The following is a 56,482-nucleotide window of genomic DNA, read 5'->3' on the forward strand; positions in this document are numbered from 1 at the left end:
AAGCCGCATGCCGTGCCGGCGGTCGCGCGGGCGACGAGCGCCTATGGTAGACCTGTTGGCCCGGTGTCGCGAGCGTCGGGCGGGCGACGCGCCGTATTGAAAAATGGCGCCGCCGCGGGTGGCGCGGCGTGCGGCGTCTAGTCCTTGCGCTGCCAGTGCCCGAACGACACCGGCCGGTGCGCGTCGGCGCGCGTGACGGTGACGTGGTCGGGCTGGTCGTCGAGCGGAAACGATTCGGTGACGATCCGGTTCGAAAACAGCCAGCCGTGCGTGCGCGGGTCGTAGCGGAACGTGATGTAGTCGGTCCAGTGCTGCCCGCACGCGACGGCGTTCTGCACGGTGAAATAGCGGCCCTTCACCGACACGCCGTTGCCGGCCGCATCGTCGGGATCGAACGGGTCGCACTGGCCGCCTTCGTTCGCGCGCAGCACGACTTGGTCGTTGCGGGCGGCGAGCCGGTACGTGTGATCGGCCTGTTCCTCGTAGATCAGCAGCGGGCGCGGCGACGGCTGCTCGCGCGTGTCCACTGCGCGATGCACGACGACGAGAAAGCTGCGCCGCCCGTTGTCGAGATCGGGGCCGGCCTGCGCGGTCAGCGGCTGGTAGCCGGGCGGCAGTTGCGCGGCGATCGATTTCGGCAGGGGGGCGGCGCGGGCGTGGAGCGAGAGGGCGGCGAACAGCGGGAGCAGCAGGGCGGAAAGGCGAAGGGCGCGCATGACAGGCGGTCCGGTCGAAAGGAGGAAAGGGAGATGAGTCGCGCGGCGCGTGACAGATCACGTCCGGACAACTCGCCGCCCGGCGCCGGATTTCCGGGCTCGTCGCTCGGGAAGGCGAGGCTGACGGTCGGGCTCGCGATGGACTCGCGAAGGATCGGATCGGCGACGGCGGCATCGTCGGGATAGCGGGCGGCGCGGATCTCGATCATGGGGCGGCGCGGGATCACGGGAAAGAGGGCCAGCATAGCAGCGCACAGCCGCTTTCGGCCATCCGCGAAGCGTGCCAGAATCGAGCGCTCGACCGTCGGAAACGACACGCAGGCGCCGGCGCAGCGGCGTCGCTGACCAAGGAGACTTCGATGACCGCATCGGCTGCCGTACTCGCCATCCTGGCTGCGCTGTTTCTCGGCGCGATGATCCCGGGCCCGAGCTTCGTGCTGGTTGCCCGCAATTCGATCGGGCTGTCGCGCCGCGACGGGCTCGCCACCGCACTCGGCATGGGCATCGGCGGCATCGTGTTCGGCGGCGTCGCGCTGGCCGGGCTCTACACGTTGCTGCAAGCCGTCGAATGGCTGTACGTGGGCCTCAAGGTCGCGGGCGGCGCGTACCTGATCTACATGGCGTCGAAGATCTGGCGCGGCGCCGACCGGCCGATCGCGATGGACGATCCGCAGGCGATGGCCGGCGGCAGCGCGCGCAAGTCGTTCTGGACCGGCCTCACGACCCAGCTCAGCAACCCGAAGACGGCGATCTGGTACGGCAGCATCTTCGCGGCGCTGCTCCCGCAGCATCCGCCGCTGTGGTGCTATCTCGTGCTGCCGCCGCTCGTGTTCGCGGTCGAATTCGGCTGGTACACGCTCGTCGCGCTGTGTTTCTCGACGCGCCGGCCGCGCGAGCTCTACCTGCGCGCGAAGAAGTGGGTCGACCGCATCGCGGCCGGCGCGATCACGCTGCTCGGGCTGCGGCTGATCCTGAATGCGCCGAAAGCGGGGATCTGAGCTTCATTCCTGATCAGTACCGGCGCGAACCGGCGAGTCGGCCGGTTCGCAAACGTATGACTTCCTCGTGGCGCGGCCGCTCGCCGGCTGCCGCCGATCCTGCTTCCCCACTCGGCACCGCCGCCCGCCCAGCCTTGCGCGACGGGCGTTCGCATGGGTCGACCGGCGCGCCGAACGGCGCCGCTTCCCCGATTCTGGCGGTCGACTGCCCGACGACGTGTAAACTGCTGCCTTTTTTGACGGTTTGCAGCATGGTGCAAGCATTTCCGCGCCCGGCGTTGAGCGGTCCGACGCTCGTCCGGCTGCTCGCGCGCCTGGCCGATGCCGACGTCGCGGAATCCCGGCAGACACTGTCCGACCGGCTGAGCCAGTGGCTCGGCTGGACCGACGCGATCACGCTGTCGTCCGCGCTGAATGCGAGCCCGCCGGGCGTCGCGGCCGGCGTGCGCGGCTACGACGCCGAGCGCGATTGCGCGCGCGTGCGCCACGATCTCGCGCAGGCGATCACGGCCGCCAGCCGGCCGCGGGCGCGGCGCCGGCCCGGCGATCCGCCGCCGCCGGCCGCCGACACGGCCGATTTCGCGGATTTTCGTCAACGTTATCTGACCCTGCAGCAGGACATGGAAACGGCGATCGGCCAGTTGCGCGGCCGCCTGCGCGTCGCGCTCGCCGCACGCTCGTCCGGGATGGCGCGGCTCGCGACGCTCGACACGATCATGGAGCGCGTGCTCGGCGCGCGCGAGCGCAGCCTGTTGTCGGCCGTGCCCGCGCTGCTCGGCACGCGCTTCGCGCGGCTGCGTGAAGCGGAGCGGCAAGCGCTGGCTGACGCCGAATCCGCGGCCGCACTCGACGCCGCCGCCCCATCGGCGCCGGCCGATGAAGGCCCGGTGGCCGATACCCCGACCGTCGCGGCGATCGTGCCCGGCGCATGGCTCGATACGTTTCGCGACGAGATGCAAAGCATCCTGCTTGCCGAACTCGAAGTCCGGTTTCAAACGGTAGACGGGCTGCTCGCGGCCCTTCGCACCTGCTAATCAACACGCTATGTCCAGAATTCGCCTTGATCTCGTTGTCTTCGTCGCCGGTCTGCTCGCAGTGGGCTGGATCGGTGCCGGCTATGTCGCATCGAACCCGCTGGCGGCGGCCGTCACGCTGCTGATTGGCGCGTGCTACGTCGCCGGCGCATGGGAGCTGCTGCGCTACCGGCAGGCGACCGCCACGCTGTCGCGCGCGGTCACCGGCCTGACCGAGCCGCCCGCGAAGCTCGACACGTGGCTCGACATGCTGCATCCGGGCCTGCGCGGCGCTGTGCGCGCCCGCGTCGAAGGCGCGCGCGTCGCGCTGCCGGGCCCGGCGCTCGCGCCGTACCTCGTCGGCCTGCTGGTGTTGCTCGGCATGCTCGGCACGCTGCTCGGGATGGTCGTCACGCTGAAGGGCACGGGCGCCGCGCTCGAGAGCGCGACCGATCTCGACGCGATCCGCGCGTCGCTGATCGCGCCGGTGAAAGGGCTCGGGTTCGCGTTCGGCACGTCGATCGCCGGCGTCGCGACGTCCGCGATGCTCGGGCTGCTGTCCGCGCTCGTGCGCCGCGAACGGATCGATGCGGCCCAGCAGCTCGACGCGAAGATCGCGACGACGCTGCGCGTGCATTCGTCCGCGCACCAGCGCGACGAATCGTTCCGGCTGCTGCAGCGCCAGGCCGACGTGATGCCGGCCCTGGTCGACCGGTTGCAGACGATGATGACGACGCTCGAGGCGCGCAGCGTGGCGTTGCACGATCGTCAGCTCGAAAGCCAGCAGGCGTTTTTCGACCGGACCGAGCGGGCGTACGCGGGCCTGGCGTCGAACGTCGGCGACGCGCTGAAGGAAAGCGCCGCCGAAAGCGCGCGCGTGGCCGGCGCCGCGTTGCAGCCGGTCGTCGCCGCGACGATGACGGGGCTCGCGCAGGAGATGGCCGCGCTGCGCGACACCGTGACGGGCGCGGTGCAGCGTCAGCTCGACGGGCTGACGGACGGCTTCGAGAAGACCACCGGCAACGTGACGGCTGTGTGGAACCGCGCGATCGACGAACAACGTCAGGCGGGCAACGCCGTCGCGAAGCAGTTGCAGACGACGCTCGGCCAGTTCACCGACACGTTCGCGCAGCGTTCGTCGGATTTGCTCGACGGCGTCGCGACGCGCCTCGAATCGACCGAAGGCCGCCTGTCGGACGCCTGGCGCGATGCGCTGGCGCGCCAGGAGCAGGTCGGCGAGACGCTGGCCGGCCAGCATGCGCGTGCGCTCGGCGAAGCGGCCGCGACGTTCGAACGCCATTCGGCCGCGACGCTCGCCGCGATGCGCGAGTCGCATGCGGGTTTGCAGACGCAACTGGCCGCACGCGATGAAGAACGTCTCGCGGCGTGGAACGATTCGCTGGCGGCGATGGCCGCGAAGCTCGGCGATGAATGGCAGCGTGCGGGCGCGCATAGTGCCGGTCGTCAACAGGAAATCTGCGATGCACTCGCTCAGACGACGCGCGATCTGGCCGCACAGGCGTCGACGTTCGAACAACGCTCGAACGACTTGCTATCGACAATCCGCGAATCGCACACCGGCCTGCAATCTCAACTGGCAGCACGCGATGAAGAACGCCTGTCGGCATGGAACGATTCGTTGGCCGCAATGGCCGCGAAGCTTGGCGAAGAATGGCAGCGTGCAGGCGTGCACAGCGCCGGCCGTCAGCAGGAAATCTGCGACGCCCTCGCTCAAACGACGCGCGACCTGGCCGCACAGGCATCGACGTTCGAACAACGCTCGAGCGATCTGCTGTCGACGATCCGCGAGTCGCACACGGGCTTGCAATCGCAACTGGCGGCGCGTGACGAAGAGCGCCTCGCTGCGTGGAACGATTCACTGACCGCTATGGCCGCGAAGCTGGGCGAAGAGTGGCAGCGTGCTGGCGTGCACAGCGCCGGCCGTCAGCAGGAAATCTGCGACGCGCTTGCACAAACGACGCGCGACCTCGCCGCACAGGCGTCGACGTTCGAACAACGCTCGAACGATTTGCTATCGACGGTCCGCGAATCGCACACGGGCCTGCAATCGCAACTGGCTGCACGCGATGAAGAACGTCTGTCAGCGTGGAACGACTCACTGGCGGCAATGGCCGCGAAGCTCGGCGAAGAATGGCAGCGTGCCGGCGTGCACAGCGTCGGCCGTCAGCAGGAAATCTGCGACGCCCTCGCACAAACGACGCGCGATCTGGCCGCACAGGCATCGACGTTCGAACAACGCTCGAACGATCTGCTGACGACGATCCGCGAATCGCACACCGGCCTCCAATCGCAACTGGCCGCACGCGACGAAGAACGTCTCGCTGCATGGAACGATTCGCTCGCCGCGATGGCGGCCGCGCTGCGCGACGAATGGGCGCAGACGAGCGCGCAGGCCGCGGCGCGCCAGCAGGACATCTGCGACACGCTCACCCGCACCGCGAACGACATCACCGCGCAGGCGCAGGTTCACGCGAGCGACACGATCAACGAAATCGCACGTCTCGTGCAGGCCGCGTCGGAGGCGCCGAAGGCCGCGGCCGACGTCGTCGCCGAGTTGCGCCAGCGCCTGTCCGACAGCATGGTGCGCGACACCGCGACGCTCGAGGAACGCAGCCGCCTGCTCGCGACGCTGGAGACGCTGCTCGGCGCGGTCAACCATGCATCGACCGAACAGCGTGCCGCGATCGACGCGCTCGTCAGCACGTCGGCCGATCTGCTCGATCGCGTCGGTGCGCGCTTCAACGACACCGTCGATGCCGAAACGCGCAAGCTCGATTCGGTGGCCGCGCAGGTCACGGCCGGCGCCGTCGAGGTGGCGAGCCTCGGCGACGCGTTCGGGATGGCCGTGCAGGTGTTCGGCGAATCGAACGACAAGCTGCTCGCGCATCTGCAGCGCATCGAGGCCGCGCTCGAGAAATCGCTCGCGCGCAGCGACGAACAGCTCGAGTACTACGTCGCGCAGGCGCGCGAGGTGATCGACCTGAGCGTGATGTCGCAAAAGCAGATCGTCGAAGACCTGCAGCAGCTCGCCGGCCGGCGGGCGCCCGTCGGAGCGTAACGCATGCACGACGAAATCGACGGCGGCGCGCAATCGGCGCCGGTATGGCCCGCGTTCGCCGACTTGATGTCGGTGCTGCTCGGCGCGTTCGTGCTGATCCTCGTCGGCGTGATCGGCATGCAGCTCCAGCTCACGTCGAAGCTCGAGGAAGCGGTGCGCGCGCGCCAGCTCGAGGCGCGGCAGCGCAAGTCGCTCGAACAGGCGCTCGCCGGGCCGCTCGCGGCCGGCCGCGTGACGCTCGTGAACGGGCGCATCGGCATCAGCGGCAACGTGCTGTTCGCGCTGAATTCCGACCAGTTGCAGCCCGCTGGCCGCGACCTGCTGAAGACGCTCGCCAGCCCGCTGGCCACGTACCTGAAGACGCGCGACGAGATCCTGATGGTCAGCGGCTTCGCAGACGACCAGCAGGTGCACGCCGGCAACCGCCTGTTCGCGGACAACTGGGAACTGTCGGCCAAGCGCGCGTTGACGGTCACGCGCGCACTGATCGATGCCGGCGTGCCGGCCTCGTCGGTGTTCGCGGCCGCGTTCGGCTCCGAACAGCCGGTCAGCTCGAATGCGGACGATGAAGGTCGCGCGAAGAACCGCCGCGTGGAGATCGCGCCGGTGCCGCGCAAGTCGGCGTCGAACGGAGGAAAGGCAAAGTGACGGGCGACGCGACGCGGGTACGCGCGACGCTCGATGCATGGCGCGAGCAGGGCGCCGACCGGCTCGATCCCGTGCGCTTTCATCGGATCGATGCGCTCGAACGGCGCACGGCCGTGCTCGACGGCGCCGCGCGCGCGCTGCTCGACGCGCGGCTGGCGGCGCTGGTCGAAGGGTTTGCGGAGACCGTCGCGCGTGCGCGCGAAGCCGAAGCGACGCGCATGACGGTGGAGGCTTCGCCGGGTGCGCCCGCGCGCGGCGCGCTTGCCGCGCTCGTCGAAGGGCTCGCGCGCGATGCTCGGGCCGACCGGCGCGGGCTCGATCCCGAACTGGTCGACTACTTCCGCGCGACGTGGTCGAAAGTCCGCACGGAGCAGCAGTATCGACAGTCGCTCGACCAGGTGCCGCGCAACGCGGGGCCGCTCAACTCGAACAGCCTCGTGCACCGCTCGCTCGCGACGATGCGCGAACTGTCGCCGGACTATCTGCAGCAGTTCCTGTCGTACGTCGATGCGCTCGCATGGCTCGAGGATCTCGCCGGCGGCGGCGCGCAGCCCGAGAAGGAAGCGCCGCGCGCGAAGGCCGCCAAACCGGCCAAGAAGGCGACGCGCGCCAAGGCGCGATAACGCCACGTCACGTCACGCCGCGCCGCGCCGCGCGCGGGCGGCGTGCGGATCGCCTACCGGTTCGGCGTTGGCTCGTCGATCGCCGCGCGCAGCGCGTGCAATGCATCGACCAGCGCCGATATCGCGCGTGCGTTCGACGTCGGAGCGGGCATCGAGGGTCATCGAAGGGCGTTTCGATTGGCGGGTTGAGCCCGCGCGCCGCGCGGATCCGACGGATTATCGCATCGGCGTTCGGGGCCATGTATCGCTCATCCCGGCCGCCTGCGCGAACGTGTCGAGCGCCCAGCCTTTCCCGAGCAACAGCCGCCGCGTGTGCAGCGCGCCGTGCACGTCGTCGGCAACGGTGTCGCCGAGATAGCGCAACGCGCGGCCTTCGACATCGACGAAACCATGCCGGTAGTCCTGCGCGAGCGCCGTCCACAGCCGCGCGGCGCCGACCGACTGGCGCGCGCCGCTGATCAGACACAGGCCCGCGTCGAGCCCCCAGCGGTACAGCGTCGTCGCGAGGCCCTGGCGTTGCGCCGAGCCGCGCAGCCGTGTGTGCGGCGCGCGCAGGTAGCGGTCGGCGCGGCGCGGGATTTCGGGAAGCCGGTTGAACACCGTATAGCCGGCGAGCTGCCGGGCCGACGGATCCTCGACGTACAGGAAGTATTCGCCGTCGGCTTCGCGATGGCGCACGATCAGGCCCGAGCGGCCGAGCGCGACGCCCGGCAGCCCGTGCAGGCGATGCCCCGGCTGGTGGAGACGTTCATAAAGGGTGTCGAGTTCGTCGTCGATGTCGTGCTGGGAATGCTGTACGTCGATACGCATGGCAAAAGGCGCCCGTCCCGGGCGCATCGAGAAAGAAGTTCATGGCAACGGGGAAACGGAAATGAAAGCGGCCCCCGGGCTCGGCGAAGCGAGCCGGGGCCGCGAATCAGCTGGGGATGTGCTGGAAACCGGCGGCGATCGCGGCGAGGCCCGCGATGCAGAGTGCGAACAGGATCAGGACTTTGTGGATCACGCCTCTTTCCTCATGAACGCGCGGCGCCGAACGGGCGGCATCGCGGAGACGGTGAGCGGCGGGCACGGCCCGCGCGGCCGCCGCGCGGGGCGACGGTCGGGTGTCCGGCGACGGATCGTACGCGGACGGCCAGCACCATACGCGACGCGTCGGGAGCGGGCAATCGGACGGGCGGAGAAAAGCGACGAAAAGCGGAGAATCGCCGTGTTTCGCGACAATTGGCCGCATGGGGCGCGTTCAGGCGTGTGGAGATCCACGCGCAAGCGCATCGTCGAGCGCTGGACGGCGCATGTGGAAAGTGTCGCGGCCTGTGCGACGCCCGCGCCCGCTTGGCATCCGCGCGAGCAACCGGAGCGGCATGAACTGCCGCCCCGGCCGCGCCGTCACACCGCCTGCCGCCCGCCAAACGCGTGCCTGACCCGCGCGAACAAGCCGTGTTGCGCGATCCATTCGGCATACGCGCGATAGTCGGGATCGCGCATCAGGTGGCGCTCTTCCGTTTTCGCGCGCGTGTAGTAGATCAGGTTGACGGCGACGAGCCCGGCGCAGTGCATGAGCCCGATCTGCCAGCCGAGCGGCTCGACGAACGGCACCGACACCATCCAGTACGACAGGTTCTTCGTGATGTACGCGGGATGCTTCGTGAAGCGATACGGGCCCGACGTGATGATCCCGCGGTTGGTGAGGTTCGAGAACCGCAGTCCGAACGAGATCGTACACAGCGCGTAGGTCAGCAGCAGCAGGATGATCACCGTGCCCCAGATCACGCGCAGCGTCGGCGCCGACAGCAGCCAGTTGTCCCAGAACATCGAGCCTTCGTAGCGGATGTAATTGTTCGAGATCAGCGACCAGAACGGCTGATAGCAGATCAGCGCGGCGACCCAGCCGAGCGTCGTCGGCTCGACGGTGCGCACGTGGCTGTCGAGGATGCGGAACGTGCACAGGTAGCCGACGGTGCCGAACATCAGGTCCATCGTGAACGACAGGTCGTACATGAACACGAAGGTCGCGATCGTCATCGGCGCATGCATCGCGTTCGCGAGCGACGCGCTCAGGTGATCGGCGTCCTTCGACAGGTAGACGGTCATCAGCGGCAGGAAAAACGCCTTCACGCCCCAGCCGGCCAGCATCTCGCGCACCGGCTTCCAGCTCGCGGGCCGCTCGCGGCGAAACAGCAAGCGGCCCCACAGCAGGTACGCGTCGTCGGTCTCGCGCTGGTGGCGGTCCATCCACGCGAAGTAGAACGGCGCGGCGACGATCACGTACGGCGCGAGCGAGCGCAGCAGCGACCAGAACGGCAGGTAGAACGCGCCGTGGTATTCGGGCAGCAGCCAGTAGAGGAGGCCGATGCCTGCGTAGATCGACGTCAGCGCGCCGAGCCGCGTCGCGACGCGCGCGACGCTCAGCGGCCGGACGGCCTGCCGTGACAGCCCCGCGCTCGGACGCAGGTAGACGCGCGAGATGAAGAGTTCGTGCAGCGCGATCGTGCCGATGATCGCGAGGCTGGCGACGACCGCGCGTGTCGCCGCGTCGAGGGCAGGGTGGTCGCGCGTGATCCACAGCGCGAAGAGCCCGGCCGCGATGCCGAGCAGGCCAGCGCGGAATGGCGTGGCGGAACGGGGTGGGCGGTCCGGAGCGGCGACGATGCCGTCGAGCGTCGAGTTCATGATCGGATCCTCGTAGGGATGAGGGCCGGCGCCCCCGCTTGGCGGGTGACGCCGGCCGTCGGCCGGGCTGTTTATGGATGCGCGCCCGGCCATTGGCCTGTCGTTCTGATACGTGATGCGTCGAGGCTTACTTCTTGGTGCCGGCGCCGAGCAGACCGCCGAGCAGGTTGGTGACCGGCGACAGCAGGTTGCCGGTGCCGCTGGCGGCGCCGCCGCTCGTGCTGCCGGTCAGGCCGGTCACCACGGAGCCGCTGCCGCCCGGCGTCGTCACGGTGCCCGTCGCGCCGCCGGGGCTGACCGTGCCGACGGCGCCGGCCGAGCCGGCCGGCGTGCCCAGCGCACCCGTGAGCGTGCCGACCGGGCCGCTCGTCAGCACCCCGCCGAGCGTGCCGGACAGGTTGCCGCCCGGCGTCGTGACGGTGCCGGTGAGGCTCGCGCCGAGCGGCGTCAGCGAGTTGACGAGGTTGGTGACCGGCGCGAGCAGGCCGCCGAGACCCGCGCCGCTCGTGCCACTCGTTCCGCTTGTGCCGCTGGTGCCGCCGGTGCCGCTCGAGCCGATGCTGCCGAGCGCACCCGTCACCGTGCCGAGCAGGCCGGTGATCGGAGCGAGCGGGCCGCCGCTCGTACCGCTCGTGCCGCCCGAGCCGCTCGAACTGCTGCCGCCGCCGAGTGCGCCCGTCAGCGAACCGAGCACGCCCGTGATCGGGGCGAGCGGATTGCTGCCGCTGCTGGAACTGCCGCTGGACAGCAGGCCGCCGGCCGACGCCACCGTGTTACCGAGCTGGGACACGCTGTTCCCGGCGCTCGTGCCGACCGGGTTGCCGGTTGCGCCGCCGACCTGCGAACCGGCCAGGCCGAGGCCGCTGCCGAGCGTGTTCAGCAGGCCGCTGAGCGGGGCGCCGAGCAACGTGGCGTTGCCGAGCGTTTGCGTGACGCCCGGCGTCGTGACGCCACCGGTCAGCGTGTTCGTGATCGGGTTGATCACGCTGCCGAGTTGCGTCTCGATTTGCTGCACCGGCGCGCTGTTCAGCGCCGTGTTCAGCGCCGATGCGGTCGAGTTGACCGCGGTGCCGACCGTGTTGACGAGACTGCCGACCAGCGTCGTCGCCGGCGCGAGCGGCGACAGCGGACCGGTGCCGAGGCTCGTCACGGCATTGCCGAGGCTGTTGACCGCACCGCCGGTGCCGGTCAGCAGGCCGGTGGTCGACGTGATCGTCGGGCCGAGCGGGTTCGGCGACACGCCGATCGAGCCCAGGCCGGCTGCGACGCCGTTGCCGAGCGATTGCACGCCGTTGCCGAGGCTGCTGACTGCATTGCCGACGCTGGTGGCCGTCGTCGGGTTCGTGCCGGGGATCTGCACGCCGCCGATCTGGGTGCCGCCGTTCACGACCGTCGTGCCGAGCGCCGTCACGAGGTTGCCGGATTTCTGGAGGACGTTGCCGAGCGGGGTGACGCTGGTGCCGGAGGTGCCGGAAGTACCCGAGGTGCCGGAAGTACCCGAGGTGCCGGAAGTACCCGAGGTGCCGGAAGTACCCGAGGTGCCGGAAGTACCCGAGGTGCCGGAAGTACCCGAGGTGCCGGAAGTACCCGAGGTGCCGGAGGTGCCTGACGTGCCGGAAGTGCCCGAGGTGCCGGAAGTACCCGAAGTACCCGACGTGCCGGAAGTGCCGGAAGTGCCCGACGTGCCGGAAGTACCCGAGGTGCCGGAGGTGCCTGACGTGCCGGAAGTACCCGACGTGCCCGACGTGCCCGAGGTGCCGGAAGTGCCGGAAGTGCCGGAAGTGCCGGAAGTACCCGAAGTGCCCGACGTGCCCGACGTGCCCGAAGTGCCGGAAGTACCCGAAGTGCCGGAAGTGCCGGAAGTGCCCGAGGTACCGGAAGTACCCGAAGTACCCGAAGTGCCCGAAGTACCGGAAGTACCCGACGTGCCGGAGGTGCCCGAGGTACCGGAAGTACCCGAAGTACCGGAAGTACCGGAAGTACCGGAAGTGCCCGACGTGCCCGAAGTACCCGAAGTACCCGAGGTGCCGGAAGTGCCGGAAGTGCCGGAAGTGCCCGAAGTGCCCGAAGTGCCCGAAGTGCCCGAAGTGCCCGAAGTGCCGGAAGTACCCGAAGTGCCGGAAGTACCCGAAGTGCCGGAAGTACCCGAGGTGCCGGAAGTACCCGAACTCCCGCCGCCCGATGTCCCCGACGAGCCGCCGCCCGACGTACCCGAAGTCCCCGAACTGCCGCTCGTCCCGGACGTGCTCGGCTTGATCGTCGGCGGGGTCGTCGGTCCGTCGACCGAACCGCAGCCGTACAGCGCGAGCAGCGACGAGACGGCCATCGTTACCGTCGTCTTCTTGAAGAGAGTGTGCATGTTGGCCTCGACATTGGAAGTGTGTCCAGGCCTACACTGCAAATTCCGCGCCACGACAGGTTTCGCGAAACGGTGTCGCGATTTATTGCGGAAACCGCGAATATCGACGCGATTTAAACGGAGGAATGGCGGTTTCGCGCGACAGGCACGTGCGGCGCGCGCACGCCGCGGCTGCGATGTTCCCGTCAGGCACCGTAACGCGCGGCCGGATGTTACGTAGCGTTCGGCCGCCCGGTACGCGACCGGCCGCGAACCGAGCACCGCATCTTTGACGAAACGCGCGCCTCGCCCGAACATGGCGCGACATCCTCCGGCCGCCGGCGACGCCGAAGCGGTCTCGACTCCAACCAGGACATCGACATGAGCGAACAGGACAGGGAATACGGCAAGGCGCGGCGCATCGACGTGATGGGCGAGGCGTTCGTCGAGCGCGCGATGCGCGACCTCGACGGATTTTCGCGCCCGTTGCAGGACTGGCTGAACGAGCATGCGTGGGGCAGCACGTGGCAGCGGGGCGGGATCGACCTGAAGACGCGCAGCCTGTGCACGTGCGCGATGCTGGCGGCGCTCGGCCGCGGCACGGAGCTGAAGGGCCATGTTCGCGGCGCGCTTAACAACGGCGCGAGCCTCGTCGAGATCCGCGAGGTATTGCTGCACAGCGCGTTGTACGCAGGGGCGCCTGCCGCGGTCGAGGCGTTTCGCAACGCGCGCGAGGTGATCGCCGATCTCGGGCTGTCGATACCCGACGACGGAGCCTGAACCCGATGCGGCGCCGGCTGCCCGGCACGGCATCGGAATCCGGCCCTGCGTCGCCGCCGCGACCTACGCGATGCGCACCGGCTGCGCGGCGACGTCGACCGGCGCGGCGGCGACTTCGAGCAACCAGTCGGCCGTCGCTTCGGGAAGCGTGACCGGCAGCATGTGCCCGCCTTCGACGACCTTCAGCCGCACGCGCGCCGATTTCTGCGCGAGCGCGTCGCCGTGCTCGCGCCAGTTCAGGATCGGATCGGCACGGCCGTACAGCACGTCGACCGGCAGCGCGAGTTCCGGATAGCGGCGCTCCATCGCGGGCAGATCGACGGGCGCCGACAGCAGGTCCGTCGCCGTCGCGTAGAACACGTGCGGGCGCATCCCGAGCAGGCCGCCGCCCTTGACCGGGAAGTCGCGCGGCACGTCCTCCGGCGCGAACACCTGGCGTACGGCCTTGCGCCCGGTCAGGATCGTCAGCGGAATCGCGAAGGTCCACGACACGAAACGGCGCACGAGCGGCGACGGCAGCATCAGCGGCTTGAACGGCGCGGGCGGTTCGGTCTGCTCGTGCGACAGCGGCGCGATCAGCGCGAGCCGGCTCACGCGGTCCGCATGGTTGAGGCCGACCGCGAGCGCGATCGCGCCGCCGAGCGAGTGGCCGACCAGCACCGGCTTGTCGAGTTTCAGCGCGTCGATGAACGCGGCGACCGTGCGGGCCTGCGCGAACACGTTCGCCTGCGAGGCCGCGCCGCGCAGCGAGCGGCCGGCGCCGGGCCGGTCGATCAGGATCACGCGATGCTGCTGCGCGAGCCGCGCGAGCGGCAGGTACGCGAAATTGCGCCATTGCCCCGCGAGCCCGTGGACGAACACGATCGGCGGGCCGTTGCCGTATTCGACGTAGTGGATGCGGTCGCCGTCGATGTCGACGAAGCGGCCTTCAGGCGGAAACGCGCGCGTCACGCGACGGGCCACGTAAGCGGAAAACAGCGCGAGCGCGGCGAGCGCCGCGACGACGCCGAGCAGGACGTTCTGGATCAGATGGAGCGTAGGGGTCATGTCGGCCTCAGCGGGTTTCGAGTGCGGGTTCGGCAGCCGGCGCGGTGGCGGCCGGGCCGGTTGTGGCGCGGCGTTCGAAATGCATCGCGGAATCGGCGAGCGCGCTGAATTTCAGCGACGCGAGATCGAGCACGTAGTTCTGGTGGAACTTCCACGGCTTGCGGCGCCCCTGCTTCGGCAGGATGCCGGCCGCGCGCTGGATGTAGCCGGAGCTCAGGTTGACCGCCGGTACGTCGCCGAGGTCGCCGGCGCCGAGCCGCGGCACGCACGTGTCGTACCCGTTCGCGCGCATGTGGTTGAGCAGCCGGCACACGTAGCGCGCGATCAGCTCGGCCTTCAGCGTCCACGACGCATTCGTGTAGCCGAACGACGACGCGAGGTTCGGCACGTCGCTGTACATCATGCCCTTGTACGACACCGTCTCGGGCAAATCGACCACGCGGCCGTCGACCGTCACGCGCGCGCCGCCGAGCATCTTCACCTTCAGCCCGGTCGCGGTGACGATCACGTCCGCGTCGAGCTGCTGGCCGCCCTTCAGCCGGAGGCCGGTCGGCGTGAAGCGCTCGATCTCGTCGGTGACGATCGACGCGCGGCCCGCGCGGATCGCCTTGAACAGGTCGCCGTTCGGCACGAGGCACACGCGCTGGTCCCACGGCATGTAGCGCGGCGTCAGGTGCTTTGCGACGTCGAAGTCGGGGCCGAGCTGCTTGCGGGCCGCGCGGATGATGAACTTCTTCGTCTGCTCGGGCTTGCGGCGCGACACGTTGTACAGGTACATCGTGAGCAGTACGTTCTTCACGCGCACCAGCCGGTGCGCGAGCCGCGACGGCAGCACGCGGCGCAGCGCGTTCGCGATCCGGTCGCGCGCGGGCAGCGACACGATGTAGGTCGGCGAGCGCTGCAGCATCGTCACGTGCCGCGCGTCGGCCGCCATCGACGGCACGAGCGTCACGGCCGTCGCGCCGCTGCCGATCACGACCACGCGCCGGTTCGCGTACGACAGATCCTTCGGCCAGTGCTGCGGATGCACGAGCTTGCCCTCGAACGTGTCCATGCCGGCCCAGTCGGGCAGGTAGCCTGCGTCGTAGTCGTAGTAGCCGCTGCACATGAACAGGAAGCGGCAGGTGTAGACGAGCGTGTCGGTCGCGCCGTTTTGCGTGCGCTCGATGCGTACCGTCCAGCGCGCGCGGCTCGAATCCCAGTCGGCCGCGACGACCTTCCGGCCGTAGCGGATCGTCTTGTCGATGCCGTAGGTGCGCGCGGTGTCGCGGATGTAGTCGAGGATCGTCTGGCCGTCGGAGATCGCCTTCTCGCTATGCCATGGGCGGAAGCTGTAGCCGAGCGTGAACATGTCGGAATCCGAACGAACGCCCGGATAGCGGAACAGGTCCCAGGTGCCGCCGATCGCGTCGCGCGCCTCGACGATCGCCACGCTCGCATGCGGGCAGCGCTGCTTCAGGTGATACGCGGCACCGATGCCGGACAGGCCTGCGCCGACGATCAGCACGTCGAGGTCGCGGTTTTCGTCACTGTCGCGGCGGGCGTCGGGGGCGGGCGGCGCGTCGCGCCGGTCGGTCGTCGTCGAGATCATGCGGGGTCCTGGGTCGGCGTGGTCGGGCGCGCGGCGGGTGCGTGCGCGCGTGCGAGGTTGCGGGTGCGGGCGCGGCGCACATGGCGCAGCATCAGCCACTGGTAACCGGCGCCGAGCAGCCGCACGATCCGGTCGAGCCGGTGCGCGTCGGCGCCGACCAGCACGCGGCGCGCATTGCGCTCGACGCCTGCGAGGATCTGCCGCGCGGCCTCGTCGGCCGTCGTCGCGTTGATCAGGCGGTTGGCCTGGCGGCGATGGGTCGCTTCGTCCTGGCCCGTCAGCGCGTGGATGCTGGTGTCGACGCGGCCAGCATCGACGATGCTCGTCGCGACGCCGCCCGGATGCACGCACGTCGCGCTCACCGGCGCGCCGTCGAGTTCGAGTTCCATCCGCAGCGCCTCGGTGAAGCCGCGCACCGCGAACTTGGTCGCGTTGTACGCGCTTTGCGTCGGCATCGCGACGAGCCCGAACAGGCTCGACGTGTTGACGACATGGCCGTCGCCCGACGCGCGCAGATGCGGCAGGAACGCTTGCGTGCCGTGCACGACGCCCCAGAAATTGATGCCGACGATCCATTCGAGATCGGCGAGGCGCGCGGTTTCGGCGCTGGCGGCCAGCGACACGCCTGCGTTGTTGAAGATCAGGTTGACCTTGCCGTGCTCGGCGCGCACGAACTCGGCCCACGCGAACACCGCGTCGCGATCGGCGACGTCGAGCCGCCGCGTGCTCACGCGCACGCTGTGCTGTGCGCAGGCGGCCGCCGTGCCGGCGAGCCCGACATCGTTGACGTCGGCGAGCGCGACCTCGCAGCCGCGCCGCGCAAGCTCCACCGCGAGGCTGCGGCCCATGCCCGAACCGGCGCCCGTGATCGCGGCGACCTTGCCGGAAAATCCCTTCATCCGTCGTTCCTCCCGTTCCGCTTGCGCTGTACCGGCGGCGCATCTATTGTGGTGTTGTTCGTCACCACTTTAGTTTTCGGGTGTCCTGATGTCAAATAGCGGAATGGAGAAAGCACTCGAAACGGAAAAAAGGGGCCGGTCGTATGGCGGCGTGGCGCCCGAGGTACGGGCCGCCGAGCGGCGCGACGCGTTGATCCGCGCGGCGACGCGCGTGTTCGGTACGGTGGGTTTTCGCAAGGCGACCGTGCGGTCGATCTGCCAGGCAGCGAAGCTGAACGACCGCTATTTCTATGCGGCGTTCGACAGCACCGAGGATTTGCTGCGCTGCACCTACCTGCATCACGCGCAGCAGTTGCATGACGCGGTCGCGCAGGCGGTCGCCGCGCGCGGCGGCGATCTGCGGGAGCGCGTCGACGCGGGGCTCGCGGCGTTCTTCGCGTTTTTGCGCGACCCGTGCGCGGCGCGCGTGCTGCTGCTCGAGGTGATGGGCGTGAGCGCGGATACCGACATGACGTATCAGCGCATGCTGATCGACTTCGGCAAGCTGATCATGGCGATTGGCGCGCCGGGCGAGGCCGCGACGCCTGGCGAGCGCAGTGAGCAGCGGCTGATCGGGCTCGCGCTGGTGGGCGCAATGACGAACGTCGGCGCGGCGTGGCTGCTGACCGACTATCGCGATCCGGAGGCACTGATGATTTCCAGTTGCAGGAAGGTGCTGCTGGGGACGTTGCAGGCGCGCGACTAGGGACGCGCGGGAAAACGGGGCTCATTGGCCGGACGAGACCAAATTCGGACTATAATCAGTCTTGTTATGGACTGGCACAGGACGTGTTCCATGAAATTCTCTACCCAGGTCAAGCCCATCAGCTATCTCAAGAGCCACGCCGCCGATATCGTCAGGGACATCTCGGAAAGCCGCGAGCCGATGCTGATTACCCAGAACGGAGAGGCGAAGCTCGTTGTCATGGACGTCAAGTCGTATGAGGAGCATGAAGAGACGCTTGCGCTTCTTCGGCTGCTTGCACTCGGCAATCGGGAGATCGAGCAGGGCCACTTCCGTCCAGTCGAGGATGTCTTTGCGGACCTCGACAAGCACGACGATCAATGACACTGCGGGTTGTCGTTCTTCGTTCGGCGGAAGAAGATCTGAAGAGGTTGAAGCGCTATCTCGTATCGAATTTCGGTTCGGCTACCTGGCAAACGAGCTACCGGCAGATCAAGGACGCCATTGCATCGATTCGCGCTTTTCCGAATCACGGCAGGATTCCTGATGAACTCGCGAATATCAGCCTCGGTCAGTATCGCGAAGTCATTGCCGGAATGAACCGCATCATTTATGACGTGCGAGGCGACACCATTCACGTGCATATCGTTTGCGATACGCGCAGGGATCTGAAGTCCTTGCTGATGAGGCGGCTTGTGGTCGCTCATTGAGCGCGATCGCCATTCTTCCTCGTTTCACGATCCCGCCCTCCGTGGTTTCGAACTTGCGCGCCGCGTAATCGGTGCCGCCGCCGTCACCCCGAGCCTCGCCTTCATCGCCTCGATGAACGCCCGTACCTTCGGCGACGGCAGCCGCGTCGACGGAAACACCGCATGAATCCCGGCCGGCGCCGTGCGCCAGCCCGGCAGCAGCCGCACGAGCCGACCGGCCGCGACGTCGTCCGCGGTCGAAAAATCCGTCAGCAGCCCGAAGCCGCCGCCCGCGAGCACGATCGCGCGGCACGCGGTCGCGGTATTCGACACGACCGGCGCGACACAGCGCACCGACGCGCGGCCGCCTCGCACGTGATCGAGTTCGAGCGTATGCGGGCGCGGCAGCGACGACAACATCACGAACGGCAGCGCGGCGAGCGCATCCGGATCGCGCGGCAGCCCGTGCCGCGCGACGAACGCCGGGCTCGCGACCAGCCATTTCTCGTACGTGCCGAGCTGCACCGCGCGATAGTTCGAATCGGCGAGGCGGCCGATGCGGATCGCGACGTCGAGGTTGTCCGCGACGAGATCGACGACGCGGTCGTTCGCGACGAGTTCGACCGCGAGCGCCGGATGCCGGTCGCGCAGCGCGACCACGGCCGGCGCGACGACCAGCGCGCCGTAGTCGATCGGCACGCTCACGCGCAGCGTGCCGCGCAGCGGCCCGGCGTCGGACGACACCGCGTCGAGCGCGGCTTCGGTGGCGCGCACGATATCGCGACACGCGTCGTAGAACACGCGTCCGGCATCGGTCACGCTCAGCCGCCGCGTCGTGCGCACCAGCAGATTCGCGCCGACCTCGGATTCGAGGCGCTGCATGTGCGTGCTGACGACCGTCTTCGCCAGGCCGAGCCGCTCGGCCGCGGCCGTCAGCGAGCCGGCCTCCACCACCGCGACGAAGATCGCCAGCCGGTTCAGGTTCACGTCGCGCAGATCGGCCATCGTCGATTGTCCTATGCAAGCGGATAATGTTTCCGCGATTATCCGTCTTCTGGCGACGAACGGCGAGCGCTACGCTGGAGCCGTTCGTCGCCGATTCCCGGCGGCGCGAGATTTCGGAGTGTTTCCATGTCTGCCGCCAGCAAGCCTGCCTCGCCGATCCGCGTTTATTCGTTCCTGTTGTCCGGGCACGCGCACCGTGTCCGGTTGTTCCTGTCGCTGCTCGGGTTGCCGTCGAAGACCATCGACGTCGATCTCGCGGCCGGCGCGCAACGGGAACCGGCGTTTCTCGCGTTGAATCCGCTCGGGCAGGTGCCGGTGATCGACGATGGCGGCACCGTGATCGCCGATTCGAACGCGATCCTCGTGTATCTCGCGAAGCGCTACGGCGACGCACACTGGCTGCCGGACGACCCGGTCGGCGCGGCCGTCGTGCAGCGCTGGCTGTCGTACGCGGCCGGCCCGATCGCGTCGGGCCCCGCGGCCGCGCGGCTCGTGACCGTGTTCGGCGCGCAACTCGACGCGGAAGCGGCCAAGCGTACGGCCGCGAAAGTGCTCGACGTGATCGATCGCGAGCTGGCCGGCAAGCCGTTCGCGGCCGGCGCGCAGCCGACGATCGCGGACGTCGCCGCGTACACGTACATCGCGCACGCACCGGAAGGCGGCGTGTCGCTCGAACCGTATCCGCACGTGCGCGCGTGGCTGGCGCGTATCGAGGCGCTGCCTGGTTTCGTCGCGATGCCGACGACGCGCGCGGGCCTGCTCGCCGCGTAACGCCTGCCGCCAACGCATCTGTCCACGGAGAACGAGATGAACGCGCCGACCGCCGTCGTACCGGGGTGGGAACTCGATACCGCGCCGTTTCACGCGGGCGAGCTTGCCGTGCAGCAGCGCGCAGGCGTGGCGGACGCGGCGGGCGCGGCCGGCCGGCGCGGGATCCGGCGCTTCATGCCGGACCAGCACCGGACGTTCTTCGCGCAACTGCCGTTCTTCGTGCTCGGCGGCGTCGATGCGCACGGCCAGCCGTGGGCGACGCTGCGGGCCGGTGCGCCGGGTTTCGTCACGTCGCCGGACCCGCGCACGCTGCGCATCGCGGCGCCCGCGCTGCCGGGCGATCCCCTCGCCGGCGCATGGCACGCGGGCGCGCCGCTCGGCGGGCTCGGCATCGAATTCGATACGCGGCGCCGCAATCGCGTGAACGGCGTCGTGCGCGCGGCCGACGGCGATGCGCTGACGATCGCGGTCGAGCAGAGCTTCGGCAACTGCGCGAAATACATCCAGGGCCGCAAGCCGACGTTCGTCGCGCGGGAGGTCGCGGCGGCCGTCGCGACCGACGTGTCGGATGTGCTGAGCGACGCGGATCGCGCGCTGCTCGCGCAGGCCGACACGTTCTTCGTCGCGAGCGCGAACACGTCGGCGCAGGCCGGTGCGGCGCGCGGCGCCGACGTGTCGCATCGCGGCGGGATGCCGGGCTTCGTGCGCGTCGACGATGCGCGCACGCTGGCGACGCCGGATTTCAGCGGCAATCGGTTCTTCAATACGCTCGGCAACCTGCGGCACGATCCGCGCGCGGGGCTGCTGTTCATCGATTTCGAAAGCGGCGATTTGCTGTATGTCGCCGCGCACGCGGAGATCGTGTGGGACGGGCCGGTCGTCGCGTCGTTCGACGGCGCGCAGCGCGTCGTGCGGTTTCATGTGCGGGAAGTGCGGCGCGTGCGGGCGGTCCTGCCGTTCCGGTGGTCGGCGGTCGAGCGTGCGCCGCAGTTCGCGGCGATGGCGGCGTCGTCGGGTCCGGCGCCGGCGACGGCCGGACCGGCGCCGTCCGCGGCCACGCCGGTAAAGGCGCCCGCATGGCGGCCGCTGCGGATCGCGAAGATCGTCGACGAAGCGCGCGCGATCCGGTCGTTCCATTTCGAACCGGCGGATGGCGGCGCATTGCCTGCGTACGAAGCCGGGCAGCACCTGACGCTGCGCATCGCGCTGCCGGGCAGCGATACACCGACGATCCGCAGCTACACGCTGTCCGACGCACCGGGCGGCGCGCATTACCGGATCACCGTGAAGCGGGAAGGACGCGTATCGGCGTGGCTGCACGACCACGCGCAGGCCGGCATGACGCTCGATGCGCAGATGCCGCGCGGCCGTTTCACGTTCGATCTCGCGAGCCCGCGGCCGGCCGTGCTCGTGTCGGCCGGTATCGGCATCACGCCGATGGTCGCGATGCTGCGCCGCGCACTGGCCGACGATACGCCGTCGCGCCGCATCGTGTTCGTGCACGGCGCGCGCGAAGCGGCCGACCGGCCGTTTGCCGCCGAGCTGGCGCGCATCGCGGCCGCCGATGCACGCATGTCGCTTCACTGGTTCGACAGTCATCCTGACGAACGCACGGCGGCGCGGGCCGGCCGGATCGACGTCGCGCAACTGAAGCGGCTCCTTTCGTTCGACGATTACGATTTCTACCTGTGCGGGCCGGCGGCGTTCATGCGCGACCTGTACGACGGGCTGCGCGCGCTGAACGTGCCGGACGAGCGCATCCGCTTCGAGGCATTCGGGCCGTCGAGCGTCTCGCGCAGTGCGACCCGCGCGGCTGCCACGCCCGCGGCAGCAAGCGTGCCGGTCGTATTTCGGCGCACGGGGCGCGAGGCCGCGTGGACGCCCGCCGACGGCGCGCTGCTCGAATTCGCGGAAGGGCAGCGCGTGAGCGTGCCGTCCGAATGCCGCTCCGGTTCGTGCGGCACGTGCGCGACACGCGTGCTGTCCGGCGCGGTCGACTACGAGCGAGCGCCCGATGCGGCGATCGAACCCGGCTGCGCGCTGCCGTGTGTCGCGCGGCCCGCGCAAGGGGCCAGGGAGCCGCTCGTGCTCGACTGCTGACGCGTGTGCGACATGCCGCCGCAGATCGCCTGCTGCGCGAAAAGCGCGCGCAACTGCTTCTTTTTTCGGATGCCGTCCGGATCGACGATAGCGTCACCGATTCGATGAAAGGAGCTCATCATGAAACTGCTCGGCATGGTCCGCCTGGTCCTGTGGAGTTTCTTCGGCGTGCGCAACAGCAAGGCGCACGCGACCGATCTCGCGAACGCCAACTTCACGCTGCTGCCGTTCGTCGCGATTTTGCTCGCGCTGCTGGTTGGCGCGGTCATTTACGGCGTCGTGCATCTGGTCGTCGATCCGACCGTGACGATGCAGGGCTTTTGAGCGAACGGCCGGCGAACCGGTAGCGGGCCGCCTTCTCCGCTCCGGTTTCAGGCCGCTCGACCGGCGCATACGACGCCGGCGCCGGAGGCCGGCACGCACGACGCGCATCGCGACCGCATTGCCGCCGTTGTCGCGCTGCCCGAGCCGCTCGTTCCCGTTCCCGCCTTTCCTGTCTCCCGTTTCCCGTTTCCCGTTCCGCCCGGTTCCGCGGCCCTTCGCCCCGCCCGGGGTAAAATGCGCGCCACGCCGCGATGTCGCGCGAGCCGGGCACGCCGCCGTTCCGTTGAACGGCCGGCGCCAGTGTCCGCCGCCCGCACCGGGGCGTTCGAAGCGTCCCCCGCATGACGACCGCGCGATGCAGCCGGCCTTCCGACCCGCCCTCGACGAACCTGTCGGCCGCTGCGTCGGTTCCCGGCGCGTCATCCGAATCCGATGTCCTATCCTGCGTGTTTCCGATCGGTCTGCCCGCTTGCGCGCTGTATCGTCCGGTTCGTCTGATGAATATCGTATCGACGCATGCGTCCGGCGACGGGCGCGGCGGCGTTCGCGGGCGCACGATTTGCAGCTTCGTAACGGTTTTCGACAGGGTCGAGTGGCGAGTTTTCCATCCAGAACAATGACGGTGAATAGAACAACAGCGGCACGCGCACGGCGGCGGCGCGCGACGGTCGGGCTCGGCGTCGGGCTCGGTGTCACGCTTTTCGCGGCGCAGGCCGCCGCGGCTCGGGGCGACATGCCCGCATCGGGCGCGGACGCGGCCGGCAGCGCGACGCTGCCCGCGATCACGGTGAGCGGCGAGCGCGGCCACCCGCTGCGGGCGCGCGAAGCGTCGGTCGCGGGGTTCGACGACGCGCCGCTGCGCGACACGCCCGCGTCGGTGAACGTCATCACGCGCGCGCTGATCGACGATCAGCAGGCGAAGCGGCTGAGCGACGTCTTGCGCAACGATGCGTCGGTCGTCAACGACTATGCGCCGGTCGGCTATTTCGAAGGCTTCGCGATCCGCGGTTTTCCGGTCGATCTCGCGAGCGCGATCCGAATCGACGGGCTGACGGTGTCCGGCGAGCAGAACGTGCCGCTCGAGAACAAGGAGCGCGTCGAGATCCTGAAAGGGCTCGCGGGCATCGACAGCGGCGTCGTCGCGCCGGGCGGCGTGATCAACTTCGTGACGAAGCGCTCCGCGAACGTCGCGAGCGTGACGGCTGGCGTCGACAGCCGCGGCTCGACGTCGGCGGCCGTCGATCTCGGCCGCCGCTTCGGCGCCGACCATCAGTTCGGGTTCCGGATCAATGCGGCGAAGGAGAACATGCACTCCTATATCGACGGCACGAACGGGCGGCGCACGTTCGGGTCGATCGCCGCCGACTGGGACATCAGCCCGCGCGCGAGCCTGCAGCTCAACGCCGAATTCCAGCAGTGGATCCAGCGTTCCGCGCCCGGCTACCAGTTGCTCGGCGGCACCGTCGTGCCGTCGGTCAAGACGACGTCGAAAGCGCTCGGCTCGCAGCCGTGGGCGAAACCGGTGACGACCGACGCGCTGAACCTGAACGCGCGTTTCGACTATCGGTTCAACGACGACTGGAAGGCGTACATCGCCGCCGGCCGCAGCCGCACGATGATCGACGACAACAGCGCGTTCGCGTACGGCTGTTCGTATGCGGCAAGCTGCGCGGCCGGTGCGACGTCGCCGTTCTTCTTCGGCGCGAACGGCGACTACGACGTGTACGACTTCCGCAGCCCCGGCGAATACCGGCGCAACGACGATTTGCGCGCGGTCACGACGGGCAAGTTCGCGACGGGGCCGCTGCGGCACGAGTTGACGCTCGGCGTGAGCGTGCAGCGCCGCGTCGTGAGCATGGCGGACGCCGTGTACGACTACGTGGGCAGCGAGAATATCTACGGGCCGGACCTGACGTTCCCGCCGTCGCCGAATTCGCCCGGGCCGTCGTATCCGCGCCTCGATGCGTGGCAGTACGGCGTGTTCGGGCTCGACCGCATCAGCCTCGGCGAACACTGGCAGGTGCTCGCGGGCGGCAAGGAAGTGCTGCTGCGCCAGCGCAGCTGGAGCAGCCTCGACGGCGAGACGACGCACACCGACCGCTCGGTGTTCCTGCCGCAGGTCGCGCTCGTCTACAAACCGGTGAACGTGCTGTCGCTGTATGCGTCGTACAGCAAGGCGCTGTCGCTCGGCGACCAGGCGCCCGTGCGCGCGACCAACGCGTACGCGTTCCTGCCGCCCGTCGAATCGCACCAGATCGAAGTCGGCGCGAAATACGACTGGCTCGACCGGCTGAGCCTCACGGCCGCCGTGTTCTCGATCAGCAAGCCGTTTCAGTTCGCCGATCCCGACGCGTCGGGATCGTCCTATACGTTCGTGCAGCGCGGTACGCAGCGGCACCAGGGGATCGAGTTCGGCGCGGCCGGGCGCGTGACCGAACGATTGGGGCTGACGGCCAGCGTCGCGGCGATTCGCGCCCGCGCATACGATTCAGGGTCGCCGGCCTACGAAGGGCACCAGATCATCAACGTGCCCGCGCTGCGCGCGTCGCTGTATGCGGACTACGCGGTGCCGGGCGTCGCGGGCCTGAACGTGCTCGGCGGCGTCGAGTACAGCGCGGCGCGCAACGCGAACGAAGAGGGTACCGCGCGCGTGCCGTCGTGGTTCGTGTTCAATCTCGGCGCGCGTTATACGACGAAGATCGGCGGCCATCGCACGGTGTTGCGCGTGTCGGTGGACAATCTGTTCAACAAGTTCTACTGGCGCGACGCAGGCGAGCAGCAGGGCGATGCGTACCTGTTCCCGGGTGCGCCGCGCACCGCGCGCGTGTCGTTGACCTATGATTTCTGATCGGCCGGAAACGGGCGCATGACGCGCGGCCCCGGCAGCCCACCAGGAGAGCACGGACGATGTCCCCACTCGAAATCGCCGGCGTGATCGTCAGCGCGCTCGCGATCTGGCTGACCGCGAAGCGGCGCATGCTGTGCTGGCCGGTCGGCCTTGCGTCGGTCGCGCTGTACGGCTGGATCTTCTTCGACGCGAAACTGTACTCGGACATGCTGCTGCAGGGCGCGTTCGCGGTGCTGCAGGTGTACGGCTGGCAGCGCTGGCTCGCGCAGCGGGCGAGCGAGGCCGACGGCAAGGCGGCGCCTGCCGGCGATGTCGCGCCAGTCACCGGCGTGCGCCCGATGCAAATGCTGCCCGACCTGGTCGCGGCCGTCGTCGGCAGCGCGCTGCTCGGCGGGATGATGGCGCGCTGGACCGATGCGGCGCTGCCGTTCGTCGACGCGTCGCTGACCGCGTTCAGCCTCGTCGCGCAATACTGGACGGCGCGGCGCTACATCGCGTCGTGGGGGCTGTGGATCGTCGTGAACGTCGTGTACGTCGGGATGTTCGTGTTCAAGGAGCTGTATCTGACGGCCGGGCTCTATGCGCTGTTCATCGGGCTGGCCGTGGTCGGCTGGCGCGACTGGAGCCGCACGGCCGCGACGCTGCGCGCGAGCGCGAGCCCGGCCGGCTGATTCGCAGCCGATTCAACCACGGAGCTACGTCGTTCATGTCATTTCCCCTCGAACCGGATGCGCCGGCATCGCGTGACGCCGCGCAGGCGCGCGAGGTCGCGCCGCCGCAGTTCGGCGTCGACGGCGAACAGGCCGAACGCGACTGGCCGCTGATGATGCACGACGAAGTCGCGGCCGTGCTCGCGCGGATCGATGGCGCCGGCGCGCCCGCGCGCCTCACGTGGCACAGCCCGCGGCCGTTCTCGGCGGCCGTGCTGGTGCGCACGACCGACGAGCGCGCGCTGTTCGTCAAGCGTCATCATGCGAGCCTGCGCGACGTCGCGGGGCTCGAGGAAGAGCATCGCTTCATCGCGCATCTGCGCGCACACGGCGTGCCGGTGGCGGACGTGCTCGCCGGTCGCGACGGCACAACCGCGTTCGCATCCGGCGACTGGACGTATGAAGTGCACGTGGTCGCGCCGGGTGTCGATGCGTATCGCGGCGTGATGTCGTGGAAGCCGTTCACGCATCCTTCGCATGCGTATGCGGCCGGCCGCGCGCTCGCCGAGCTGCATCGCGCGTCGGCCGGCTACGATGCGCCGGCGCGGCCGGTTCGCCCGCTGCTGTCGAGCTTTCGCGTGTTGTCGTCGAGCGATCTTGTCGGTGCGCTCGAACGCTGGGTCACGGCGCAACCGTTGCTCGTCAGGGCGCTCGGCGCGCGCGACTGGCGTGGCGACGTGGCCGACGCGATCGGCCCGTATCACGCGCGCCTCGTGCCGCTGCTGCCTGCGTTGACGCCGCTGTGGACGCATGGCGACTGGCATGCGTCGAACCTGCTGTGGGCCGACGCCGGGCCCGGCGCGCAGGTGCGGACCGTGCTCGACTTCGGCTTGTCGGATCGTACTTGCGCCGTGATGGATCTCGCGCTCGCGATCGAGCGCAACACTGTCGACTGGATGGCGCCGGCCGACGCACGGCGCATCGAATACGAGCAGATCGACGCGTTGCTCGACGGCTACGAATCGCTCGAACCGCTGAGCGACGACGCATATGCGGCGCTGGTCGCGCTGCTGCCGATCGTACATACGGAGTTCGCGCTGTCGGAGGTCGCCTATTTCGGCTGCGTCATCGATGCGCCGGCGATCGTCGACATCGCGTACGACGGTTACCTGATCGGGCACGCGAGGTGGTTCGGCGAACGCGACGGGCGGCAGTTGCTGGACTGGCTCGTGCAGCGGCGGCGGGGAAAGCACATCACCTGATTCGCGCGCGGGGCGTATGGCCTGCGCGTGTCGCATTTCCGAACCTCTGCATTCTTTCGTGCGGCCCATCGTGCCGCGCGCTCACCGAATCCTCATGATCGTCGAGAGGGGACGCCGTCCCCGCACGGCACCGCACGTCTGCGTACGGTTGCGCCCAACATGACGGAAATATCATCTTCGCCTCATGTTCGCACTGCGGCCGGTCCGTAGCATCGGTCGCAAACCGTTACCGCAGAACCGAACATGTTCAAGCTCAACCTCGCCGTGGCCGCCGTCTTCGCGATGGCCGCGACGGCTCATGCGCAGCCCTCGCTGTCGCCGGGGCCGGCCACGGCTCCGGCTGCTGCCGCCCCGATCGGCGCACTGCCATCCGACGCACGTCCTCCATCGTCATTGACGCTTGCCGACGCGCTCGCCGTCGCCGCCCGCAACAACCCGGCGCTGCGCGGCGCGCGCGCGGATGTCGATGCATCGGCCGGCGCACTGATGCAGGCCGGCGCGCGGCCCAACCCCGAAGTGTCGTTCCTGCAGGAAGGTTTCAGCCGAGCGGAACGCACGTCGACCGCGCTGATCAACCAGACGATCGAACTCGGCGACAAGCGTCGCGCACGGCTCGACGTCGCGTCGTACGGCAGCGAATCGGCCAGCGCGTCGCTCGACGAGCAGGGCGCGGCGGTGCGCGCCGACGTGATCGCAGCCTTCTACGGGCTGCTCGCCGCGCAGCGTCAACTTCAGGTGACCGAGGAATCGGCCGCGATCGCCGCGCGCTCCGCGGATCTGGCGGCCCGTCGCGCGCAGGCCGGCAAGGTGTCGCCGGTCGAGGCGACCAAGGCCCGGGTGGCGGCGGCCGGCGTGCAGATCGAAGTCGTGACCGCGCGCGGCCGTGTCGACGTTGCGCGCGAGAAGCTGAACGCGGTGATGGGCGAAGCGCGCAACGCCCCGCTTGCGGTGCTCGGCGACCTCGAAGCCGTACCGTCGGTCGAGCCGCTGTCCGCGCTGACCGCGCAGCTCGACGACGCGCCGCTCGCGCGCATCGCGCGCGCCGAGATGCTGCGCTCGAACGCGGCCGTGTCGCTCGAACGCGCGCGGCGCATTCCGGACGTGACGGTCAGCGCCGGCGTGAAGCGCGTGACCACGGGCGGCGTGCCCGACAACCAGGCGGTGGTCGGCGTGTCGATCCCGATTCCGCTGTTCAACACGAACCAGGGCGCGCTGCTCGAGGCGACGCACAAGGCCACGCGCGCGAACGCCGATCTCGACCGCGAACGCACACGCCTGCGGCTCGAACTGACGCAGGCATACGCGAATTTCGAGGCCGCCGATCAGGAAGCGCAGCGGTTGAAGTCCGACATCTTGCCAGCCGCGCGCATCGCGCTCGACGCGATGTCGCGCGGCTACGAACTCGGCAAGTTCAGCTTCCTCGACGTGCTCGACGCACAGCGCACGCTGTTTCTGGGGCAGTCGCAATACGTCCGTGCGCTCGCCGACGCGCATACGGCCCGTGCCGATATCGGCCGGCTCGTCGGCACGCCGCTCGCGGTCCGCGCGCAATGAGCGCCCCTCTTGACTGAAGGATCATCATGTCACGCAGCAGAATCTTCATCATTGCGGCAGCCGTGCTCGGCGGCGCAGGAATCGTGATCGGCGCGCTCGCCGTCGCGCGGGGCGGGAGCGGCGCATCGGCGCCGACGGCCGCCGAATCCGCCCAGGCGGCCGACGGCGCCGGCGCGCACGGCGGTGTCGTGCTCAAGCGCGGCAAGCTGTCCGTCGAGATCGTGATGACGGAAAAGCCCGGCGATGCGCGGCTCGTCGTCTATCCGTTCGTCGACGGCAAGCCCGCGACCCACGGCGTGACCGTGTCCGGCACGCTGGTGCGGTACGACCGCACGCACGAGCCGCTGCGGTTCGACGCGGCCGGCCAGAAGTTCGTGTCCGCGCAGTCGATCGCGAAGCCGCACGTATTCGATGCGACGATCGACGTGAAGGCCGGCAACGACGCCGCATCGTTCCCGTTCGCGCGCGCCGACGGCGCGGTCGTGCTGACCGACGCGCAACTGGCGACGTCGAAGATCGCGCTCGCGAAGGCCGGCCCCGCGCAGATCGCGACGCCGTTCCAGTTGCCGGGCGAGATCAAGTTCAACGAGGATCGCACCGCGCACGTGGTGCCGCGCGTGGCCGGCATCGTCGAACAGGTATCGGTGTCGCTCGGGCAGAACGTCGCGAAGGGGCAGGTGCTTGCCGTGATCGCGAGCACCGATCTGGCGGACCGCCGCAGCGAACTGCTGACGGCCGAGCGCCGGTTATCGGGTGCGCGCGCAACCTACGAGCGTGAACGCACGCTGTGGCAGGAGCGCATCTCGGCCGAACAGGATTATCAGCAGGCGCAGGTGCAGTTGCGCGAGGCCGAGATCGCCGTGCAGAACGCGCGACAGAAGCTCGCCGCGCTGAACGCGCCGGCGGGCGCGGGCGCGCTGAACCGGTATGAACTGCGTGCGCCGTTCGCCGGCACGATCGTCGAGAAGCATGCGACGCCCGGCGAGGCGATCGCCGCCGATGCGAGCATGTTCGTGATCTCCGACCTGTCGACCGTGTGGGCCGAGATGGCCGTGCCGGCGCAGCGGCTGAACGACGTGCGCGTGGGCCGCGATGCGACCGTCAGCGCGACCGCGTTCGAATCGCGTTCGAGCGGCCCGATCGCGTATGTGGGTTCGCTGCTCGGCGAGCAGACGCGCACCGCGCCGGCGCGCGTCGTGCTGCCGAACCCCGACGGCGTGTGGCGCCCGGGGATGTTCGTGAACGTGTCGGTCGACGCGGGCCGCCAGGGCGTGCCGCTCGCGGTCGCGAGCGACGCGCTGCAGGACGTCGACGGCGCGCCGTCGGTGTTCGTGCGTTCGCCGAAGGGTTTCGTCGCACAGGCCGTCGAAACGGGGCGGCGCGACGAACGCGCGACCGAAGTGCTGAAGGGGCTCGAGCCGGGCCAGGAATACGCGGCGACGAACAGCTTCGTGTTGAAGGCCGAACTCGGCAAGGGGAGCGCGGAACATGAATGAGCAGCAATACGCGTGCGCCGTGGCGCGACTGGCGGCCCGATATGCGGCGCGCTTTCCGATCCGCCGCCTGACCGGCCGCGCAGCGCGTCCGGCGCGTGCGACCGTACCCCGTTTCAAGGAATCCCGACATGTTTGAGCGCCTGATCCGCTTTGCGATCGCGCACCGCTGGCTCGTGATGCTGGCGATCGCGGCCGTGGCCGCGCTGGGCGTGTTCAGCTACCAGCGGCTGCCGATCGACGCGGTGCCCGACATCACGAACGTGCAGGTGCAGATCAACACGTCCGCGCCCGGCTACTCGCCGCTCGAGGCCGAGCAGCGCATCACCTATCCGGTCGAGACCGCGATGGCCGGGCTGCCCGGGCTCGAACAGACGCGTTCGATCTCGCGCTACGGGCTGTCGCAGGTCACCGTGATCTTCAAGGACGGCACCGACATCTACTTCGCGCGGCAGCTCGTCAACGAGCGCATCCAGGAAGCGAAGGACAAGCTGCCGGCCGGCATCGCGCCCGCGATGGGCCCGACGTCGACCGGCCTCGGCGAGATCTACCTGTGGACCGTCGAAGCCGATGCCGGCGCACGCAAGCCCGACGGCGCGCGCTATACGGCAGCCGATCTGCGCGAGCTGCAGGACTGGGTCGTGCGGCCGCAACTGCGCAACGTGCGCGGCGTGACCGAGGTCAACTCGATCGGCGGCTACGTGAAGGAGTATCGAGTCGCGCCGAATCCCACGAAGCTGATGTCGTACGGGCTGACGCTCGCCGACGTCGTGCGGGCGCTCGAGCGCAACAACGACAACGTCGGCGCCGGCTACATCGAAAAGCGCGGCGAGCAGTATCTCGTGCGCGTGCCGGGCCAGGCGCGCACCGTCGACGACATCGCGAACATCGTGCTGACCAACGTCGGCGGCGTGCCGGTGCGGATGAAGGACGTCGGCGTCGTCGACGTCGGCCGCGAACTGCGCACGGGCGCCGCGACGTCGAACGGCGAGGAAGTCGTGCTCGGCACGGTGTTCATGTTGATGGGCGAGAACAGCCGGACGGTGTCGAAGGCCGTCGCCGCGAAGATGGAGGACGTGAACCGCACGCTGCCGGCCGGCGTGAAGGCGATTCCGGTGTACGACCGCACGGTGCTCGTCGAGAAGGCCGTCGCGACCGTGAAGAAGAACCTGCTCGAGGGCGCGGTGCTCGTGATCGCCGTGCTGTTCCTGTTCCTCGGCAACATCCGTGCGGCGCTGATCACCGCGCTCGTGATTCCGCTGTCGATGCTGATGACCTTCACGGGGATGGTCAACGCGAAGGTGAGCGCGAACCTGATGAGCCTCGGCGCGCTCGACTTCGGGATCATCGTCGACGGCGCGGTGGTGATCGTCGAGAACTGCGTGCGGCGGCTCGCGCATGCGCAGGCGGCGGCCGGGCGGCCGCTCACGCGCGACGAGCGTTTCGCCGAAGTGTTCGGCGCATCGCAGGAGGCGCGCCGCGCGCTGATCTTCGGGCAACTGATCATCATGGTCGTGTACCTGCCGATCTTTGCGCTGACCGGCGTCGAGGGCAAGATGTTCCACCCGATGGCGATCACGGTCGTGATGGCGCTCGCTGCCGCGATGGTGCTCACCGTCACGTTCATTCCGGCAGCCGTCGCGCTATTCATCGGCGAGCGGGTCGAGGAGAAGGAGAACCTGCTGATGCGCTGGGCGCGGCGTGCGTACGAACCGGTGCTCGCCGGTTTCATGACGCGCCCGGCACGCGTGATGATCGGGGCGGGCGCGATCGTGCTCGCCACGCTCGGACTCGCCACGCGGCTCGGCAGCGAGTTCATCCCGAGCCTCAACGAAGGCGACCTGGCCGTCGCCGCATTGCGAATTCCCGGCACGAGCCTGTCGCAGTCGGTCGAGATGCAGAAGTCGATCGAGAAGACGCTGAAGGCGCGCTTCCCCGAGATCGAGCGCGTGTTCGCGCGCACCGGCACGGCCGAGATCGCGGCCGACCCGATGCCGCCGAACCTGTCGGACGGCTACATCATGCTGAAGCCGGCCGACACGTGGCCCGACCCGAAGAAGCCGCGCGAGCAGCTCGTGAGCGAGATCGAGGAAGCGCTCGCCGAGCTGCCGGGTAACGCCTACGAGTTCTCGCAGCCGATCCAGCTGCGCTTCAACGAGCTGATCTCGGGCGTGCGCAGCGACGTCGCCGTGAAGATCTTCGGCGACGACATGGTCGTGCTGAACCAGACCGGCGAACAGATCGCGGCCGCGTTGCAGAAGGTGCCGGGTGCATCGGAGGTGAAGGTCGAGCAGACCACGGGCCTGCCGGTGCTGACCGTCAACCTCGACCGCGACAAGCTCGCGCGCTACGGCGTGAGCGTCGCCGACCTGCAGGATTCGGTGGCCGCTGCCGTCGGCGGGCAGAAGGCCGGTACGCTGTTCCAGGGCGATCGCCGCTTCGACATCGTCGTGCGGTTACCCGACGAGCTGCGCACCGACATCGAGGCGATCAAGCGGCTGCCGATCGCGCTGCCCGCGCCGACGGCCGGCGCCAGCGCGCCGCTCGCGGCGGCGCCGTACGTGCCGCTCGCGGAGCTCGCGACGATCGACGTGGCGCCCGGCCCGAACCAGATCAGCCGCGAGGACGGCAAGCGGCGGGTGGTCGTCAGCGCGAACGTGCGCGGGCGCGACGTCGGCTCGTTCGTCGCCGATGCGCGCGAGCAGTTGCAGCAGGACGTGCGCGTGCCGGCCGGCTACTGGGTGTCGTGGGGCGGGCAGTTCGAGCAGTTGCAAAGCGCGAGCGAGCGCCTGAAGCTCGTCGTGCCGCTCGCGCTGTTCATGGTGTTCGTGCTGCTGTTCGTGATGTTCAACAACGTGAAGGACGGCTTGCTCGTATTCACCGGCATTCCGTTCGCGCTGAGCGGCGGCGTCGTGTCGCTGTGGCTGCGCGGGATTCCGCTGTCGATCACGGCGGCGGTCGGCTTCATCGCGCTGTCCGGCGTGGCCGTGCTCAACGGTCTCGTGATGATCTCGTTCATCCGCAACCTGCGCGACGAAGGGATGCCGCTCGACGCCGCGGTGCGCGACGGCGCGCTCACGCGGCTGCGGCCCGTGCTGATGACCGCGCTGGTCGCGTCGCTCGGCTTCCTGCCGATGGCGTTCGCGACCGGTACCGGCGCCGAGGTGCAGCGCCCGCTCGCGACGGTCGTGATCGGCGGTATCCTGTCGTCCACCGCGCTGACGCTGCTGGTGCTGCCGGTGCTGTACCGTGTCAGCCACGCGGTGTCGTGGCGCGCGGCGTTGCGCGGCGGGTTCGGCGCGGGCATGATGCGCCGGCTGCGTTTCTTCAAGGGTAATGCGTGATGCGAATTCTGATTGTCGAGGATGAACCGAAGACGGGCGCGTATCTGCGCAAGGGGTTGACCGAGGCCGGCTACGTCGTCGACTGGGTCGAGGACGGCATCACGGGCCAGCATCAGGCCGAAACGGAGGAGTACGACCTGCTCGTGCTCGACGTGATGCTGCCCGGGCAGGACGGCTGGACGCTGCTGCAGAACCTGCGGCGCAGCAAGTCGACGCCCGTGCTGTTCCTCACCGCGCGCGACGACGTCGGCGATCGCGTGAAGGGGCTCGAACTCGGCGCGGACGACTATCTCGCGAAGCCGTTCGACTTCGTCGAGCTGACCGCGCGCATCAAGTCGATCCTGCGGCGCGGCCAGCCGCGCGATTCGAACACGCTGCGCGTGGCCGATCTCGAACTCGACCTGACGCGCCGCAAGGCCACGCGGCAAGGCGACACGATCCTGCTGACCGCGAAGGAGTTCGCGCTGCTGTGGCTGCTGATGCGGCGCGAAGGGGAGATCCTGCCGCGCGCGACGATCGCGTCGCAGGTGTGGGACATGAACTTCAACAGCGACACGAACGTCGTCGATTCAGCGATCCGCCGGCTGCGCTCGAAGATCGACGACGCGTACGAGCCGAAGCTGATCCACACGGTGCGCGGGATGGGCTACGTGCTCGAAGCGCGCGGCGGCGCGGCCGCATGATCGCGCGCTTGCTGCCGCGGACGCTGCGCGGCCGGCTGACCGCGCTGATCATCCTGTCGACGTCGGTCATCCTCGCGTCGAGCGGCGTCGCACTGTACGAAGCGCTGAGCAACCGCGTCGAAACGACGGCAGCCGAGCAGATGGCCGGCATTTCCGCCGCATTGGGGGCGCACCTGGCCGAGGCGCGCACGACGGCCGACGTCGCGCGCGACACCGACATCTGGATCGACCAGTTGCACGGTCACCCGAACATGGACCTCGCGATCTTCGATGCCGGCGGCGCGCGCGTCGTCGGCACGCCCGGCTTTCGCCCGTACGCGCCGCTGCTGTCGATGAACACCGGGCGCGTGCCGGTCGGCGTCGCGCCGCCGGGCGCACGGCACCAGTACCTGCTGACGGCCGTGCCGCTCGCCGGCGCGGGTGCGCCCGTGGTGCGCGTCGCCGTGCAGTACGATCGCAGCGCCGACGTGCTGCTGTTGCGCACGCATGCTTATACGATCGTCGTGATCGAGGTGTTCGGCGTGGTGCTCGCGGCCGCGATCGCGTACGGCATCGCGGCGCTCGGGCTGAGCCCGCTGCGGCGGTTCGCGGCGCGTGCCGAGCAAATGTCGACGAGCCGGCTCGCGCATCCGCTGCCGGAACTCGATACGTCGGGCGAGCTGAAGGAGCTCGAACATGCGTTCAACGGGATGCTCGAACGGCTGAACGAATCGTTCACGCGGCTGAGCCAGTTCTCGTCGAATCTCGCGCACGACATGCGCACGCCGCTCACGAACCTGCAGGCGGCCGCGCAGGTCGTGCTGTCGCAACCGCGCGGCGCGGACGAATACCGGAGCGTGATCGAGTCGAGCATCGACGAATACCAGCGGCTGTCGCGGATGATCGAGGACATGCTGTTTCTCGCGCGTTCGGAACAGGCCGGCACGTCGATCAGTGTGCGGCGGCTGAATGCGGCGGAGGAGGCGGAGCGGGTGGCCGGCTATTACGAGCCGCTGGCGGAAGATGAAGGCGTGACCGTGAAGGTCGACGGCCACGCGTGGGTCGATGCGGATCTGACGCTGTACCAGCGTGCGTTGAGCAATCTGCTGTCGAATGCGCTGACGTACGCGCCGCGCGGCAGCGTCGTGACGATCGATTGCGTCGAGCAGGGCGGCGCGACGACGATCGCCGTGTCCGATACGGGGCCCGGCATTGCCGCGGAGCATGTCGGGCGGATTTTCGAGCGCTTCTATCGCGTCGATCCGTCGCGGCACAATTCGGCGTCGGGCACGGGGCTGGGCCTCGCGATCGTCCGGTCGATCATGGACAATCACGGCGGCGAATGCGGCGTCGACAGCGAGCCGGGCCGCCGCACGACCTTCTGGCTGCGCTTTCCGCGAAGGCCGGCCGAACCGGAACGGCCGGCCGCCACTCGCACCTGACGGCGCGGGCGGCCACGCCCGCGCGTTCGCGGTGAGGCTGCCGCGCGCTGCCGGCGCCCGTGCGGCCGCGCATCATTGCTTCGCGGCCAGGCTGTCGTGGTTGTCGGTCTGCGGCTTCTTCTCGCCGCCATGCACCGAGATCTCGTGTAGCTCCTTGTTGCGCGCGATGAGCTCGCCGGTCGGCGGGTACTGCGTCTTGCTGATCGGCACGATGCCGTCGTGCTGCGCCTGCTTCAGCTCGTTGACCACTTGCGTGCGTGACTTGCCCTGCGTTTGCGTCTGGGCGAATGCGGCCTGCGTGGCCATGCCGAGCGACAGCGTGGCGACGACGAACCATGCTGCGAGGTTTGCGCTTTTCATTGAATGCTCTCCTAGATCAGGGCCGCCGGGGTGGCGAACCATGGACCCAGTATGCGAAAGCAGCCATGCGTGATCGTGATCGCGAGATGAAAAATGCGTCAGATTGCGGGGCGCGAGCGGGCCCCGTGTGGACACACCCGACATGACGCAACCGTCATGTTCGCGTCATGGGTGCGATGAGCGGGAAGCGGAACATAAAGTCTGCCGTTGGCCGAGCGTGCCGGCGGCGTGCATGCCGGTCGCGATAGCGGCATCGATCGCGGGCGGCGCCGTTCAGCTCTTCATTCCGGACCGAAAATTGCATCGTCCCGTCATTCGCCTCGCCTTGACCGCAGCCTTGATCGTCCCGTTGTTCGCGGGCTGTGCGCCGACACGTTCCGACACTGCGACCTCTGCCGCCGCAGTCGGCCGCAAACCCGTGCCGTCGGGCCCGATGCCCGGCGAGCAGGTCGACTATGCCGGGCATCGCTGCGGCAATCCGAACCTGTATGTGAAAACGCATCCGTGCGTGTACCCGCAGCGCAATTCGGTGCGGTGAGTGTCGGACACGCGTAAAAAAACGGCCCGACACTCGACGAGCCCGGGCCTAATGCGTGATCGTGCCGTGCGGCAGCGACCCGCTGCGTGGGTGGGAACGGGCAGGGCCCGTGACGCGTTCGATGGTAGCGACGCGGCGCATCGCGAACCTGATCGCAACATGACATTTTTGTCAGCCGGCGCTGCGCCGGCCACCGCACTCCATACGAAGAGGAGCATACGATGCGTACTATCGCAAAAGGGATCGTGCTGGCGGCGTGTCTGATGTCGACGGCGGCAATGGCCGCAGGCTGGCCGGAACGTGCGCTGTCGCACGCATCGGCGCACGACGTTGGCAGTCGCGTGAACGAGCGGATGCGCTGCGAGTTGGCCGCCGTGCCGGCTGGCGCGTGGACCGCGACATTCGCGCGCGGGCAATGCGAAGTCGCCAGCGGCCGGCTGACGTTCGTGCCGGCCGATGCCGGCGACGCGCCGACCGTCGCGGAGAAACGGATCGTGCTCGGCGACGTCCGTAGCGCGTCGCATCAGTCGCGCAAGCTCAAGGAACAACTGCAACTGACGACGCGCGACGAAGTGATCGCGCTGAACGTGCTGACCGACGACGGCAGCCGCAAGTCGCGCGAACATGCGATCGACCTGTGGACCGCGCTGCGCAACGAGGGCGTCACGCCGGTCAACGGCACACGTATCGTCGATACCTATCCGACCGGCGCGACGACGTGGTAACCGTCGCGCCATCGCGCGCGGCTTACCCGGCCTTCACCGATCCTTCGATCAGGAAGAACACGATGAAGCCGATGAAGAACGAAGCCGTCGCGAACGGCGTTTCGGGCACCTCGTGCGCTTCGACCAGCAGTTCTTCGGTGACGAGGTACAGCAGCGCGACGGTACCCAGCCCCAGAAGGGCAGCATAGATATTCGCGGGCAGTCCGGCGAACGCCGCATTGCCGGCAACGGCCGCGACGCTCAGCAGCGCCGCGAGCACGACCGGTACGACGATCGACAGCATGCGGCCGATGCCGGCCGCGGCCAAGGCCGCGCTGACCGACAGCGCGAGGAACAGCACCTCGAGCGTCAGCGCGACGGTCAGGATGATCCCGCTTTCGTCGCTCGCGGAAAACGCGATGCCGAGCACGAGGCCGTCGACGACGAGGTCGATCGCGGTGACGATGATCAGGCTCACCGGCAAGCGCGCTTCCTCGAAACGTGTCTCGATCGCACCGGAGAGCGCGCGGATCGCAAGCATCAGCGCGATGCCGAGCACGAAGCCGACGACAACCGGAAACAGCGCATGCGCACGGTCCTGCGGCAGCAATTCGAGCGCGGCGGCTGCGAACACGATGCCGCCGGTGAAATGCTGGATCGCGCTCGACGTTTTCGGGCCGGGCGCGCGCCACGCGGCCGCGAGCGCGCCAAAACAGGCCGCCAGCACGGGCGGTAACGTGAGCAGCGCAAGCTTTGCGGTCGGTGTCATGCGGTCTCTCGGCGGTTGGCGTATCGCAGCGCAGGGGGCGTTGCACGATCGTACGCGCCGGGCGTCGCCCCGGCATCAACCGGGGATTGAACACCTTGAAGCCGCTCCAGGGTCAAGCGGTTCGATGCGGGCGCACCGGCAAGCCGGCGCGCCCGTTTCGCTCAAAGCTGCGCGAGCGCCTGGTCGAGATCGGCGAGCAGGTCGTCGATATGCTCGATGCCGATCGACAGCCGCACCGTTTCCTCCTTCACGCCGGCCTTCGCGAGTTCGGCCGGCGACAACTGACGGTGCGTGGTCGATGCCGGATGCGTCGCGAGCGACTTCGTGTCGCCGATGTTGACGAGCCGCGTGAACAGCTTCAGCGCATCCTGGAACTTCGCGCCGCCGTCGTGGCCGCCCTTCACGCCGAACGTCAGGATGCCCGGCGCACGGCCCGACAGGTAGCGGGCGACGAGCGGATGGTCGGGGTGATCGGGCAGGCCCGCATAATTCACCCATTCGACGTGTTCGTGGCGCGCGAGATGCTGCGCGACCTTCAGCGCGTTGTCGCTGATGCGCTCGACCCGCAGCGCGAGCGTCTCGATTCCCTGCAGGATCTGGAACGCATTGAATGGCGAGATCGCCGCGCCCATGTTGCGCAGCGGCACCACGCGGGCGCGGCCGATATACGCGGCCGGCCCGAACGCTTCGGTATAGACGACGCCGTGATAGCTGACGTCCGGCTCGTTGAGCCGCTTGAAGCGGTCCGCGTGCTCGGCCCACGGGAACTTGCCCGAATCGACGATCGCGCCGCCGAGGCTCGTGCCGTGCCCGCCGAGATACTTCGTCAGCGAATGCACGACGATGTCCGCGCCGTGCTGGAACGGGCGCAGCAGGTACGGCGACGGCACCGTGTTGTCGACGATCAGCGGGATGCCGCGGCGATGCGCGACCTCGGCGAGCGCGGCGATGTCGGTGACGTTGCCGAGCGGGTTGCCGACCGATTCCGCGAAGATCGCCTTCGTGCGCGCGTCGATCAGCGGCTCGAACGACGCGGGGTCGCGTGGGTCGGCGAAGCGCGTGGTGATTCCGTATTGCGGCAGCGTGTGCGCGAACAGGTTGTAGGTGCCGCCGTACAGCGAACTCGCGGACACGATGTTGTCGCCCGCTTCGGCGATCGTCTGGATCGCGTACGTGACGGCGGATTGCCCCGACGCGAGCGCGAGCGCGCCGATACCGCCCTCGAGCGCGGCGATCCGCTGCTCGAGCACGTCCGTCGTCGGGTTCATGATCCGCGTGTAGATGTTGCCCTGGACCTTCAGGTCGAACAGGTCCGCGCCGTGCTGCGTGTCGTCGAATGCGTACGCAACGGTCTGGTAGATCGGGACGGCGACCGCGCGCGTGGTCGGGTCGGGACGATAACCGCCGTGCACTGCGATGGTTTCGAGGCGCCAGTTCGATACGGCCTGATCGGTCATGGGTGCTCCTTCTGTTGTTGTGATGGTCGAGCGATTATAGGAGCACGTACGCGGCAACCCTTAGAACGAATGGTTTGTTGCTTATGGCGGGGCGGTGCATAAAATGCCTTCTTCCGCACACAAGGGATACGTGATGAATCAGGATCATTGGAACCAGGTGGATGCTTATTTTTCCGCGACGCTCGTGCCGTCGATTTCGATCGTCGGCGCCGCGTGACATGACGCCGGTACGCCCGTGCGGGCGTACCGCATGCTAGCTCTCGTCGGGATTCGAGTCGCTGCACTGGTCGGGATCGTCGCGCAACAGAATGCGGCGGATGCGGCCGTTGTCGTAGAACGGCACGTCGGGGCAGAACTTCATGCCGGCGCGTGTTGACGTGCGTTTCCAAGCGACCTTTTCGGTACGCACGAGCGTCGGGGCGCTGCCCGCCGCGCCCGGTTTCCAGATGTCGATATACACGCGCGACATCTGCGGCGAATCGCCCACCTCGCAATCCTTCGGGGCACCGAGCGTCGAGCGCAGTCCGGCATCGGTCTGCTCGATGCGTTGCGGAAACTCGATGTAACCGTCGCCGTAGCCGGGTACGACGTAGCAATAGCGACGCGTATTCCCGTCGAGCACGGGCAGCAAGTAGCTGCTCGCCGAGTCGACCTCCTTCACGTCGTTGCCCTGCCAGCGGTACGTCGTCACGCCGTGCTCGCAGCAGCTCGCGCGCCAGTTCGTCCATATGATCCGGTGCACCGGATCGAAATCCGGCGACGTGATGTCTTGCAGTCCCTGCGGCGCATCGACGAAGCGCCGCGTCTTCGGGTTGAAGATCCACGTCTGGTACGGAATGTTCGGGCTCGCCCCCATCCCTTGCGCAAGCATCAGGTCGGGCCAGCCGTCGAAGTTCACGTCGGCGAATTCGGGCGTGGGCAGGCCGCAGGTGCCTTGCGAATCCGTCTGCAGTGTCTGCACGAGGCGGCCGCGGTCGTACAGGCGAATCGCGAAGACGTGCGGCGGGTCGTTGCACGAACTGCTGTCGTCCGGCAGCTTGTCGGCGACGAGGCGGATCTCGTAAGGGAACGGCCTGCCGTCCTGTTTCGGTGCGAGCGAGACGGGCAGCGTGCGCTTGCCGTCCGGCGATGCCCACGTGCCGGTCACGGCGTTGTCGAGGGATGCCGCGCGCCACGTACCCGTTACGCGATCGGCATTGGCTTTCGCGCCGCTGTCGCGTTCCGAAAGCGTGACACCGTGCGCGTCGAGCGTTCCCTTCAACGCGAGCCGATAGCGTTTGTCGGACGTGCAGGGCGCGTAGCAGTACGAGCCCGATACCGTGTCGGCCACGCGCGACAGCGAGACTTCGACATGCCGGTTGCCGATCGTGCCGGTCCAGTTACGCGACCAGAACGGGATTTCGACTGAATCGCCGGTGCTTGCCGCGTTTGCTGGCGAGAAGGCGAACGCGGTGACTGCGGTGACGGTGACCAGCGCGAACGCACGCGCGCCACGCCAGCCGCGCGTGCGCCGCGTCGCGGTCGGGTTGCGCGACGCGTCGATGAACGGGAGATACATGGTACGGCCCCTCGGTTTGTTATCGGTTATGTCTGCCGGCGTGTTTCGGTGCGATGCGTGCGTCAGCGGTTTCCTGCCGCATCGGCCCGGCGATACAGGCGCGGCCATTGGTCCCGGAACAGGCCGTTGCACGTGCTGTGCGTCGCGAGGCCGTCGAGTGCGAAGCGCCGACCGTCGAAAACCCACGACGCGGTCGAGCCGCAATCGCCCGCGCTGCGCAGCCGGACCGTGCTCGACAGCGTCGCGCTCGCGGGATCGTAGCCGGCGTCGGTTAGTTCGTTCGCGAACGACGCAGCATCGAGGCCCGCGCTCGCGTTCTCGCCGAAGTTCATCGCGGCCGGCGTGTAGGGTGCGGTGCGTCGCACGCGATACCACAGGTCGGTGTGGTTATACAGGCTACTTGTCTGGCACGGGATCGCGACGAGTGCCTCGTCGGACGAAATCGCGACGGCTCTCGACGCTTTCCTGCGATCGCTCGCCGACATTTCGTCTTCGACATCGGCCGCGCATTGCTTCACGTCGGCGCCGAATTTCGCGAGTACCGCGTCGACGAGCGGCCGCTGTTCGGCGGCCGACAGATTCGACACGGGCGGCGGGGCGGGCGTGACAGCGGGCGGCAACGCGGGCGCGGCCGGTACCGACGACGCAGGCTTGAGGCCCGGGCGCAGCAACGCCGTGACCGTGCCGACGCGGCCCTGCGTGTCGTCGATCAGCAGCAGCGCGGCATTCAGTCCCGACAACGGCGTGCGAGCGGCGGGCGCCGATGCCGGATCGCCGAAGCTCAGCAGTTGCGCATTGCGCGCCGCGGCGAGCCACGCAGCCACCGTTGCCGGATCGTTGGTCCGGATTCGGAACGGGTGCGCCTCGTCGTCGGCTTTGTCGCCGAACGCATGCCATTGCGCCGGCATCGCATCGAACGGCCGGCCATCGACGCGTGCGGTGCGCAAGTCGACCGGCGCCGATGCGTAGAGATCGAGCGAGGGCTGCGCGTCCGGGCCGGCATCGCGCGTCACGCGCAGGATCAGGCCGGTGCGTGCATCGTCGATATCGTCGGCATGGCTTTCCGCGATACAGCGATTGCCGTTGTCGCAGACGACCGACCAGCTCTTGAATTCGCGCTCGACCGGCGGCCGCGCGAGCGGGCGAGCCTGGGCAACGATCGGGGAAACGGCGAGGAGGGCGGCGATGGCGAGCGAAAGGCGGTGCGACATGACGGTTCGTATCGACTGTGGATGGGCGCGCGGAAGACGTCGGGCTGCAAGCATATCGTCAGCAGGCGGGCAGGTCGAAGGCTGCGGCGCATGCGGCGGCGCGCGTCACCGAACGACATCGAGTATACCGCCGCAATGCGTTGCGATCGTGAAGACGACGCGCAGTGTGCGGGCACGAGCGTTGCTCGCGTGCATGGGCCGGGCAGGTGCGGATGCAAATACGGCGCGATGCCCGCAGGCGTCGCGCCGTTCGTCTTTCATCGATCGTCGACCACGTCGCGCAGGAACGCGTCGAGCATCGCCACGTCGCCCCATGGCCGCTTGTATTCGCGATCGTGTTCGGCATCGGCGAGCATCGTCTCGACGAGCGCGTGGATCGCCGGCCGGCGCGGCCCGTATTCGCTTTCGTTCGCGCTCATCTTCAGCGCGAGCAACGCGTCGAGTTCCGCGCGCACCGCCGGCTCGTGCACCGTGCCGTCGACGAGATCCACGAAGCGCATCGGCGGCATCCCGAGCCCGGAGTCGATCCAGCGTACCGCGAGCAGCGGCCGCAGCACGTACAGGTACTTCTTGTAACGCACCGTGTCGCCTTGCAGGTAGCCGCGAAAGTTCTTCTTGGCCATCGCGAGGTAGTGATGACGCCCGCGCACCGGCGAGAAGAACGCCGACGCCAGCGACCTGAGCCGCGGCGCCCAGCGCGCGTCTTCGCGATACACGACGGGCGAGTCGAGCCATTCGAGCAGCGTCGGGTTCGAGCGGCGCAGCAGTTGCAGCGCCTTGCGCAGTTCCCAACCGCTGACGTCGAGTTCGTCGTCGAGTGGCCGCTCGATCACGTCGCGCTGCGGTTCGACGCTCAGGTACCAGTCGCGCCGGTGTGCATACACGAAGCGCACGTCGTAGTCGCTGTCCGGCGATGCGAAGCCCCAGCCGCGGCTGCCCGATTCGCATGCGAACAGCACGGTCACGTCGTGGCGGCGCTCGACTTCCGCGAGTTCTGCCATCACGCGCGCCCGCACGGCCGGATCGACCGGGTGCGCGCTGCGCACGGGCGTCAATTGTTCCGTTTTCATTGTTGTTTCCCTTTTGTTGCGCGCGGCCGCCGGCCATTGGCCGCGCACCGCGCTATCCTTTCACGCACACCACCTGGCGCAGTGTATGCACGACTTCGACGAGGCTGCGCTGGGCCGCCATCACCGCGTCGATGTCCTTGTACGCCATCGGAATTTCATCGACGACGCCCGCGTCCTTCCGGCATTCGACGCCCTGCGTCGCCTTCGCCTGATCGTCGGCCGTGAAGCGGCGCTTCGCTTCGGTGCGGCTCATCGTCCGGCCCGCGCCGTGGCTGCACGAGCAGAAGCTTTCCGGATTGCCGAGCCCGCGCACGATGAAGCTCTTCGCGCCCATCGACCCCGGAATGATCCCGAGCTGCCCCTTCTGCGCGGACACCGCGCCCTTGCGCGTGACGAGCACCTCTTCGCCGAAGTGGCGTTCGCGCTGCACGTAGTTGTGGTGGCAGTTCACCGCGTGCTCGTCGACCGAAAACGGCTTCGCGATCACGCCGCGCGCCGCGCCGATCACCGCGTCCATCATCGCCTGCCGGTTGCGCCGCGCGTAGTCCTGCGCCCAGCCGACCGCCTCGACGTAATCGTCGAAGTGCCGGCTGCCCTCGGTGAAATACGCGAGATTGCGGTCCGGCAGGTTCGCGATGTGCTGCCGCATGTCGGCCTGCGCGAGTTCGATGAACAGGCTGCCGATCGCATTGCCGACGCCGCGCGAGCCGCTGTGCAGCATGAACCACACGCGGTCCGCTTCGTCGATGCACACTTCGATGAAGTGGTTGCCGGTGCCGAGCGTGCCGAGATGCGCGTAGTGGTTCGTCTTTTCCAGCTTCGGATACTTGTCGACGATCCGCTGGAAGCCCGGTTGCAGCGACTTCCATGCTTCGGTCACGGTGGCCGGCGCGCGATCGCCCCATGCGCCCGGATCGCGGCGGCCCGGCGCGCGGCCGTGCGGCACCGCGCGTTCGATCGCGCCGCGCAGCCCACCAAGCGAATCCGGCAGGTCGGACGCCGTCAGCGTCGTGCGCGCGGCCATCATCCCGCAGCCGATGTCGACGCCGACCGCGGCCGGGATGATCGCGCCCTTCGTCGGAATCACGCTGCCGATCGTCGAACCCTTGCCGAGGTGCACGTCCGGCATCACCGCGACGTGGCCGAAGATGAACGGCATTTGTGCCGTGTTGCGCAGTTGCGCGCGCGCTTCTTCCTCGACGGCGACGCCTTGCGTCCACATCTTCACCGGCTTGCCGTTCGCCAGTTCCATCACCTGATAATCCATGTCCGTCATTTGCTTCACCTGATTCATTTCGGTATCCGGCGCGAGTCACGTGCATCGCGCCGGATCCTGCATTACGTGCCCTTGATGCTGACGAGTCCGTTCAGCACCTGATCGAGGCCGCCGAACACCGAGATGCGGTCGATCCGTTCCGCGACGCGCTCGAGCGTTTCCAGCTCCTTGAGCCGCAGCGCGGTCGGGTTCTCTTCCATCACCTTCGCGGTGTTCAGCAGCGAACGCGTGGCCGCCGTTTCCTCGCGGCGGCGAATCACGTTCGCCTGCGCGGACTTCTCCGCCTCGACCACCTGCGCGAGGATCGTCTTCATGTCGCCCGGCAGCACGATATCCTTCACGCCGACGCTGCGCACGTCCAGGCCCGAACCGTCGAGACGGGCGCGTACTTGCGCGATCACGACGTCGTCGAGCGACTGCTTGTCCTCCAGCAGCTCGTCGAGCGAGCGCGTGCCGACCGCCGAGCGCAGCGCGAACTGCAACTCGCGATACAGGTGTTCGACCGGCTTCTGCAACTGGCCGAACGCATGCAGCACGTCCGCATAGCGCCACGTCGCCGACAGGTTCAGCCGCAGCGCGACCTTGTCGCGCGTGAGGATTTCCTGCCCGCCGACTTCGATCGCCTGCACGCGCAGATCGACCAGCTCGACCGCGACGTCGCGGTTGAAGCGCCAGAACGCCGACGTGCCCGCGTCCAGCAACCGCTCGATCTTGCCGTCGATCTTCAGTACACCGACGTGGTACGCCGGCACCTGCGCCAGCAGCACGCCCGTCAGGCCGGCCACGCCGCGCGCACGCAGCGACGGTTGCGCGATGCGCTTCACGAGCGCGTCGGGCAGCATGCTGTGCTGCGCGAGATCGACACGTTCCAGCCGATGCGCGGTCAGGCCGCGCCAGTACAGCCGGCGCGTGCCCGGCGCGAGGATCTCGACGAGCACGTCGTCTTCGTAGCGCAGGCCCGCTTCATCGTCGGCGAGATCCATCGCGACGAAATACTGCGCGAGCACATCCTGTGCGTCGTGACGCAGATAGTCGGCCAACGCTTCGTCGGCGAGCGGCGCGTCGAGACGCGCGGTCTGCACCGACAAACGCTTGAACGGATCGAAGGCCTTGAACACGCCCGGTTCCAGCACCTTCACGAAATCGCCCTCATTCATCAGCAGCGCGCGCTCGTTCTTTTTCACTACATGTCGCATCCACATATTCTTGTCCTTTTCTTCAATGGCCGCCGGGTGGCGCGCATCGTGCGGATCGCGGTGCGACGCAATCGGGCGGGCGGCGCGCTGGCCGGCGTCGAAGCACAGGGCGACGCGTGTGGCATTGCGTCGTCGTGCGCCTTCGTGCGCTGGCCGTGTGGCCGCCCGGCCGATCGCGCGGAACTGCAACCGGTCCGACGCGCGGCGGGCCTTGCGGCCCGCACCGGCGGGTACTGCTTTTCATACGAGACCGTCCTTGCGGACAGCGTTCGAGCGGGATTTGAACCCGCCACCGGCCGGCTTTCGCCGGCTGCTCCACCTGGCTGAGCTTCCGAACAATGGGCGCTCCGGGATTCGAACCCGGACGAAGCATCCTGACGCGCGCCCGTTTGCCTTCGTCTGTCCATGGCGGCATGCGCTGCGGCGACGAACGAGGTTCGGCGGCGGCGCACCAGCAGGGCTTGTTGAACCCTGGCTCGTGGGCCAGCGGGACATCCGGCGTCTTCTATTTAGCGAGGAGCGTGCCAGCGGGCGTGCCGGGGCTTTGTGGATTTTTTAAACGATTGAAAACAAAAGGGATTTATCTATTGTGCGTGGCTGGAGATCGACGTCGTGCCCAAAGGGTCATCACGATAATACGATATAATCGGATCGCCTCTTATCCTGCGAGATAAATATGCGAAAGACTGTCGCCATCGGGTTTCTCGGCACGGTGCTCGACCAGGGTGGCCGCGCGCCGCGCCGTTACCGCAAATGGCGGCCGACGATTTCGTTGTGCGAGCAGCCGGAGTTGCCGATCGATCGGTTGGAACTGCTGCATTCGCCGGACTACACGCGTCTCGCCAACCAGGTGCGGGACGATCTCGCGCGCGTGTCGCCGCACACCGACGTGCGGCTCACGTCGGTCACGATCCGCGATCCGTGGGATTTCGAGGAGGTCTATGCGACGCTGCACGACTACGCACGCGCATATCCGTTCGACCTCGAACACGAGGATTACCTGATCCACATCACGACCGGCACGCACGTCGCGCAGATCTGCTGGTTCCTGCTGGCGGAAGCGCGCTACCTGCCCGCGCGCCTCGTGCAGACGGGGCCGCCGCAGCGGACCGACGAAGGGCCGAGCGGGCCGGGCACCATCTCCGTGATCGATCTCGACCTGTCCCGCTACAACCGGATCGCGCAGCGCTTCACGCGCGAGCGCGACGAAACGGTGTCGTTCCTGAAGGCCGGCATCGCGACGCGCAACGCGCGCTTCAATGCGCTGATCGAGCAACTCGAGCGCGTGGCCGTGCGTTCGCGCGCGCCGATGCTGCTGGTCGGGCCGACGGGGGCCGGCAAGTCGTTTCTCGCGAAGCGCGTGTACGAGCTGAAGCGCGGCCGGCATCGGCTCGCGGGGCCGTTCATCGAGATCAACTGCGCGACGCTGCGCGGCGACGCGGCGATGTCGACGCTGTTCGGTCACGTGAAGGGCGCGTTCACCGGCGCGCAGTCGGCGCGGGCGGGGCTGCTGCGCGCCGCGGACGGCGGCCTGCTGTTTCTCGACGAGATCGGCGAACTCGGGCTCGACGAGCAGGCGATGCTGCTGAAGGCGATCGAGGAGAAGCGCTTCCTGCCGGTGGGCGCGGACGTCGAGGCGACCAGCGATTTCGAGCTGATCGCGGGCACCCATCGCGACCTGCGGCAGATGGTGGCGGCCGGGACGTTCCGCGAGGATCTCTATGCACGGATCAACCTGTGGACCTACGAACTGCCGGGGCTCGCCGAGCGCCGCGAGGACATCGAGCCGAACCTCGAATTCGAGCTCGACCGTTTCGGCCGCGAGCAGGGCGAGCAGGTGCGGTTCAACGTGGAGGCGAAGCGGCGCTATCTCGCGTTCGCGACATCGCCGCGGGCGGCGTGGGCCGGCAATTTCCGCGAATTATCGGCCTCGGTCACGCGGATGGCGACGCTGGCCGATGCCGGGCGGATTACCGAGGCGCTTGCCGAGCAGGAAGTCGAACGGCTGACGCGCACGTGGTCGTCGCCGGGCGGCGCGGGGGTAGCCGATGCATGCGTCGATGCGGTGTTCGGCGCGCGTGCGGCGGAACTCGACCTGTTCGACCGGGCGCAGCTCGAACGCGTGCTCGACGTGTGTCGGACGTCGGCGAGCCTGTCGGAAGCCGGGCGCACGCTGTTCGCGGTGTCGCGGCAGAGCAAGAAGCAGCCGAACGATGCCGACCGGCTGCGCAAGTATCTCGCGCGGTTCGGGCTCGATTGGGACGGTGTGCGGCGTGCGCTCGAGCGCGCGTGATGACGCGTGGCGAGCGAGGCGCATGACGTCTGCGCCGCGCCCGTTACGCGCGGCAGATCGCGATGATCTCCGCGCTGGTCGCTGCGTCGAACGGTGCGTGGTCCCAGTCGCCGCACCAGTCGGCCGACGCGAATCCGGCCGCCGTCACGCGCCGTTGCAAGTCGGGATGCGCGATGAAACGCAGCCGGCTCGTATTCGTCAGCACCGTGTCGTCGCGGCGGAAGCGGTAGTGCGTGTCGAACGTCACGATCGCGTCGTCGATCGCACGCACCGCGTGATGGAGATCGACGATGCCGAATGCGTGCGATTCGACGCTGCGTGCCGACTGCGCGGGCGTCCATGCTCGCCACGGTTCGGTGCGCGGGTTGCGGGTCTCGAACAGGAAGCGGCCGCCGTCCGCGAGTACGCGTCGCACGCCGCGCAGCGTCGCGTCGATATCGTCGTCGGTCAGCAGGCACTGAAACGCGTGCCCGGTCATCACGACCGCATCGAATCGCGCACCGGGCGGCAGGCCGTCGAGCGCGCACGCGAGCCAGCGGACGGCGGCGGCGCCCGGCTGCCGTCGCGCGTAATCGATCATCGCAGGCGCCGGATCGATCGCGACGACGTCATGCCCGGCCGCCGCGAGCCGTCGCGCGAACGTGCCGGTGCCGCAGCCGAGATCGAGAATGCGTTGCCGGGAGGCGCCGATCGCCGCGGCATAGAACGCGAAGTCCCGATCGCCCGCGTTGAACAGGTCGTACACCGCGACGAGGCGCGGGTCAGTGTAGAGCAGATCCGCGTCGGTGCGCGTCATGCGGTCGCGCCCATCAGCGCTGCTGCACGGCCACGCGCAGCCCGAGCGCAATGAAGATCGAGCCGATGATCCTGCCCTGCCAGCGCGTGAGCCACGTGAGCCGCTTCACGATGCGGCCGAGCGGGCGGATCGAGCACGCGATCAGCGTCGTGTAGAGCGAGCTGAGCACGACGAAGATCAGCCCGAGCACCGCGAACTGCACGAACGTCGAGCCACGTTCCGGATGCACGAACTGCGGCATGAACGCGAGAAAGAACAGCGCGGTTTTCGGATTCAGCACTTCGGCGGGAATCGCCTGCAAGTACGCGTTGAGCGGCGTGACGGCCGCCACCCGCGGCAGCGACGGATCGGACGGCTTCTCCAGCAGCGCGCGCACGCCGAGATAGATCAGGTACGCGGCGCCGATCAGCTTCACGATGTTGAACGCGAGCGCCGACGTCATCAGCAGCGCGGACAGCCCGACGGCCGCGAACAGCGTATGCACGAAGTCGCCACTCGCGACGCCGAGGCCGGTCAGGATACCGGTCGTGCGCCCGCCCTGCACGGTGCGGCTCAGCACGAGCAGCACGGCGGGGCCGGGGATCAGGAACAGGCCCAGAACGACGGCCGTGAAGGTGGTCAGCGTGGTCAGGTCGAACATGGCGGCTCCGGCGGGTTGGCGCGGCGGCAAGGGGATCGGCGCATTGTATTCGGTTCGGCGCGCGGCCGCTGACGCCCCCGAACGGCGCGGCTGCGCCGGCGCCTTTCTGGTATAAGCACGACAGGACGCACCGGCGTCCGGCCTTTTTCACAGCCTATCGTTTCATGCGCGACCTTCCATCGATCACCGATCCCGCCGCGGACACCGACGTCGATCACGTGCCGCGTCCGCTCGTCGTGTTCGGCGGCTCCGTCGTCGAGCCCGAATGGCGGCTGGAGCGGCACAGCCATCGACAGGCGCAACTGCTCTACACGCTGACCGGCGTCGTCTATTGCGAGATCGACGGCGGCGTGTGGACCGCGCCGCCGCAATGCACGGTCTGGATTCCCGGCGATGTCGCGCATGCGGCGCGCGGCTCGGCCGGCGCGACCTTCTACGCGGTGCTGGTCGAACCCGACGCGGCGCTCGACTTGCCCAAGCGCTGTTGCACGCTGGGCATGTCGCCGCTGTTGCGCGAGCTGCTGCTGAAGGCGGCCAGTTTCCCGAACCTGTACGACGTCGACGGGCCGCAAGGGCGGCTGGTCGCGACGCTGCTCGACGAGCTCGTCGCGGCGCCGGTCGAGGACTTGTACCTGCCGATGCCGGCCGACCGCCGGCTGCGCAAGCTGATCGACCATCTGCTCGACGATCCGGCCGACAAGTCGCCGCTGCCCGAGCTCGCGCGGCGTGCGGGCATCAGCGAGCGCAGCCTGACGCGCCTCGCGACGAAGGAGCTCGGGATGAGCCTCGGCGACTGGCGCCGTCGGCTGCACGTCGCGCTGTCGCTGCGGATGCTGACGACCGGCCGTCGCGTGCATCAGATCGCGATCGATCTCGGCTACGAGAGCGCAAGCAGCTTCGTCACGATGTTCCGCAAGGCGACCGGCAAGCCGCCGACGCAATTCCTCACCGATCGGCAGCGCTGAACCGCCGGGCCGCACGCGCCCGTTTGGCCGGATTGAAAAAGCAGTTGGCCGGGACGAGAAATGACGCACGCGGTCTCGATCCATAGAATGAGAATCGTTCTCATCTGGAGGTCGACATGCAAATCGTCACGACTGAATTCCCGTTTGTCTGGCTGCGTTACAGCGGCTCGACCCACACCGATCCCGCCCGCCTGATTGCCGAACTCGACGCACTGCTCGCGCGCCGCGAACGCTTCGTTCTTCTGACCGACGATGCGCCGTCCGGCGACGATCGCGCCAATAACGATCACGAGATGCGCAAGCAGCTCGCGAAGTGGAGCAAGGCCAACCGTGCGCTGTCGCGCGAACGGATCCCCGGGATGATCGCGATCGAGCCCGATGCGGCGCGGCGCGTGGCGCTCAATGCCTTTTCGGGCGCCTTCGAGAAGGTCTGGGGTTATCCGCTGAACGCGGCGGCGAGCCGCGACGACGCGCTGGCGCTCGCGCAACGGCTGCTCGCCGAACCGGCGCCCGGCGTCGCGGCGGCGAACGCCTGACCCGGCGGCCGCGCCGGTCGCGCGGCTTGCGTCGACATCGACACGCACGCGCGGTGCGCGAACGCCCGCGCCGCGGCCTGTCGCAACCCCGTAGAGGTGTCCGGTGGACAATCCGATCCGCGCGATGCGCATCTTCACGCGCATCGTCGAAATGAACAGCTTTACCCGTGCCGCGCAGGCGCTCGGCATCTCGCGCGCCACCGCGACGCGCACCGTGCAGGAGCTCGAAGCGGCGCTCGGCATGCCGCTGCTGGTGCGCACGACGCGCGCGTTGCGGGCCACGCCCGAAGGCGACGCGTATTACCGGCGCTGCGTCAGCATCACCGCGGACGTCGACGAGCTCGAAGCCAGCATTCGCGGCGCCGCGGTGCATCCGAGCGGGCCGCTGCGCGTGGAATTGCCGGCGTCGGTGGCGGGCGCGATCGTGCTGCCGGCGCTCGGCGAATTCCATGTGCGGCATCCCGATCTCGAACTGATGCTCGCCGTGGCCGGGCGCGCGGGCGATCGCATCGGCGACGCGATCGACTGCAGTATCCGGCTCGGTGCGCTGCCCGATTCGTCGCTCGTCGCGCGCCGGCTCGGCTCGCTCGAGCGCGTGACGTGCGCGAGCCCCGCGTATCTCGACCGCTTCGGCGTGCCGCGCACGCCCGACGATCTGGGCGGGCATCGCGCGGTAGGCGGGTCGCACGTCTTCGGCCAGCGTCCGGCCGAGCTCGAGTTCGCGGTGGACGACGCGGTGCGCAAGGTGCGGCTCGACGGCATCGTCGGCGTGGACGACGAGCAGGCGTATCTCGCCTGCGGCGTGCACGGCCTCGGGCTGATCCAGCCGACGCGCGTCGCCGCGCAGGCGCTGATCGACGCGGGGCGGTTGCGGGAAGTGCTGGCGCGCTGGCAGCCCGATGCGCTGGCCGTGTCGGTCGTCTACGTGAAGCGCCCGCATGTGTCGCCCGGCGTGCGCGCGTTCGTCGACTGGATCGCCGAGCGTTTCGTGCAGGCCGGACACGAGCAGGCAGGGCTGGCGGCGGCGGGGGCGGTGGGGTGGCGGCCGGCGCCGGGTGCAGTCGTTACCCCCGATCGCTACGGCGGGCTGGTGGCGGTGGCGTGACGGCGGGATGCGGACGGAAAATCCTCAAGCGCTTGCGAGGCGGAACGCGCTGGCCATCCGATCCTGTTCCCGAGCCGGCAGCGCGAGTCGCGTCGCGAGCGTTCTCCATTGACTGACGACACCACGGAAGTCGTCGATGATCTCGTCGGCATCGCTCAGACCGAGCCGAAAGAATTCGCAGACTTCACGGGCAAGCTCGAGGTTCAGCGCGTTGTCGGCTTCCGTGATATTGAGCTTGAGGCCGTCGGCGATCGCGACCGGATTCATGTCATAAGCCGCGGAGAGCCGCCAGCCCTTACCCGGTGCCAGAATGAATCCGTGATTGCGAAGATGGTCGTCGGTATTCGATACGAGAAGATTGAAGACGATCCGCGCCCAAAGTTCTCGCAGGTCGACATTGGGTTGCGCACCATGTTGTATGAGGACTTCCGCCAGTTCGAGATAGCTGACCCCGGTGGAGGCATCGTCGCCATCGACGTGACCGGTCATGGTCATCGCCGAGGCAAAGTGCAGGCGCCGTCCATCGGACGTCCGGTCGAAGCGACGGACCAGGAAGCAATGATGGTCGCTGGCGAACTTTCGTGCCTCGGCTTGGGCGACATTCAGGCCGCAGCCGACCGCGAGCGCATTGACGACCATTTCCCAACCGCCTACGTCGTAATCGTCTCTTGCGCTGGGGAACTTCGCGATATACAGACGCCCCTGATCGTCGGCCACGCTTGCTTTCGGTCGTGCACCGCCGAGCGAGCCGCCAGGTGCGATGAGCATCGAGAGCCAGTCGCGGCCGTCCGGGGCGATGTTGTCGACATCCTCTTCCAGCGCCCGACTGACGCGTTCCAGTTCACGGATTTCCGCGAATGGCGGCGCGGCGAGATCAACGCGGTCGTCGAGAAACTCTCCTTCGTCGTCGAGCTTGTAACGCAGGGCGCCGACGCGATAGAGATCGTGGACGCCCAGCAGGTAATCCGATTCACGGAGCCGAGTGCCCTTCGGTCGAAGGCCTGCACGAATGTCTCGCTCCAGCCGACGGTCCATCAGCATGCGCCCCCACCGATCGGGGCTGGAATCGGCGAACGCACCGAACGAGTCTCGCGGCGGAGGTGGATATTGCGGTCCTTCGAAGAGGCCGATGCCGGGATCGAGCTGAACCCGGGCGAGTTCGGGAGCGCTCAAGGCGGTTGCGTCGTACTGGAATTCGAAACGTTCGCTTGCCCGCGTCTGTCGGCTGTGCAGAAGGCCGAGTTTCCGGGGAGCGGCCAGGCTGCTCCAGTCTGCGTAAACGGAGATGGTCGTCATTTCTCGCGAGATTTCCCCAGGTGTTTGCTCGCTGGCTTCAACAGCGCGGCCAGTTCCGCGGCCGTCGTACCGCGATGGTGGTCGGGCGCCGGGATGCTGGACGCCGATCCCGGTGCTTTCCTGGCGGGGGCCGGGGCCGGGGGCGTGGTCGTGGTGGCACGATCGCGCCGATCAGGTATGCGTGGCGACTCGGCGGACGACCGCAGGGCAACTCGTTTCACGGATCGCGGTTTGACGAGGCGAGCGTCTTGAAGCTGGCGGCCGAACGAGTCCGCTGCGGCCAGCTTCTCCAGATCGCCCTGGAGGCCCAGTACTTGCATGACGGCAAGATAGGCGCCGATCGTGACCCCCGAACCGCCTCCCTCCAGCGAGCGAAGTGTCATCGGCGACATTCCCGCGCGTTCAGCGACCTGCTTGGCCGTCAGTTTCCGGCGCAGACGCGCGAGCTTGAGCCGCTCGCCGAATTCGACGAGCAACCGACTGGATGCGGGCAAGAGAGGGGCGGTTTTCTTTGCCATGATGGCGCTAATATTTCAGTTTTTTCGGTGCAATAGAGCTAAAATAATAGCACTTTAGCGCAGCGTGTCAGTGACTTTCGTCGAGGCGCTGCGCTGGTTTGTGTAAATATTTTGGCTCTACGATGCGAGATTTGCCAGAATATTGACTCCATCGCTTGGCGGCCATACGCTCGGACGCGTGTCGTGAGCCGAAAAGCCGTGTACTCGCCCCGGCATCGCGTACCGATGCCTGGCCCGCAGCGGGCGTAACCGACGCCCTACGTCGCCTTCGGCCGCCCCAATTCTTCCGCCAGGAAATCGACGAACGCGCGAATCCGCGTGGACATCTGGTGACGCTGCGCATACACCGCGTAGATGTCGGCACCCGGCGTTTCATGGTCGGGCAGCACGACGACCAGCCGCCCGTCGGCGAGATAGTCGCGCAGGTCCCATTCCGCGCGCATCAGGATTCCGTGCCCGTCGAGCGCCCACTTTACCGCGATCTCGCCGTCGTTCGTCGTCAGGTTGCCGTTGATCCGCACGGCCTCCGTGTGGCGGGCCGCGCCGCGCCCGGTCGTCAGGCGCCACACGCCGTAACCTTCGTCGCCCTGCCGGATGCCGATGCAGTTGTGTCTCGTCAGGTCTTGCGGCGTGCCGGGTGTCCCATGCCGCGCCAGATAGGCGGGCGCCGCGCACAGCAGCCGACGGTTCGGTGCGAGCCGCCGCGCGACGACGCGCGTGTCGGGCGGCTCGCCGAAGCGGATGCATACGTCGAACGTGTCGTCGGTGAGCGGCGGCGGCATCACCGACAACTGCAACTGCACCGACACCTCCGGATAGCGCGCGACGAAGCGCGAGATCGCCGGGCCGACGTGGCTGCGCCCGAACCCGAGCGTCGCGTTCACGCGCAGCAGGCCTTTCGGCCGCTGCTTCGCGCTGCCGAGCAGTTCGCCGAGTTCGTCCATCTGGTCGAGGATTCGCCGTGCGTATTCGAGATACACGTCGCCTTCGGGCGTCAGCATCATCCGCCGCGTCGTGCGATTGACGAGCGTCACGCCCGCGCGCCGCTCCATCTGCGTGAGCCGCTTGCTGACGGCCGCCGCGGTCAGCCCGAGCTCGCGCGCGGCCGCGCTCAGGCTGCCCGACGCGGCCAGCGTCGAGAAGAAGCCGAGATCGGCCGGCTGAACGGTATCCGCCATGACGAGATTCGTGAATTGAAGTTAAAGATGCTTTGAGTATAGCCACGGTTTCTGCACTACCAGTTCGGTAAAGTGCGTTCACGCTCACGACCAATCGAGGATGTCCGCATGAAGACCTACCGTATCGCAACGATTCCCGGCGACGGCATTGGCAAGGAAGTGGTGCCTGCGGCCAAGCAGGTGCTGGAAGCGCTGGCCCGCGGCAGCGACCGCTTTGCGTTCGCGTTCGAGGATTTCGACTGGGGCGCCGATTACTACCGCCGGCACGGCGCGATGATGCCGGCCGACGGCCTCGACGCGCTGCGCGGCAAGGACGCGATCCTGTTCGGCTCCGCGGGCGATCCGGACGTGCCCGACCACGTGACGCTGTGGGGGCTGCGCCTGAAGATCTGCCAGGGCTTCGACCAGTACGCGAACGTGCGCCCGACGCGCATCCTGCCGGGCATCGATGCACCGCTGAAGCGCTGCGGGCCGGACGACCTGAACTGGGTGATCGTGCGCGAGAACTCGGAAGGCGAATACGCGGGCGTCGGCGGTCGCGTGCACCAGGGCCATCCGATCGAGGCCGCGACCGACGTGTCGATCCTCACGCGCGCCGGCGTCGAGCGCATCATGCGCTTCGCGTTCCGGCTCGCGCAGTCGCGCCCGCGCAAGCTGCTGACCGTGATCACGAAGAGCAACGCGCAGCGGCACGCGATGGTGATGTGGGACGAGATCGCGAAACAGATTGCGCAGGAATTTCCCGACGTGGCGTGGGACAAGGAACTCGTCGATGCGGCGACCGCGCGCATGGTCAACCGCCCGGCGTCGCTCGACACGATCGTCGCGACCAACCTGCACGCGGACATCCTCAGCGATCTCGCCGCCGCGCTCGCGGGCAGCCTCGGCATCGCGCCGACCGGCAACATCGATCCCGAGCGCCGCTATCCGTCGATGTTCGAGCCGATCCACGGCTCCGCGTTCGACATCATGGGCAAGGGGCTCGCGAATCCGGTCGGCACGTTCTGGTCGGTCGTGATGCTGCTCGAGCATCTCGGCGAGACGGCAGCCGCCGCGCGCGTGATGCACGCGATCGAGGCCGTGACGGCCGACCCGTCGCTGCATACGCGCGACCTCGGCGGCAGCGCGACGACCGCGCAGGTGACGTTGGCCGTCTGCGAGCGCGTCGCGCACGCGGCCGCCGCGGCCTGACGGCGGCGAGGCGGTGTGGCGCTGACGGCCGCGCCTGCGCGCAGCCGAGCGTCGCGCGTTCGCTTCACTCAGGCATTTTCTGCCTGCGACTCGCGCATCCGACGCGAGCCGGGCGCCGGCCGGCGCCGCGGTCCACCGACCGACGGCGCACGGCCCGACCTCGAAGGAGGAGACACATGCAAGCAGATCTGGAAACCCGCGTCGCGCGGAAGCTGATGTGGCGCATCATTCCGTTCGTGATGCTGCTTTACTTCGTCAGCTTTCTCGATCGCGTCAACGTGGGCTTTGCCGCGATGACGATGAACAAGGCGATCGGCCTGTCGCCCACCGCGTTCGGATTCGGCGGCGGCCTGTTCTTCATCGGCTATTTTCTGTTCGAAGTGCCAAGCAACCTGATTCTCCATCGCGTCGGCGCGCGCATCTGGATCGCGCGCGTGATGATCACGTGGGGGATCGTGTCGGCCGTATCCGCGTTCGTGACCGGCCCGACGAGCTTCTACGTGCTGCGCTTTCTGCTGGGCATGGCCGAAGCCGGCTTTTTCCCCGGCATCATCC

Annotated in this window: 50 protein-coding genes and 1 tRNA gene (1 of these 51 running past the window's edge); 28 read left to right on the forward strand and 23 right to left on the reverse strand. The window is 68.4% G+C overall.

The window, feature by feature from the left end; genetic code table 11:
• Window positions 1–137 precede the first annotated feature (137 nt).
• The gene (locus tag CFB52_RS18385; protein ID WP_059580191.1) at window positions 138–716 is read right to left on the reverse strand and encodes a hypothetical protein; all 579 of its coding nucleotides are present in this window, start codon (window positions 714–716) and stop codon (window positions 138–140) included.
• A 359-nt stretch (window positions 717–1,075) separates the two neighbouring features.
• Here CFB52_RS18385 and CFB52_RS18395 point away from each other — a divergent pair, with 359 nt between their 5' ends.
• From CFB52_RS18395 to CFB52_RS18415, 5 genes are all read left to right on the forward strand, one after another.
• A complete protein-coding gene (locus CFB52_RS18395; protein WP_059580193.1) occupies window positions 1,076–1,714 on the forward strand; it encodes a LysE family translocator in 639 nt (212 codons plus the stop codon).
• Between the two features lie 251 nt (window positions 1,715–1,965).
• Window positions 1,966–2,748: a DUF3348 domain-containing protein gene (locus tag CFB52_RS18400; RefSeq protein ID WP_060315665.1), complete on the forward strand. Its 783-nt coding sequence runs from the start codon at window positions 1,966–1,968 to the stop codon at window positions 2,746–2,748.
• A gap of 10 nt (window positions 2,749–2,758) precedes the next feature.
• The gene (locus tag CFB52_RS18405; protein WP_099317132.1) at window positions 2,759–5,806 is read left to right on the forward strand and encodes a DUF802 domain-containing protein; all 3,048 of its coding nucleotides are present in this window, start codon (window positions 2,759–2,761) and stop codon (window positions 5,804–5,806) included.
• A 3-nt stretch (window positions 5,807–5,809) separates the two neighbouring features.
• Window positions 5,810–6,454: an OmpA family protein gene (locus CFB52_RS18410; protein ID WP_059640250.1), complete on the forward strand. Its 645-nt coding sequence runs from the start codon at window positions 5,810–5,812 to the stop codon at window positions 6,452–6,454.
• Entirely contained in the window at window positions 6,451–7,077 is a 627-nt protein-coding gene (locus tag CFB52_RS18415) for a DUF2894 domain-containing protein (protein WP_099317133.1), read from the forward strand. Before CFB52_RS18410 ends, CFB52_RS18415 begins: the two co-directional genes overlap by 4 nt.
• 12 nt (window positions 7,078–7,089) lie before the next feature.
• Here CFB52_RS18415 and CFB52_RS34670 read toward each other — a convergent pair whose 3' ends face one another.
• From CFB52_RS34670 to CFB52_RS35140, 4 genes are all read right to left on the reverse strand, one after another.
• Window positions 7,090–7,239 carry a hypothetical protein gene (locus tag CFB52_RS34670; protein WP_179231761.1) on the reverse strand — a complete coding sequence of 50 codons (150 nt, stop codon included), beginning with the start codon at window positions 7,237–7,239 and terminating at the stop codon, window positions 7,090–7,092.
• 54 nt (window positions 7,240–7,293) lie between these two features.
• On the reverse strand, window positions 7,294–7,887 hold the full coding sequence (locus CFB52_RS18420) for a histone acetyltransferase (RefSeq protein WP_179231762.1): 594 nt from the start codon (window positions 7,885–7,887) through the stop codon (window positions 7,294–7,296).
• 576 nt (window positions 7,888–8,463) lie between these two features.
• The gene (locus CFB52_RS18425) at window positions 8,464–9,747 is read right to left on the reverse strand and encodes an isoprenylcysteine carboxylmethyltransferase family protein (protein ID WP_099317134.1); all 1,284 of its coding nucleotides are present in this window, start codon (window positions 9,745–9,747) and stop codon (window positions 8,464–8,466) included.
• 127 nt (window positions 9,748–9,874) lie between these two features.
• Window positions 9,875–12,106: a collagen-like triple helix repeat-containing protein gene (locus CFB52_RS35140; RefSeq protein WP_099317135.1), complete on the reverse strand. Its 2,232-nt coding sequence runs from the start codon at window positions 12,104–12,106 to the stop codon at window positions 9,875–9,877.
• A 360-nt stretch (window positions 12,107–12,466) separates the two neighbouring features.
• Between CFB52_RS35140 and CFB52_RS18435 the strand changes: the two genes are divergently transcribed.
• On the forward strand, window positions 12,467–12,865 hold the full coding sequence (locus CFB52_RS18435; protein ID WP_059580213.1) for a carboxymuconolactone decarboxylase family protein: 399 nt from the start codon (window positions 12,467–12,469) through the stop codon (window positions 12,863–12,865).
• A gap of 63 nt (window positions 12,866–12,928) precedes the next feature.
• Here CFB52_RS18435 and CFB52_RS18440 read toward each other — a convergent pair whose 3' ends face one another.
• From CFB52_RS18440 to CFB52_RS18450, 3 genes are read right to left on the reverse strand one after another with little or no spacing between them, the layout of a single operon-like run.
• Window positions 12,929–13,912 (reverse strand): alpha/beta fold hydrolase, encoded by a 984-nt coding sequence (locus CFB52_RS18440; protein ID WP_099317136.1) that lies wholly within the window; start codon window positions 13,910–13,912, stop codon window positions 12,929–12,931.
• A gap of 7 nt (window positions 13,913–13,919) precedes the next feature.
• Complete coding sequence (locus tag CFB52_RS18445; protein ID WP_089465421.1) at window positions 13,920–15,503, reverse strand: NAD(P)/FAD-dependent oxidoreductase; 1,584 nt, start codon at window positions 15,501–15,503, stop codon at window positions 13,920–13,922.
• The gene (locus tag CFB52_RS18450; RefSeq protein WP_099317137.1) at window positions 15,500–16,402 is read right to left on the reverse strand and encodes an SDR family oxidoreductase; all 903 of its coding nucleotides are present in this window, start codon (window positions 16,400–16,402) and stop codon (window positions 15,500–15,502) included. The genes CFB52_RS18445 and CFB52_RS18450 overlap by 4 nt, the downstream gene beginning before the upstream one ends.
• A gap of 88 nt (window positions 16,403–16,490) precedes the next feature.
• On the opposite strand from CFB52_RS18450, the gene CFB52_RS18455 reads away from it, so the two are divergent.
• The 3 genes from CFB52_RS18455 to CFB52_RS18465 all read left to right on the forward strand — a co-directional run bounded on the left by CFB52_RS18455 (window position 16,491) and on the right by CFB52_RS18465 (window position 17,836).
• Complete coding sequence (locus CFB52_RS18455; protein WP_099317138.1) at window positions 16,491–17,147, forward strand: TetR/AcrR family transcriptional regulator; 657 nt, start codon at window positions 16,491–16,493, stop codon at window positions 17,145–17,147.
• Window positions 17,148–17,237: 90 nt separating this feature from the next.
• On the forward strand, window positions 17,238–17,510 hold the full coding sequence (locus CFB52_RS18460) for a type II toxin-antitoxin system Phd/YefM family antitoxin (protein ID WP_099317863.1): 273 nt from the start codon (window positions 17,238–17,240) through the stop codon (window positions 17,508–17,510).
• A complete protein-coding gene (locus CFB52_RS18465; protein ID WP_050014473.1) occupies window positions 17,507–17,836 on the forward strand; it encodes a type II toxin-antitoxin system RelE/ParE family toxin in 330 nt (109 codons plus the stop codon). Before CFB52_RS18460 ends, CFB52_RS18465 begins: the two co-directional genes overlap by 4 nt.
• Before the next feature lie 24 nt (window positions 17,837–17,860).
• On the opposite strand, the gene CFB52_RS18470 is transcribed toward CFB52_RS18465, so the two are convergent.
• Window positions 17,861–18,820 (reverse strand): LysR family transcriptional regulator, encoded by a 960-nt coding sequence (locus CFB52_RS18470; protein ID WP_099317139.1) that lies wholly within the window; start codon window positions 18,818–18,820, stop codon window positions 17,861–17,863.
• 126 nt (window positions 18,821–18,946) lie between these two features.
• On the opposite strand from CFB52_RS18470, the gene CFB52_RS18475 reads away from it, so the two are divergent.
• The 11 genes from CFB52_RS18475 to CFB52_RS18530 all read left to right on the forward strand — a co-directional run bounded on the left by CFB52_RS18475 (window position 18,947) and on the right by CFB52_RS18530 (window position 35,270).
• Window positions 18,947–19,591 (forward strand): glutathione S-transferase family protein, encoded by a 645-nt coding sequence (locus CFB52_RS18475; RefSeq protein WP_099317140.1) that lies wholly within the window; start codon window positions 18,947–18,949, stop codon window positions 19,589–19,591.
• 36 nt (window positions 19,592–19,627) lie between these two features.
• Entirely contained in the window at window positions 19,628–21,691 is a 2,064-nt protein-coding gene (locus CFB52_RS18480; protein WP_099317141.1) for a pyridoxamine 5'-phosphate oxidase family protein, read from the forward strand.
• 120 nt (window positions 21,692–21,811) lie between these two features.
• Window positions 21,812–22,015, forward strand: coding sequence for a DUF2970 domain-containing protein (locus CFB52_RS18485; RefSeq protein ID WP_006486164.1), 204 nt, complete (start codon window positions 21,812–21,814; stop codon window positions 22,013–22,015).
• A gap of 616 nt (window positions 22,016–22,631) precedes the next feature.
• Complete coding sequence (locus CFB52_RS18495; RefSeq protein WP_099317142.1) at window positions 22,632–24,863, forward strand: TonB-dependent siderophore receptor; 2,232 nt, start codon at window positions 22,632–22,634, stop codon at window positions 24,861–24,863.
• Window positions 24,864–24,922: 59 nt separating this feature from the next.
• Window positions 24,923–25,534, forward strand: coding sequence for a nicotinamide riboside transporter PnuC (gene pnuC / locus CFB52_RS18500; RefSeq protein WP_059580234.1), 612 nt, complete (start codon window positions 24,923–24,925; stop codon window positions 25,532–25,534).
• Window positions 25,535–25,569: 35 nt separating this feature from the next.
• On the forward strand, window positions 25,570–26,775 hold the full coding sequence (locus CFB52_RS18505) for a phosphotransferase enzyme family protein (RefSeq protein WP_099317143.1): 1,206 nt from the start codon (window positions 25,570–25,572) through the stop codon (window positions 26,773–26,775).
• A gap of 243 nt (window positions 26,776–27,018) precedes the next feature.
• Window positions 27,019–28,329 (forward strand): TolC family protein, encoded by a 1,311-nt coding sequence (locus CFB52_RS18510; RefSeq protein ID WP_099317144.1) that lies wholly within the window; start codon window positions 27,019–27,021, stop codon window positions 28,327–28,329.
• A gap of 26 nt (window positions 28,330–28,355) precedes the next feature.
• Window positions 28,356–29,825, forward strand: a complete 1,470-nt coding sequence (locus CFB52_RS18515) for an efflux RND transporter periplasmic adaptor subunit (RefSeq protein ID WP_180278228.1) — start codon at window positions 28,356–28,358, stop codon at window positions 29,823–29,825.
• Between the two features lie 128 nt (window positions 29,826–29,953).
• Window positions 29,954–33,166 (forward strand): efflux RND transporter permease subunit, encoded by a 3,213-nt coding sequence (locus tag CFB52_RS18520; protein ID WP_099317145.1) that lies wholly within the window; start codon window positions 29,954–29,956, stop codon window positions 33,164–33,166.
• Window positions 33,166–33,849, forward strand: a complete 684-nt coding sequence (gene irlR, locus CFB52_RS18525) for a heavy metal response regulator transcription factor IrlR (protein WP_006490455.1) — start codon at window positions 33,166–33,168, stop codon at window positions 33,847–33,849. The genes CFB52_RS18520 and irlR overlap by 1 nt, the downstream gene beginning before the upstream one ends.
• Window positions 33,846–35,270, forward strand: a complete 1,425-nt coding sequence (locus CFB52_RS18530; RefSeq protein ID WP_099317146.1) for a heavy metal sensor histidine kinase — start codon at window positions 33,846–33,848, stop codon at window positions 35,268–35,270. The genes irlR and CFB52_RS18530 overlap by 4 nt, the downstream gene beginning before the upstream one ends.
• A 72-nt stretch (window positions 35,271–35,342) precedes the next feature.
• Here CFB52_RS18530 and CFB52_RS18535 read toward each other — a convergent pair whose 3' ends face one another.
• Window positions 35,343–35,630, reverse strand: a complete 288-nt coding sequence (locus tag CFB52_RS18535; protein WP_060311576.1) for a DUF4148 domain-containing protein — start codon at window positions 35,628–35,630, stop codon at window positions 35,343–35,345.
• 232 nt (window positions 35,631–35,862) lie between these two features.
• Here CFB52_RS18535 and CFB52_RS18540 point away from each other — a divergent pair, with 232 nt between their 5' ends.
• Both CFB52_RS18540 and CFB52_RS18545 read left to right on the forward strand, forming a co-directional pair.
• Entirely contained in the window at window positions 35,863–36,168 is a 306-nt protein-coding gene (locus tag CFB52_RS18540; protein WP_099317147.1) for a hypothetical protein, read from the forward strand.
• A gap of 221 nt (window positions 36,169–36,389) precedes the next feature.
• Entirely contained in the window at window positions 36,390–36,893 is a 504-nt protein-coding gene (locus tag CFB52_RS18545) for a hypothetical protein (RefSeq protein ID WP_060967872.1), read from the forward strand.
• A 22-nt stretch (window positions 36,894–36,915) separates the two neighbouring features.
• Here CFB52_RS18545 and CFB52_RS18550 read toward each other — a convergent pair whose 3' ends face one another.
• The 8 genes from CFB52_RS18550 to CFB52_RS34675 form a co-directional block, all read right to left on the reverse strand.
• Window positions 36,916–37,641, reverse strand: coding sequence for a ZIP family metal transporter (locus CFB52_RS18550; protein WP_060967871.1), 726 nt, complete (start codon window positions 37,639–37,641; stop codon window positions 36,916–36,918).
• A gap of 161 nt (window positions 37,642–37,802) precedes the next feature.
• Window positions 37,803–39,098, reverse strand: a complete 1,296-nt coding sequence (locus CFB52_RS18555) for an O-acetylhomoserine aminocarboxypropyltransferase/cysteine synthase family protein (RefSeq protein WP_099317148.1) — start codon at window positions 39,096–39,098, stop codon at window positions 37,803–37,805.
• 253 nt (window positions 39,099–39,351) lie between these two features.
• Entirely contained in the window at window positions 39,352–40,656 is a 1,305-nt protein-coding gene (locus tag CFB52_RS18565) for a nitrite reductase (RefSeq protein ID WP_099317149.1), read from the reverse strand.
• A 62-nt stretch (window positions 40,657–40,718) separates the two neighbouring features.
• Entirely contained in the window at window positions 40,719–41,867 is a 1,149-nt protein-coding gene (locus CFB52_RS18570; RefSeq protein ID WP_099317150.1) for a DUF1176 domain-containing protein, read from the reverse strand.
• A gap of 257 nt (window positions 41,868–42,124) precedes the next feature.
• Complete coding sequence (locus CFB52_RS18575; protein ID WP_059580270.1) at window positions 42,125–42,937, reverse strand: nucleotidyltransferase domain-containing protein; 813 nt, start codon at window positions 42,935–42,937, stop codon at window positions 42,125–42,127.
• 52 nt (window positions 42,938–42,989) lie between these two features.
• On the reverse strand, window positions 42,990–44,213 hold the full coding sequence (locus tag CFB52_RS18580; RefSeq protein WP_099317865.1) for an RtcB family protein: 1,224 nt from the start codon (window positions 44,211–44,213) through the stop codon (window positions 42,990–42,992).
• A 62-nt stretch (window positions 44,214–44,275) separates the two neighbouring features.
• Entirely contained in the window at window positions 44,276–45,415 is a 1,140-nt protein-coding gene (locus CFB52_RS18585; protein ID WP_099317866.1) for a slipin family protein, read from the reverse strand.
• Between the two features lie 259 nt (window positions 45,416–45,674).
• Window positions 45,675–45,747: transfer RNA gene (locus CFB52_RS34675), tRNA-Phe, on the reverse strand.
• 338 nt (window positions 45,748–46,085) lie between these two features.
• Between CFB52_RS34675 and rtcR the strand changes: the two genes are divergently transcribed.
• Window positions 46,086–47,702: an RNA repair transcriptional activator RtcR gene (gene rtcR, locus CFB52_RS18590; protein ID WP_099317151.1), complete on the forward strand. Its 1,617-nt coding sequence runs from the start codon at window positions 46,086–46,088 to the stop codon at window positions 47,700–47,702.
• Window positions 47,703–47,745: 43 nt separating this feature from the next.
• Here the strand turns inward: rtcR and CFB52_RS18595 are convergent, their stop codons facing one another.
• Together CFB52_RS18595 and CFB52_RS18600 are read right to left on the reverse strand one after the other, a co-directional pair.
• Window positions 47,746–48,498, reverse strand: coding sequence for a bifunctional 2-polyprenyl-6-hydroxyphenol methylase/3-demethylubiquinol 3-O-methyltransferase UbiG (locus CFB52_RS18595; protein WP_099317867.1), 753 nt, complete (start codon window positions 48,496–48,498; stop codon window positions 47,746–47,748).
• A gap of 13 nt (window positions 48,499–48,511) precedes the next feature.
• Window positions 48,512–49,138: a LysE family translocator gene (locus CFB52_RS18600; RefSeq protein ID WP_059580281.1), complete on the reverse strand. Its 627-nt coding sequence runs from the start codon at window positions 49,136–49,138 to the stop codon at window positions 48,512–48,514.
• A 164-nt stretch (window positions 49,139–49,302) separates the two neighbouring features.
• Between CFB52_RS18600 and CFB52_RS18605 the strand changes: the two genes are divergently transcribed.
• The 3 genes from CFB52_RS18605 to CFB52_RS18615 all read left to right on the forward strand — a co-directional run bounded on the left by CFB52_RS18605 (window position 49,303) and on the right by CFB52_RS18615 (window position 51,744).
• The gene (locus CFB52_RS18605) at window positions 49,303–50,103 is read left to right on the forward strand and encodes a helix-turn-helix domain-containing protein (RefSeq protein ID WP_060311554.1); all 801 of its coding nucleotides are present in this window, start codon (window positions 49,303–49,305) and stop codon (window positions 50,101–50,103) included.
• Between the two features lie 116 nt (window positions 50,104–50,219).
• Entirely contained in the window at window positions 50,220–50,639 is a 420-nt protein-coding gene (locus tag CFB52_RS18610) for a hypothetical protein (RefSeq protein ID WP_060311551.1), read from the forward strand.
• A 103-nt stretch (window positions 50,640–50,742) separates the two neighbouring features.
• A complete protein-coding gene (locus CFB52_RS18615; RefSeq protein ID WP_099317152.1) occupies window positions 50,743–51,744 on the forward strand; it encodes a LysR family transcriptional regulator in 1,002 nt (333 codons plus the stop codon).
• 24 nt (window positions 51,745–51,768) lie between these two features.
• On the opposite strand, the gene CFB52_RS18620 is transcribed toward CFB52_RS18615, so the two are convergent.
• The 3 genes from CFB52_RS18620 to CFB52_RS18630 all read right to left on the reverse strand — a co-directional run bounded on the left by CFB52_RS18620 (window position 51,769) and on the right by CFB52_RS18630 (window position 54,736).
• Window positions 51,769–53,040 (reverse strand): type II toxin-antitoxin system HipA family toxin, encoded by a 1,272-nt coding sequence (locus CFB52_RS18620; protein ID WP_099317153.1) that lies wholly within the window; start codon window positions 53,038–53,040, stop codon window positions 51,769–51,771.
• On the reverse strand, window positions 53,037–53,558 hold the full coding sequence (locus tag CFB52_RS18625) for a helix-turn-helix domain-containing protein (RefSeq protein WP_059580292.1): 522 nt from the start codon (window positions 53,556–53,558) through the stop codon (window positions 53,037–53,039). Before CFB52_RS18625 ends, CFB52_RS18620 begins: the two co-directional genes overlap by 4 nt.
• A 257-nt stretch (window positions 53,559–53,815) precedes the next feature.
• Window positions 53,816–54,736, reverse strand: coding sequence for a LysR substrate-binding domain-containing protein (locus CFB52_RS18630; protein ID WP_089465429.1), 921 nt, complete (start codon window positions 54,734–54,736; stop codon window positions 53,816–53,818).
• A 108-nt stretch (window positions 54,737–54,844) separates the two neighbouring features.
• On the opposite strand from CFB52_RS18630, the gene CFB52_RS18635 reads away from it, so the two are divergent.
• Complete coding sequence (locus tag CFB52_RS18635) at window positions 54,845–55,927, forward strand: tartrate dehydrogenase (RefSeq protein WP_099317154.1); 1,083 nt, start codon at window positions 54,845–54,847, stop codon at window positions 55,925–55,927.
• A 176-nt stretch (window positions 55,928–56,103) separates the two neighbouring features.
• A protein-coding gene (locus CFB52_RS18640; RefSeq protein ID WP_099317155.1) for an MFS transporter crosses the window boundary here: on the forward strand, window positions 56,104–56,482 show its start. Its footprint extends 932 nt past the window's final position; the window shows 379 of its 1,311 coding nt (coding positions 1–379); the start codon lies at window positions 56,104–56,106; its stop codon lies off the right edge, out of view.

Source organism: Burkholderia sp. AU18528 (genome assembly GCF_002223215.2).
In the GTDB taxonomy this organism is placed as follows: Bacteria; Pseudomonadota; Gammaproteobacteria; order Burkholderiales; family Burkholderiaceae; genus Burkholderia; species Burkholderia semiarida.

Excerpts from the sequence above, each read along its gene's own strand:
- CFB52_RS18385 (WP_059580191.1), bottom strand. The coding sequence starts at position 716 with ATGCGCGCCCTTCGCCTTTCCGCCCTGCTGCTCCCGCTGTTCGCCGCC.
- CFB52_RS18395 (WP_059580193.1), top strand. The coding sequence starts at position 1,076 with ATGACCGCATCGGCTGCCGTACTCGCCATCCTGGCTGCGCTGTTTCTC.
- CFB52_RS18400 (WP_060315665.1), top strand. The coding sequence starts at position 1,966 with ATGGTGCAAGCATTTCCGCGCCCGGCGTTGAGCGGTCCGACGCTCGTC.
- CFB52_RS18405 (WP_099317132.1), top strand. The coding sequence starts at position 2,759 with ATGTCCAGAATTCGCCTTGATCTCGTTGTCTTCGTCGCCGGTCTGCTC.
- CFB52_RS18410 (WP_059640250.1), top strand. The coding sequence starts at position 5,810 with ATGCACGACGAAATCGACGGCGGCGCGCAATCGGCGCCGGTATGGCCC.
- CFB52_RS34670 (WP_179231761.1), bottom strand. The coding sequence starts at position 7,239 with ATGACCCTCGATGCCCGCTCCGACGTCGAACGCACGCGCGATATCGGC.
- CFB52_RS18420 (WP_179231762.1), bottom strand. The coding sequence starts at position 7,887 with ATGCGTATCGACGTACAGCATTCCCAGCACGACATCGACGACGAACTC.
- CFB52_RS18425 (WP_099317134.1), bottom strand. The coding sequence starts at position 9,747 with ATGAACTCGACGCTCGACGGCATCGTCGCCGCTCCGGACCGCCCACCC.
- CFB52_RS35140 (WP_099317135.1), bottom strand. The coding sequence starts at position 12,106 with ATGCACACTCTCTTCAAGAAGACGACGGTAACGATGGCCGTCTCGTCG.
- CFB52_RS18435 (WP_059580213.1), top strand. The coding sequence starts at position 12,467 with ATGAGCGAACAGGACAGGGAATACGGCAAGGCGCGGCGCATCGACGTG.
- CFB52_RS18440 (WP_099317136.1), bottom strand. The coding sequence starts at position 13,912 with ATGACCCCTACGCTCCATCTGATCCAGAACGTCCTGCTCGGCGTCGTC.
- CFB52_RS18445 (WP_089465421.1), bottom strand. The coding sequence starts at position 15,503 with ATGATCTCGACGACGACCGACCGGCGCGACGCGCCGCCCGCCCCCGAC.
- CFB52_RS18450 (WP_099317137.1), bottom strand. The coding sequence starts at position 16,402 with ATGAAGGGATTTTCCGGCAAGGTCGCCGCGATCACGGGCGCCGGTTCG.
- CFB52_RS18455 (WP_099317138.1), top strand. The coding sequence starts at position 16,491 with ATGTCAAATAGCGGAATGGAGAAAGCACTCGAAACGGAAAAAAGGGGC.
- CFB52_RS18460 (WP_099317863.1), top strand. The coding sequence starts at position 17,238 with ATGAAATTCTCTACCCAGGTCAAGCCCATCAGCTATCTCAAGAGCCAC.
- CFB52_RS18465 (WP_050014473.1), top strand. The coding sequence starts at position 17,507 with ATGACACTGCGGGTTGTCGTTCTTCGTTCGGCGGAAGAAGATCTGAAG.
- CFB52_RS18470 (WP_099317139.1), bottom strand. The coding sequence starts at position 18,820 with ATGGCCGATCTGCGCGACGTGAACCTGAACCGGCTGGCGATCTTCGTC.
- CFB52_RS18475 (WP_099317140.1), top strand. The coding sequence starts at position 18,947 with ATGTCTGCCGCCAGCAAGCCTGCCTCGCCGATCCGCGTTTATTCGTTC.
- CFB52_RS18480 (WP_099317141.1), top strand. The coding sequence starts at position 19,628 with ATGAACGCGCCGACCGCCGTCGTACCGGGGTGGGAACTCGATACCGCG.
- CFB52_RS18485 (WP_006486164.1), top strand. The coding sequence starts at position 21,812 with ATGAAACTGCTCGGCATGGTCCGCCTGGTCCTGTGGAGTTTCTTCGGC.
- CFB52_RS18495 (WP_099317142.1), top strand. The coding sequence starts at position 22,632 with ATGACGGTGAATAGAACAACAGCGGCACGCGCACGGCGGCGGCGCGCG.
- pnuC (WP_059580234.1), top strand. The coding sequence starts at position 24,923 with ATGTCCCCACTCGAAATCGCCGGCGTGATCGTCAGCGCGCTCGCGATC.
- CFB52_RS18505 (WP_099317143.1), top strand. The coding sequence starts at position 25,570 with ATGTCATTTCCCCTCGAACCGGATGCGCCGGCATCGCGTGACGCCGCG.
- CFB52_RS18510 (WP_099317144.1), top strand. The coding sequence starts at position 27,019 with ATGTTCAAGCTCAACCTCGCCGTGGCCGCCGTCTTCGCGATGGCCGCG.
- CFB52_RS18515 (WP_180278228.1), top strand. The coding sequence starts at position 28,356 with ATGTCACGCAGCAGAATCTTCATCATTGCGGCAGCCGTGCTCGGCGGC.
- CFB52_RS18520 (WP_099317145.1), top strand. The coding sequence starts at position 29,954 with ATGTTTGAGCGCCTGATCCGCTTTGCGATCGCGCACCGCTGGCTCGTG.
- irlR (WP_006490455.1), top strand. The coding sequence starts at position 33,166 with ATGCGAATTCTGATTGTCGAGGATGAACCGAAGACGGGCGCGTATCTG.
- CFB52_RS18530 (WP_099317146.1), top strand. The coding sequence starts at position 33,846 with ATGATCGCGCGCTTGCTGCCGCGGACGCTGCGCGGCCGGCTGACCGCG.
- CFB52_RS18535 (WP_060311576.1), bottom strand. The coding sequence starts at position 35,630 with ATGAAAAGCGCAAACCTCGCAGCATGGTTCGTCGTCGCCACGCTGTCG.
- CFB52_RS18540 (WP_099317147.1), top strand. The coding sequence starts at position 35,863 with ATGCCGGTCGCGATAGCGGCATCGATCGCGGGCGGCGCCGTTCAGCTC.
- CFB52_RS18545 (WP_060967872.1), top strand. The coding sequence starts at position 36,390 with ATGCGTACTATCGCAAAAGGGATCGTGCTGGCGGCGTGTCTGATGTCG.
- CFB52_RS18550 (WP_060967871.1), bottom strand. The coding sequence starts at position 37,641 with ATGACACCGACCGCAAAGCTTGCGCTGCTCACGTTACCGCCCGTGCTG.
- CFB52_RS18555 (WP_099317148.1), bottom strand. The coding sequence starts at position 39,098 with ATGACCGATCAGGCCGTATCGAACTGGCGCCTCGAAACCATCGCAGTG.
- CFB52_RS18565 (WP_099317149.1), bottom strand. The coding sequence starts at position 40,656 with ATGTATCTCCCGTTCATCGACGCGTCGCGCAACCCGACCGCGACGCGG.
- CFB52_RS18570 (WP_099317150.1), bottom strand. The coding sequence starts at position 41,867 with ATGTCGCACCGCCTTTCGCTCGCCATCGCCGCCCTCCTCGCCGTTTCC.
- CFB52_RS18575 (WP_059580270.1), bottom strand. The coding sequence starts at position 42,937 with ATGAAAACGGAACAATTGACGCCCGTGCGCAGCGCGCACCCGGTCGAT.
- CFB52_RS18580 (WP_099317865.1), bottom strand. The coding sequence starts at position 44,213 with ATGACGGACATGGATTATCAGGTGATGGAACTGGCGAACGGCAAGCCG.
- CFB52_RS18585 (WP_099317866.1), bottom strand. The coding sequence starts at position 45,415 with ATGTGGATGCGACATGTAGTGAAAAAGAACGAGCGCGCGCTGCTGATG.
- rtcR (WP_099317151.1), top strand. The coding sequence starts at position 46,086 with ATGCGAAAGACTGTCGCCATCGGGTTTCTCGGCACGGTGCTCGACCAG.
- CFB52_RS18595 (WP_099317867.1), bottom strand. The coding sequence starts at position 48,498 with ATGACGCGCACCGACGCGGATCTGCTCTACACTGACCCGCGCCTCGTC.
- CFB52_RS18600 (WP_059580281.1), bottom strand. The coding sequence starts at position 49,138 with ATGTTCGACCTGACCACGCTGACCACCTTCACGGCCGTCGTTCTGGGC.
- CFB52_RS18605 (WP_060311554.1), top strand. The coding sequence starts at position 49,303 with ATGCGCGACCTTCCATCGATCACCGATCCCGCCGCGGACACCGACGTC.
- CFB52_RS18610 (WP_060311551.1), top strand. The coding sequence starts at position 50,220 with ATGCAAATCGTCACGACTGAATTCCCGTTTGTCTGGCTGCGTTACAGC.
- CFB52_RS18620 (WP_099317153.1), bottom strand. The coding sequence starts at position 53,040 with ATGACGACCATCTCCGTTTACGCAGACTGGAGCAGCCTGGCCGCTCCC.
- CFB52_RS18625 (WP_059580292.1), bottom strand. The coding sequence starts at position 53,558 with ATGGCAAAGAAAACCGCCCCTCTCTTGCCCGCATCCAGTCGGTTGCTC.
- CFB52_RS18630 (WP_089465429.1), bottom strand. The coding sequence starts at position 54,736 with ATGGCGGATACCGTTCAGCCGGCCGATCTCGGCTTCTTCTCGACGCTG.
- CFB52_RS18635 (WP_099317154.1), top strand. The coding sequence starts at position 54,845 with ATGAAGACCTACCGTATCGCAACGATTCCCGGCGACGGCATTGGCAAG.